At 42.2% G+C, this 57,671-nt stretch carries 45 protein-coding genes and 2 riboswitches (2 of these 47 running past the window's edge); of the genes, 24 read left to right on the plus strand and 21 right to left on the minus strand.

What is annotated here, in order from left to right; all coding sequences use genetic code 11:
* The 4 genes from P3L56_RS16750 to rppH form a co-directional block, all read right to left on the minus strand.
* Nucleotides 1-773, minus strand: the 5' portion of a protein-coding gene (locus P3L56_RS16750; protein ID WP_042845989.1) for a thymidylate synthase. Its footprint begins 79 nt before the window's first position; only the first 773 of its 852 coding nucleotides appear in the window; it begins with the start codon at nt 771-773; its stop codon lies beyond the left edge, outside the window.
* Nucleotides 774-882: 109 nt separating this feature from the next.
* A complete protein-coding gene (gene lgt, locus P3L56_RS16755; protein ID WP_042845990.1) occupies nt 883-1,779 on the minus strand; it encodes a prolipoprotein diacylglyceryl transferase in 897 nt (298 codons plus the stop codon).
* A 235-nt stretch (nt 1,780-2,014) separates the two neighbouring features.
* Nucleotides 2,015-4,261 carry a phosphoenolpyruvate--protein phosphotransferase gene (gene ptsP, locus P3L56_RS16760; RefSeq protein ID WP_048606297.1) on the minus strand — a complete coding sequence of 749 codons (2,247 nt, stop codon included), beginning with the start codon at nt 4,259-4,261 and terminating at the stop codon, nt 2,015-2,017.
* 3 nt (nt 4,262-4,264) lie between these two features.
* Nucleotides 4,265-4,798 carry an RNA pyrophosphohydrolase gene (gene rppH / locus P3L56_RS16765; protein ID WP_042845994.1) on the minus strand — a complete coding sequence of 178 codons (534 nt, stop codon included), beginning with the start codon at nt 4,796-4,798 and terminating at the stop codon, nt 4,265-4,267.
* 112 nt (nt 4,799-4,910) lie between these two features.
* Nucleotides 4,911-5,008, plus strand: a riboswitch (TPP riboswitch).
* Between the two features lie 52 nt (nt 5,009-5,060).
* On the opposite strand from rppH, the gene thiB reads away from it, so the two are divergent.
* From thiB to rluA, 6 genes are all read left to right on the plus strand, one after another.
* Nucleotides 5,061-6,065 carry a thiamine ABC transporter substrate binding subunit gene (thiB, locus tag P3L56_RS16770; RefSeq protein ID WP_048606295.1) on the plus strand — a complete coding sequence of 335 codons (1,005 nt, stop codon included), beginning with the start codon at nt 5,061-5,063 and terminating at the stop codon, nt 6,063-6,065.
* Nucleotides 6,041-7,645: a thiamine/thiamine pyrophosphate ABC transporter permease ThiP gene (thiP, locus tag P3L56_RS16775; protein ID WP_166685717.1), complete on the plus strand. Its 1,605-nt coding sequence runs from the start codon at nt 6,041-6,043 to the stop codon at nt 7,643-7,645. Before thiB ends, thiP begins: the two co-directional genes overlap by 25 nt.
* Nucleotides 7,638-8,348: a thiamine ABC transporter ATP-binding protein ThiQ gene (thiQ, locus tag P3L56_RS16780; RefSeq protein ID WP_210831331.1), complete on the plus strand. Its 711-nt coding sequence runs from the start codon at nt 7,638-7,640 to the stop codon at nt 8,346-8,348. The genes thiP and thiQ overlap by 8 nt, the downstream gene beginning before the upstream one ends.
* A gap of 62 nt (nt 8,349-8,410) precedes the next feature.
* On the plus strand, nt 8,411-10,762 hold the full coding sequence (locus P3L56_RS16785; protein WP_210831330.1) for a DNA polymerase II: 2,352 nt from the start codon (nt 8,411-8,413) through the stop codon (nt 10,760-10,762).
* A 389-nt stretch (nt 10,763-11,151) separates the two neighbouring features.
* A complete protein-coding gene (gene rapA / locus P3L56_RS16790) occupies nt 11,152-14,058 on the plus strand; it encodes an RNA polymerase-associated protein RapA (RefSeq protein WP_129466391.1) in 2,907 nt (968 codons plus the stop codon).
* A 135-nt stretch (nt 14,059-14,193) separates the two neighbouring features.
* Nucleotides 14,194-14,847, plus strand: a complete 654-nt coding sequence (gene rluA / locus P3L56_RS16795; protein WP_166685719.1) for a bifunctional tRNA pseudouridine(32) synthase/23S rRNA pseudouridine(746) synthase RluA — start codon at nt 14,194-14,196, stop codon at nt 14,845-14,847.
* 832 nt (nt 14,848-15,679) lie between these two features.
* Here rluA and djlA read toward each other — a convergent pair.
* The gene (gene djlA / locus P3L56_RS16800) at nt 15,680-16,495 is read right to left on the minus strand and encodes a co-chaperone DjlA (protein WP_042846004.1); all 816 of its coding nucleotides are present in this window, start codon (nt 16,493-16,495) and stop codon (nt 15,680-15,682) included.
* Between the two features lie 181 nt (nt 16,496-16,676).
* Here djlA and lptD point away from each other — a divergent pair, with 181 nt between their 5' ends.
* The 6 genes from lptD (at nt 16,677) to apaH (ending at nt 23,529) form a co-directional block, all read left to right on the plus strand.
* Nucleotides 16,677-19,049 carry an LPS assembly protein LptD gene (gene lptD, locus P3L56_RS16805; RefSeq protein WP_042846392.1) on the plus strand — a complete coding sequence of 791 codons (2,373 nt, stop codon included), beginning with the start codon at nt 16,677-16,679 and terminating at the stop codon, nt 19,047-19,049.
* Nucleotides 19,050-19,138: 89 nt separating this feature from the next.
* Entirely contained in the window at nt 19,139-20,521 is a 1,383-nt protein-coding gene (surA, locus tag P3L56_RS16810; RefSeq protein WP_071548576.1) for a peptidylprolyl isomerase SurA, read from the plus strand.
* A complete protein-coding gene (gene pdxA, locus P3L56_RS16815) occupies nt 20,502-21,497 on the plus strand; it encodes a 4-hydroxythreonine-4-phosphate dehydrogenase PdxA (RefSeq protein ID WP_166686099.1) in 996 nt (331 codons plus the stop codon). The genes surA and pdxA overlap by 20 nt, the downstream gene beginning before the upstream one ends.
* Complete coding sequence (gene rsmA / locus P3L56_RS16820; protein WP_166686096.1) at nt 21,494-22,303, plus strand: 16S rRNA (adenine(1518)-N(6)/adenine(1519)-N(6))-dimethyltransferase RsmA; 810 nt, start codon at nt 21,494-21,496, stop codon at nt 22,301-22,303. The genes pdxA and rsmA overlap by 4 nt, the downstream gene beginning before the upstream one ends.
* Nucleotides 22,304-22,321: 18 nt before the next feature.
* Complete coding sequence (gene apaG / locus P3L56_RS16825) at nt 22,322-22,699, plus strand: Co2+/Mg2+ efflux protein ApaG (protein ID WP_042846012.1); 378 nt, start codon at nt 22,322-22,324, stop codon at nt 22,697-22,699.
* Nucleotides 22,700-22,701: 2 nt separating this feature from the next.
* Nucleotides 22,702-23,529, plus strand: coding sequence for a bis(5'-nucleosyl)-tetraphosphatase (symmetrical) ApaH (gene apaH, locus P3L56_RS16830; RefSeq protein WP_042846014.1), 828 nt, complete (start codon nt 22,702-22,704; stop codon nt 23,527-23,529).
* A 58-nt stretch (nt 23,530-23,587) separates the two neighbouring features.
* Here apaH and folA read toward each other — a convergent pair whose 3' ends face one another.
* Nucleotides 23,588-24,082 (minus strand): type 3 dihydrofolate reductase, encoded by a 495-nt coding sequence (folA, locus tag P3L56_RS16835; RefSeq protein ID WP_042846016.1) that lies wholly within the window; start codon nt 24,080-24,082, stop codon nt 23,588-23,590.
* A 248-nt stretch (nt 24,083-24,330) separates the two neighbouring features.
* Between folA and P3L56_RS16840 the strand changes: the two genes are divergently transcribed.
* On the plus strand, nt 24,331-24,945 hold the full coding sequence (locus P3L56_RS16840; RefSeq protein WP_042846017.1) for a LysE family translocator: 615 nt from the start codon (nt 24,331-24,333) through the stop codon (nt 24,943-24,945).
* 253 nt (nt 24,946-25,198) lie between these two features.
* Here the strand turns inward: P3L56_RS16840 and P3L56_RS16845 are convergent, their stop codons facing one another.
* From P3L56_RS16845 to nudF, 8 genes are all read right to left on the minus strand, one after another.
* Complete coding sequence (locus P3L56_RS16845) at nt 25,199-25,642, minus strand: GNAT family N-acetyltransferase (RefSeq protein WP_198860900.1); 444 nt, start codon at nt 25,640-25,642, stop codon at nt 25,199-25,201.
* A 134-nt stretch (nt 25,643-25,776) separates the two neighbouring features.
* On the minus strand, nt 25,777-27,183 hold the full coding sequence (gene ftsP / locus P3L56_RS16850; protein WP_042846021.1) for a cell division protein FtsP: 1,407 nt from the start codon (nt 27,181-27,183) through the stop codon (nt 25,777-25,779).
* Between the two features lie 355 nt (nt 27,184-27,538).
* A complete protein-coding gene (locus tag P3L56_RS16855) occupies nt 27,539-28,276 on the minus strand; it encodes a 1-acylglycerol-3-phosphate O-acyltransferase (RefSeq protein WP_210831332.1) in 738 nt (245 codons plus the stop codon).
* 113 nt (nt 28,277-28,389) lie between these two features.
* The gene (parC, locus tag P3L56_RS16860; RefSeq protein ID WP_105880881.1) at nt 28,390-30,645 is read right to left on the minus strand and encodes a DNA topoisomerase IV subunit A; all 2,256 of its coding nucleotides are present in this window, start codon (nt 30,643-30,645) and stop codon (nt 28,390-28,392) included.
* 39 nt (nt 30,646-30,684) lie between these two features.
* Nucleotides 30,685-32,580 carry a DNA topoisomerase IV subunit B gene (parE, locus tag P3L56_RS16865; RefSeq protein WP_042846024.1) on the minus strand — a complete coding sequence of 632 codons (1,896 nt, stop codon included), beginning with the start codon at nt 32,578-32,580 and terminating at the stop codon, nt 30,685-30,687.
* An 88-nt stretch (nt 32,581-32,668) separates the two neighbouring features.
* On the minus strand, nt 32,669-33,250 hold the full coding sequence (gene yqiA, locus P3L56_RS16870) for an esterase YqiA (RefSeq protein WP_042846025.1): 582 nt from the start codon (nt 33,248-33,250) through the stop codon (nt 32,669-32,671).
* A gap of 7 nt (nt 33,251-33,257) precedes the next feature.
* Entirely contained in the window at nt 33,258-34,097 is an 840-nt protein-coding gene (cpdA, locus tag P3L56_RS16875; RefSeq protein ID WP_210831327.1) for a 3',5'-cyclic-AMP phosphodiesterase, read from the minus strand.
* Between the two features lie 854 nt (nt 34,098-34,951).
* A complete protein-coding gene (gene nudF, locus P3L56_RS16880) occupies nt 34,952-35,590 on the minus strand; it encodes an ADP-ribose diphosphatase (RefSeq protein WP_042846028.1) in 639 nt (212 codons plus the stop codon).
* A gap of 305 nt (nt 35,591-35,895) precedes the next feature.
* Between nudF and tolC the strand changes: the two genes are divergently transcribed.
* The 3 genes from tolC (at nt 35,896) to P3L56_RS16895 (ending at nt 39,578) form a co-directional block, all read left to right on the plus strand.
* Nucleotides 35,896-37,290, plus strand: coding sequence for an outer membrane channel protein TolC (tolC, locus tag P3L56_RS16885; protein ID WP_042846029.1), 1,395 nt, complete (start codon nt 35,896-35,898; stop codon nt 37,288-37,290).
* 413 nt (nt 37,291-37,703) lie between these two features.
* Nucleotides 37,704-38,408 carry a DUF1190 family protein gene (locus P3L56_RS16890; protein ID WP_042846030.1) on the plus strand — a complete coding sequence of 235 codons (705 nt, stop codon included), beginning with the start codon at nt 37,704-37,706 and terminating at the stop codon, nt 38,406-38,408.
* Between the two features lie 6 nt (nt 38,409-38,414).
* Nucleotides 38,415-39,578: a glutathionylspermidine synthase family protein gene (locus P3L56_RS16895; RefSeq protein WP_042846031.1), complete on the plus strand. Its 1,164-nt coding sequence runs from the start codon at nt 38,415-38,417 to the stop codon at nt 39,576-39,578.
* A gap of 84 nt (nt 39,579-39,662) precedes the next feature.
* Here P3L56_RS16895 and ygiD read toward each other — a convergent pair whose 3' ends face one another.
* On the minus strand, nt 39,663-40,466 hold the full coding sequence (gene ygiD, locus P3L56_RS16900; protein WP_129466398.1) for a 4,5-DOPA dioxygenase extradiol: 804 nt from the start codon (nt 40,464-40,466) through the stop codon (nt 39,663-39,665).
* Between the two features lie 236 nt (nt 40,467-40,702).
* Nucleotides 40,703-41,362, minus strand: a complete 660-nt coding sequence (ribB, locus tag P3L56_RS16905; protein ID WP_042846043.1) for a 3,4-dihydroxy-2-butanone-4-phosphate synthase — start codon at nt 41,360-41,362, stop codon at nt 40,703-40,705.
* 157 nt (nt 41,363-41,519) lie between these two features.
* A riboswitch (FMN riboswitch) is annotated at nt 41,520-41,669 on the minus strand.
* Nucleotides 41,670-42,006: 337 nt separating this feature from the next.
* Between ribB and ubiK the strand changes: the two genes are divergently transcribed.
* The gene (gene ubiK, locus P3L56_RS16910; protein WP_042846045.1) at nt 42,007-42,267 is read left to right on the plus strand and encodes a ubiquinone biosynthesis accessory factor UbiK; all 261 of its coding nucleotides are present in this window, start codon (nt 42,007-42,009) and stop codon (nt 42,265-42,267) included.
* 71 nt (nt 42,268-42,338) lie between these two features.
* Here ubiK and hldE read toward each other — a convergent pair whose 3' ends face one another.
* From hldE to P3L56_RS16925, 3 genes are all read right to left on the minus strand, one after another.
* Complete coding sequence (hldE, locus tag P3L56_RS16915; RefSeq protein ID WP_042846046.1) at nt 42,339-43,766, minus strand: bifunctional D-glycero-beta-D-manno-heptose-7-phosphate kinase/D-glycero-beta-D-manno-heptose 1-phosphate adenylyltransferase HldE; 1,428 nt, start codon at nt 43,764-43,766, stop codon at nt 42,339-42,341.
* Between the two features lie 99 nt (nt 43,767-43,865).
* Nucleotides 43,866-46,712 carry a bifunctional [glutamate--ammonia ligase]-adenylyl-L-tyrosine phosphorylase/[glutamate--ammonia-ligase] adenylyltransferase gene (gene glnE / locus P3L56_RS16920; protein ID WP_198860901.1) on the minus strand — a complete coding sequence of 949 codons (2,847 nt, stop codon included), beginning with the start codon at nt 46,710-46,712 and terminating at the stop codon, nt 43,866-43,868.
* A gap of 12 nt (nt 46,713-46,724) precedes the next feature.
* On the minus strand, nt 46,725-47,687 hold the full coding sequence (locus P3L56_RS16925) for an inorganic triphosphatase (protein ID WP_166686932.1): 963 nt from the start codon (nt 47,685-47,687) through the stop codon (nt 46,725-46,727).
* A 279-nt stretch (nt 47,688-47,966) separates the two neighbouring features.
* On the opposite strand from P3L56_RS16925, the gene P3L56_RS16930 reads away from it, so the two are divergent.
* Both P3L56_RS16930 and P3L56_RS16935 read left to right on the plus strand, forming a co-directional pair.
* On the plus strand, nt 47,967-48,581 hold the full coding sequence (locus P3L56_RS16930) for a TIGR04211 family SH3 domain-containing protein (protein WP_198860902.1): 615 nt from the start codon (nt 47,967-47,969) through the stop codon (nt 48,579-48,581).
* Nucleotides 48,582-48,595: 14 nt separating this feature from the next.
* Nucleotides 48,596-49,837 carry a multifunctional CCA addition/repair protein gene (locus tag P3L56_RS16935; RefSeq protein ID WP_042846050.1) on the plus strand — a complete coding sequence of 414 codons (1,242 nt, stop codon included), beginning with the start codon at nt 48,596-48,598 and terminating at the stop codon, nt 49,835-49,837.
* A gap of 43 nt (nt 49,838-49,880) precedes the next feature.
* On the opposite strand, the gene folB is transcribed toward P3L56_RS16935, so the two are convergent.
* A complete protein-coding gene (folB, locus tag P3L56_RS16940; protein ID WP_042846051.1) occupies nt 49,881-50,240 on the minus strand; it encodes a bifunctional dihydroneopterin aldolase/7,8-dihydroneopterin epimerase in 360 nt (119 codons plus the stop codon).
* A gap of 108 nt (nt 50,241-50,348) precedes the next feature.
* On the opposite strand from folB, the gene plsY reads away from it, so the two are divergent.
* Both plsY and P3L56_RS16950 read left to right on the plus strand, forming a co-directional pair.
* Nucleotides 50,349-51,005 (plus strand): glycerol-3-phosphate 1-O-acyltransferase PlsY, encoded by a 657-nt coding sequence (gene plsY, locus P3L56_RS16945; RefSeq protein WP_042846052.1) that lies wholly within the window; start codon nt 50,349-50,351, stop codon nt 51,003-51,005.
* Between the two features lie 279 nt (nt 51,006-51,284).
* Nucleotides 51,285-52,817 carry a methyl-accepting chemotaxis protein gene (locus P3L56_RS16950; protein WP_042846054.1) on the plus strand — a complete coding sequence of 511 codons (1,533 nt, stop codon included), beginning with the start codon at nt 51,285-51,287 and terminating at the stop codon, nt 52,815-52,817.
* Nucleotides 52,818-52,858: 41 nt separating this feature from the next.
* Here the strand turns inward: P3L56_RS16950 and tsaD are convergent, their stop codons facing one another.
* Nucleotides 52,859-53,878 carry a tRNA (adenosine(37)-N6)-threonylcarbamoyltransferase complex transferase subunit TsaD gene (gene tsaD, locus P3L56_RS16955; RefSeq protein ID WP_131680202.1) on the minus strand — a complete coding sequence of 340 codons (1,020 nt, stop codon included), beginning with the start codon at nt 53,876-53,878 and terminating at the stop codon, nt 52,859-52,861.
* Nucleotides 53,879-54,207: 329 nt separating this feature from the next.
* Between tsaD and rpsU the strand changes: the two genes are divergently transcribed.
* The 3 genes from rpsU to rpoD form a co-directional block, all read left to right on the plus strand.
* On the plus strand, nt 54,208-54,423 hold the full coding sequence (gene rpsU, locus P3L56_RS16960; RefSeq protein ID WP_001144069.1) for a 30S ribosomal protein S21: 216 nt from the start codon (nt 54,208-54,210) through the stop codon (nt 54,421-54,423).
* A 171-nt stretch (nt 54,424-54,594) separates the two neighbouring features.
* Nucleotides 54,595-56,340, plus strand: coding sequence for a DNA primase (dnaG, locus tag P3L56_RS16965; RefSeq protein ID WP_042846057.1), 1,746 nt, complete (start codon nt 54,595-54,597; stop codon nt 56,338-56,340).
* A 101-nt stretch (nt 56,341-56,441) separates the two neighbouring features.
* Nucleotides 56,442-57,671 carry the 5' portion of an RNA polymerase sigma factor RpoD gene (gene rpoD / locus P3L56_RS16970; protein WP_225833198.1) on the plus strand. 699 nt of this gene lie beyond the right edge of the window, so 1,230 of the gene's 1,929 nt are visible here — the first part of the coding sequence; its start codon is at nt 56,442-56,444; its stop codon lies beyond the right edge, outside the window.

Raw genomic sequence — 57,671 nt, forward strand, 5'->3', positions numbered from 1 at the left:
TCAATATCATCCAATGACTTAATTTGAGGGTTAATAACCAATGAAGGAGACGCAAAAGGTTCACGTTTTAGCTGAACATCTCGCATTAAAGGCAACTGATTTTCGTAAATATGTGCGTTTACAATTTTATGGTAAGCCTTACCTGCTTTATGACCAGTAATACGAGCCATTAATGCAAGTAAAACAAAGCATTGAACTTGATTAAAATTAAGACCAAGCGGAACATCACAACTACGTTGATAGGATGTCAAATAAAGGGTGTCACCTAACAGTGAAAACGTATGAGTGTGCATACAAGGACGCAGGCAACCCATTTCAAATTCGCCGGGGTTATAAAAAGTGATGATTTCCGCGCGGTCATCAATGCCATTTTTTAAATTATTAACGACTTTTTTCAGTTGGTCTAAATACGTACCATCGGGACGTTGCCATGAGCGACCTTGAACACCATATACTCGCCCCATGTCATCTTCCCCTTTACGATGGGGGTTATTTAACCATGCTTGGTTTTCATTGGCATTAGCATTCCAAGTATTGCAACCAATTTCGCGGAATTGAGCTGCATTATCATAACCGCGTAGATACCCAAGGAGCTCAGCAATTGCAGCCTTATAAAAGCTTTTACGAGTCGTAATCAAAGGAAACTGGTTATTGCCAACATCGTATTCAAGGTCAGCATTGATAACCGTTAAGCAGCGAACACCTGTCCGCTCGTTTTCAACCCACTGTCCTTTATCAATAATACGTTGGCATAACTCAAGATACGGCTTCATAGTCACTCTCTTATTCAAAATAACTTAAGTGGCTAGCTAGCACCCTACCCTTTTCCTTTAATAAAAGAGTCGTTTTAAGGTGTACAGCTAGCCCTTACAATCGGGTTAATTAACTATTTTTAGGCTCTTTTAATGGCTTGTGTGCTGGGATGTTTTTACCATATTTATAAGCCCATACAATCATCAAAATACCAACAATAATCATTGGAACTGATAGAATTTGCCCCATACTGATCCCACTAAATAACCCTAATTGGGCATCTGGTTGCCTAAAGAACTCAACTATGATCCTAAATGCACCATAACCAATTAAAAATAGCCCGGAAACACTCCCCATTGGGCGAGGTTTACGAACAAATAAATTAAGAATAAGGAATAGGACAATACCTTCTAAGAACATCTCATAGAGCTGAGACGGGTGCCTTGGTAGCACACCATACTGTTCAAGAATAGGTAATAATGACGGGTCTTGGGCTGCAAGTTGAATATCTTCACTGCGCGAATGAGGGAATAAAAATGCCCATGGCGTATCCAGTGTCACTCGTCCCCATAGCTCCCCATTAATAAAGTTACCTATACGGCCCATACCTAAACCAAATGGGATCAATGGAGCAACAAAGTCTGAAACTTGTAAAAAACGGCGGCGCGTACGGTGGGCAAACCACATCATGGCGCATATTACACCAATTAAACCGCCATGGAATGACATCCCGCCATCCCAAACTTTAAACAGATAAAGGGGATCATCAAGAAAAACAGGAAGATTATAAAAGAAAACGTAACCAAGTCGGCCACCGACGAATACACCTACGAACCCAACATAGAGTAAATTTTCAACCTCATTTTTTGTCCATCCACTATTAGGCTTTGCGGCACGTCGCCCAGCCAACCATAGTGCAAAAACAAAACCCACAAGGTACATAAAACCATACCAGTGCAGCGATACTGGCCCAATTGAGAACATAACAGGATCAATTTCCGGAAATGCTAAGTAGCTGTTACTCATCGTTCCCCACTTTTAATAATTAAGCCAATCAGTCATCGGCTATAAAATATTCAATAGACTTCAATTTATTCGAAGCACACGAAAGCATACAATAAAAAGTATAGTAATTTATACTCAAAATTATTTGCTCCCACCTAATTTAAACACTTAATTAAAATAGCGCTCCCTTGGCTTCATAAGCGCCAATAGCAGAGAGGCACTCATCATTGACGTTAGTCCAGACATGATGACTGAATTAAATTCCACCACGTACAAAGCCACCTAAACGATGTTTCTCCATAAACTCACTTGCCTCCTGTCTGATGCTATCACAGGTTTCTGCAGCCAATAGTTTTGGCACTAGCTCAGACATCAAGGCTGGGTCTAGCTGACGGATTAAGTATTTCATACGAGGAACGCTACGCCCGCTCATACTTAAAGAACGATACCCCAGCGCAATCAATATCATGGCACTAAGTGGCTGTCCCGCCATTTCACCGCAAACACTTACAGGCAGCTGAATACGTTGACATTCTTCACTCACTTTCGCTAAAAAACGCACGACCGCGGGATGAAGATTATCATATAGTGCCGCCACATGTGTGTTGTTGCGGTCAACAGCAAGTAAATATTGTGTAAAGTCATTGGTACCAATCGAAATAAAATCAACCCGCTTTTTTATTTCTGGTAGTAAAAATAATAGGGAGGGAACTTCCAGCATTACCCCTATTTGCGGCATATTGATAGGTGTTCCTAGCAACAGGCTCACTTCTTCTTTTGCTCTTTTGATCAAGACAATAGCTTCATCAATTTCATTTATACTGGTTACCATCGGCAATAAAATACGCAAATTGCCTGAAAGCGCGTTAGCTCGCAGCATCGCCCTTAATTGGATCAAAAATATTTCTGGCTGGTCTAGCATGATCCGGATCCCTCGCCAACCTAAGCTCGGGTTCTCTTCACTAATTGGCATATAAGGTAACTGTTTATCTGCACCAATATCCAAAGTTCTTAGTACCACAGGCTTTGAGGGAAACAGTTGTAGTACTTCCTTATACAGCTGTTTTTGTTCATCTTCTGAAGGAAACCCATTATGTAGCATAAAAGGAAGTTCAGTACGATATAAGCCAATACCATCAACACCAGTATTAATTTGTTGCTCATAACGGGGGCTTAAACCTGCATTGAGATAAATACAGACCTGTTCACCATCTTTCAGTGTTGCATCTTGCTCAAGGGTGCCTTCCGCCAATCGGCTAATAACATTTTCTTCCTCAATGATTTGCTGATATTCCTGAATAATCAGGTTTTCCGGCTCAATGAAGACTTCACCACGATAACCATCTAAAATTAAATGGCGATTGTGCAATAACGAAGGCTCAATATCTGCCCCCATAATCGCAGGTATCCCCATTGCGCGGATCAAAATAGCAGAGTGTGAGTGTGTTGCCCCATCACGCACTATTACACCCATTAGTTGCTCAATCGGTAATTCAGCAAGTACGCTAGCACTGAGTTCATCCGCAACTAAAATAAAACGTTCTGGCCACTGTTCGTTCAGTGTTAATGAGTCATCAAGGTGGAATAATAAACGCTGGCCTAACGCTTTCAGGTCTGCGCCTCGCTCTCTTAAGTACAGATCACGTAAGCGAGAAAATTGCTCGACATAATTTTCAATGACTGTTTTTACGGCCCATTCTGCGGTTGCTTTATCTTCAATAGCTGCAAAGAGATGTTTTTTAAGTTGAGGATCACTTAACAAGTGATTATAAAGATCAAATATTGCAGCGCTTTCTTTTGCAGAGCTAGCCATAAAACGTTTACTAATACGACGGCATTCCGCAGTTGCACTTTCTAAGGCAGTAATAAGGCGCTGTTTTTCCCCTTCAATATCAATAGCACTAGCTTGACTGATACTTTCAAAAGATGGCTGAGAGTTATCTTGCCAACCATAAGCCATTGAAATCCCCTGTGAGACGGGTATGGCTTTAATTCTATTTTGTCGATATTGCCCAAAAACACCTTTTGTTTGAGCTTGCGATAGGATCACCGCGAGTTGCATCGACAACGTCACCATGAAAGATTCTTCAGTTTCGTTAAATAGCCTTTTCTCTCTCTGTTGCACGACAAGAACGCCTAATAGCTGACGCCGATAGACCACAGGTACACCTAAAAAAGCTTTGAGCTGTTCTTCTTTGAGTTGAGGAAGGAATTTATATTGGGGGTGCTCACGGATATCAGCCAAATTGAGCATTTCAGATTGACGCCCGACAGCGCCAACCACGCCTTCATCAAAACCAAGGCGTATAGCAATCCCGCTAGGTTTTTTTAACCCGCGGGTTGCCATTAAGTAATAACATTGGCGAGGGTGATCAGCTAAGTAAATTGAACAAACATCCGTCCGCATCGCTTTGCAAGTTTCATTCACCAATATTTCTAGTGCATCTGCCAAACTAGTTGCCATAGCAACTTTTTCGACAATGTCACGTAAACGCATCAACATCGGCTACTTTGCCCCACGCCTACGATTATTAAAAACAGGCCGTTGCGGTAATTTTTGTTCCTGTAGAGGCATAACAACTGGCGCAAACTCTTTCATCACACGGCGATAAACTTCCCGCTTGAAAGAAACTACCTGCCTGACAGGATACCAATAACTGACCCATCGCCAGCCATCAAATTCTGGCGATTTACTGCGCTGCACGTTTATATCTGCATCATTGCATTGAAGTTGAAGTAAAAACCAACGCTGTTTCTGCCCGATACAAACAGGTTTTGTATCCCAACGCACCAAACGCTTGGGTAATTTGTAACGTAACCAATTACGGGTAGATGCCAATAACCTGACATCTTTACGCTGTAGCCCGACTTCTTCGTATAACTCACGATACATCGCCTGTTCTGGCGATTCCCCTGGATTGATGCCTCCTTGAGGAAACTGCCAGGAATGCTGACCATAGCGGCGGGCCCATAGAACTTGCCCTTGCCGATTACAAATTACAATTCCTACATTCGGGCGGTAGCCATCATCATCAATCACAGACTACCTCAATAACCAAATTTGAAAGATGCCTAATTGTTTCACACATACCCAAACTGGTAAACCTATATCAATACAGTTTGCAGATATGTCTGAAGTCTCTACAATAGTGAACGTCTCAACGGGGTGCCAAATATGTTTAGGCTGAGAAATAACCCGTAGAACCTGATCCGGTTAATACCGGCGTAGGGATTTGAGCTACCGATATGCATCGGTTTCCCCTCAAATCCTGTGTCACTATCTTTTTAGCGCAGGAAAAAGCATGTTAAAAAACAAAATTATAGCATCAGTTTTTACGCTTAGTGCACTTAGTTTTAGCCAACTCGCTTGGGCCGAAAAACCCACACTCACTGTCTATACCTATGATTCCTTTGCTGCGCAATGGGGGCCGGGCCCACAGATTAAGAAGAATTTTGAAGCACAGTGTGACTGTGATTTAAAAATAGTCGCATTGGGTGATGGTGTTGCTTTACTCAATCGCCTAAGAATGGAAGGCAAAAAAAGTAAAGCTGACGTCATTTTAGGCTTAGATAACAACTTGTTAGATTCTGCGGAAAAAACAGGTTTATTCGCACCCGCTGACATCAATACCAACGCCTTAAAACTGCCTATTGAATGGGATAGCTCAACCTTTATTCCTTATGATTATGGCTATTTCGCATTCATATACGACACAAATAAAATAAAACAACCACCAACCAGTATGGATGATCTGCTAACTAGCGATAATAATTGGAAAATTATTTACCAAGACCCACGAACCAGTACGCCAGGGCTTGGGTTAATGCTATGGATAGAAAAATTATATGGTGATAAATCTGCCGATGCATGGCAAAAAATGGCGGCTAAAACGTTAACGGTCACTAAAGGCTGGAGTGAAGCTTACGGTTTGTTTTTAAAAGGGGAAGGTGACTTTGTCCTAAGTTATACTTCATCTCCCGGTTATCAAATGCTAAATGATAAAAAAGACAATTATGCAGCGGCATTATTTAGCGAAGGCCACTATATGCAAGTTGAGGTGGCAGCAAGGCTTAAAAACAGCCCTCAACCTGAACTAGCTAAGCAATTCTTACAGTTTATTTTAACACCTGAATTCCAAGATACATTACCAACCACAAACTGGATGTATCCGGTTATTGATACCCCATTACCTGAAGTGTATAACCAATTACCACTCCCTAATAAGGCGCTGCAATTTAGTTCACAAGAAGTTGCCAAACAACGTCAGACATGGACTCGTTTATGGCAAGCTGCCGTCAGTCGTTAATGAATCGGTCCTTACTGCCGGGGGCACTCGCCTCCGGCTTATTAATCACTGTTGCACTTCTTAGTCTTGGTGCACTTTGGTTTTTCGCGCCTGAAGTATCGATTAATGAAATTATTAGCGATAGCTATTTATGGCATGTGATTGGCTTCACCTTCTGGCAGGCTTTTTTATCTGCCGTTCTTTCGGTGATCCCCGCTATTTTTTTGGCTAGAGCCCTTTATCGCCGCCGCTTTGTAGGAAGAACTTTATTCCTACGTTTGTGTGCGATGACTTTAGTATTACCAGTTTTAGTTGCAGTATTTGGTATTTTATCGGTCTATGGGCAAACTGGTTGGTTAGGAAAATTAGCCCAATTATTCGGTATCAACTACCAATTCTCCCCTTATGGCTTAAAAGGCATCCTGTTGGCTCACATATTCTTTAATATGCCCCTAGCTACTCGTATGCTATTACAATCATTAGAAAATATAGCTATTGAGCAGCGGCAAATTGCTGCACAACTTAGGTTTAATGAATGGCAGCAATTTACGATTTTAGAATGGCCTTATTTGCGTCGGCAAATTCTGCCTACTGCAGCCTTAATTTTTATGTTGTGCTTTGCAAGTTTTGCTACAGTTCTTGCCCTCGGCGGTGGCCCCGCTGCCACAACCATTGAGCTCGCGATTTACCAAGCACTCAACTACGATTTTGACTTAGGAAGAGCCGCTATTTTAGCGCTTATCCAGCTTTTTTTCTGTGTCGGCCTGATGTTTATTTGCCAAAAAATTAATGGTTTATTTTCAGTTGGTTTTAGTCAACAAGCTCAATGGGTTGACCCAACAGATAATTGGTTTCGCCGTATTCGTGATGCATTGTTTATCATTGCGGCCATGTTATTGCTACTCCCCCCGCTTTTAGCCGTTATTTTAGATGGCTTAAATGGGCAACTTTGGTCTGTTTTACAACAATCAGCGCTTTGGCAAGCCACCAGCACTTCCTTATTCATCGCACTATGTGCCGGCTTTGTTTGCGTTATATTGACCTTAATGCTGCTATGGAGCAGCCGTGAATTGCGTTTACGTCAAGCCTTACGCCTTGGTCAAGCTATCGAACTGAGTGGGCTAATTATTCTGGCTATGCCAGGGATCGTATTAGCAACAGGCTTCTTCATTTTTTTCAATGAAACGATTGGGTTACCAGAAACACCCTACCCTTTAGTTATTATGACAAATGCCTTACTCGCTATTCCTTACGCATTAAAGGTTCTCGAAAACCCTATGCGGGATATGGCAGAACGTTATAATCCTTTATGCCAGTCATTGGGTATTTCAGGCATCAACCGCTTTAAAATCATTGAATTAAAAGCATTACGCAAACCTATTGCACAAGCTCTCGCATTCGCTTGTGTTATTTCCATCGGTGATTTCGGTGTTGTCGCCTTATTTGGTAATGAAAACTTCCTTACCCTGCCTTATTACCTGTATCAACAAATTGGTGCTTATCGAACAAATGATGGTGCAGTCACTGCGATGTTACTATTACTGCTCTGTTTTTGCTTATTTAGCTTGCTAGAACGCATTTCAGGAAAACATTATGATTAAACTGACCCAACTGAACTACCAATACGATAACCTAACTATGTTATTTGATTTTTCAGTAAAATCAGGGGAATGCGTCGCTATTATGGGGCCCAGTGGCGCAGGGAAAAGTACGTTATTAAGTTTAATCAGTGGGTTTCAATTTGCTAAAACTGGGGCTATTGAATTAAATAGCGAAAACCATACCTTTACCCCCCCTGCAAAACGCCCTGTTTCCATGTTATTTCAAGAAAATAATTTATTTGCACATTTAACCGTTAGGCAAAATATTGGTTTGGGGCTACACCCTAGCTTGCGGCTTACTCAAGCACAAATGCAACAAGTAGAGCTGATGGCTGATCATGTTAGCCTGCGCGATTGTTTAGATAGATTACCAGCACAGCTTTCCGGAGGGCAGCGTCAGCGTGCTGCCCTTGCCCGTTGCCTTATCCGCAATCAACCAATCTTACTGCTTGATGAGCCCTTTTCTGCTTTAGACCCTGCCCTACGCAGTGAAATGCTCTTGTTGCTTAAATCAGTTTGTGAAGAAAAATCAATCACCTTATTAATGGTTTCACATAATATTGATGATGCGCTACAAATAGCACCACGCTCATTGGTCATTGCTGATGGTGTGATTGCCTACGATGGTACGACTCAACAGTTATTGCAGGGTAAAAGTCCTGCCTCAACCTTACTTAACATCTCGACACGAACTCACAATTAACACTGTATAAATTCACACTATTCGCGTATATTTATAGGATATTTTGTCACGCGAGTAGCTAAATGTCTCAACTTATGACCTCCGCAGAAAAAGGCTTTATTCTTAGCCGCCACTGGCGAGACACCCGTCAAGGTGTCGAGGTCACTTATTGGTTGCTTACCGACACACGCCCTCAAAAAATTACTATTCCTTATCAAAAAGCGATTGGTTTTTTACCCGAATCTAAACTTTCTATTGTAAAGCCTTTGCTAGATAGCCAACCTAATGTCACCTATCGGCGGGTTGAATTGGCCGATTTTCAACGGGAAAAAGTGTATGCCATTTATTGTCATCAATACCGCCAATTACAAAATCTCAGCAAAAATTGCAGTGAATTAGGCGTCGAATTATTAGAAACAGACATTCGCCCTTGTGAACGCTACTTAATGGAGCGCTTTATTACTGCGCCAGTCTGGTTTTCTCAGACTCAACAAGGTGAGTATCAACTTAAACCCTGTGAAGGTTATCGTCCCGCTATCAAAGCAGTATCTCTTGATATAGAAACGAGCCAACATGGTGAGCTATATTCAATCGGCTTATCAGGGTGCAATGACAACGTCGTGTTTATGTTAGGCCCAGTTCAAGGGCCAGCGCGAGGGGGGGATTACCGCCTAGTCTATGTGAATAGCCGGCCTCAATTAATTGAGAAACTTAATGAATGGCTGAAACAATACGACCCTGATGCCATCATCGGTTGGAACTTAATCCAATTCGACCTACAAGTTTTACAAAAACATGCTGAGCGTTATGGCATTCCACTATTACTTGGCCGGCAAGGTAAAAAACTCGAATGGCGGGAACATGGTTTTAAACAAGGGGTATTTTTCGCTTCCGCTGAAGGCCGGTTAATTATTGATGGCATTGATGCCTTAAAAGCAGCCACTTGGAGCTTTTCGTCATTTAGCTTAGAATTTGTTGCCCAAGAATTGCTTGGTGAAGGTAAAGCGATTGATACTCCATACGACAGAATGGATGAAATTAACCGCCGCTTCGCCCATGATAAACCCGCTTTGGCTCACTACAATATTCAAGACTGCATTTTAGTGCATCGCATCTTTGCAAAAACAGATTTAATGGCATTCTTGCAAGAACGCTCAACTGTAACAGGCCTTGCCGTGGATAAAATGGGCGGTTCAGTGGCTGCATTCTCTCACCTGTATATTCCACGTTTACACCGCCTTGGTTTTGTTGCTCCAAATTTGATGGAACAAAAATCCCAGCTAAACCCCGGGGGCTTTGTCATGGATTCCCAACCTGGGTTATATGACTCCGTATTAGTTTTGGATTTTAAAAGCCTATACCCTTCAATTATTAGGACTTTTTTAATTGACCCCGCAGGGATGATCGAAGGGTTAGCACACCCAGACCCACAACATTCGGTTCCGGGTTTCCGCCAAGCATGGTTTTCCCGTAAAACACATTGTTTGCCTGATATTGTTAGCCATATTTGGCAAGAACGCGATAAAGCCAAACAAGAACATAACGCTCCGTTATCTCAAGCGCTTAAAATTATTATGAATGCCTTTGCTGGGGTATTGGGCGCAGAAGGTTGCCGTTTCTTCGACCCAAGGCTAACAGCGTCGATTACCATGCGTGGGCATGAAATTATGCGTACCACAAAACGCCTGATTGAGTCCCAAGGTTATCAAGTTATTTATGGTGATACCGACTCCACATTTGTCTGGCTACGTGAGGCTCACAATGAAGAACAAGCGCAAAAAATAGGGTTTGCCTTACGTGATTACGTGAATAACTGGTGGAAAAACCATTTAAGGGATGAGTTGCAATTAAATGGTGTTTTAGAACTGGAATATGAAACCCACTATCGCCGATTCTTAATGCCAACTGTACGTGGTGCGGAAATGGGCAGTAAAAAACGCTATGCGGGGTTGAGTAAAGACACTATGGTATTTAGGGGGCTGGAAACTATCCGCTCTGACTGGACGCCATTAGCCCAGATATTCCAAAAAGAGCTGTACACCCTCATTTTCCATCGTCAGCCATACCATGAGTATATTCGCGAATATATAAAAAACATTCGAACAGGGAAGTATGACGACCGGTTAATTTACCGTAAACGCCTACGGCGCAAACTAACCGATTACCAAAAAAATGTGCCCCCCCATGTTCGAGCAGCCCGCGCTGCGGATGACTATAATTTAAAATTGCAACGCCCTTTACAGTACCAAAATGGTGGCTGGATCAGCTATATTATTACCCAAGCAGGGCCAGAACCCCTTGAAAAAATCACTGCAAAGCCAGATTACGAACACTATATTTTGAAACAAATTAAGCCAATAGCTGATGCCATTCTCCCCTTCTTACAAGATGACTTTGATGCCTTACTCACTGGGCAAATTACACTTTTGTTTTAAAATTTAATATCGCTTTGGTGTTTTTTTAACAGGTGACGATAAGCTCTGGTTGAATTAATATATCGCCCCTTTGATGTATCGCACATCTGACTGCACAAATAATGCGCGATAATCAACGATACTCGTTATAATTCAAATGGTATGCCTTGTGATAAATCCACAACAGCCTTTCCACTTAACGATATGGGTCTATTCACTCACATTGCTGCAATTTGAATTATTAAATGTGTATAATTAATCATCAGGTACTGACTTTTTTTAAAAATAACTCGAACTCTTCCTTGTGTGACTCATAACGGGTTATACCAATAATGAGCGAAGATACCGATAAAAATTGTCTTAAAAAATCTAAAAATAAACTCTCAATTTTATGGAATTAAATTAAATCTATGCCATTTACTCTTGGTCAACGCTGGATCAGCGATACAGAAAGCGAACTTGGATTAGGTGCCGTTGTGGCGATTGATGCCCGTATGGTCACGTTACTTTTCCCTGCAAGTGGAGAAAACCGCCTCTACTCACGCAGCGATGCCCCTATTACCCGAGTAATGTTTAATGAAGGTGATACCATAACTAGCCATGAAGGCTGGCAGCTTCAAGTTGAAAGCATTGAAGAAGACAAGGGATTATTAACTTACATCGGCACTCGCTTAGATACACAAGAAAAAGATGTAAGTCTTAGGGAAGTGTTTCTTGACAGTAAGCTCACGTTTAATAAACCGCAAGACCGCTTATTCGCTGGCCAAATTGACCGTATGGATCGCTTTGCCTTGCGTTATCGTGCGCGTAAATTCCAAAGTGAGCAAGTTAAGCACCAAGCGACAGGGTTACGTGGCATTCGAGCCAGTTTGATCCCACACCAATTACATATCGCAAATGAAGTGGGTAAACGCCACCACCCTCGTGTGTTATTAGCCGATGAAGTTGGCTTAGGAAAAACCATCGAAGCAGGGATGATTATCCACCAGCAATTAATCGCTGGGCGTGCTGAGCGTGTATTAATTATTGTACCAGATAGCTTACAGCACCAATGGTTAGTCGAAATGCTACGCCGCTTTAACCTACGTTTTTCTTTATTTGATGATAGCCGTTATAGCGAAGCACAACACGATAGTGATAACCCATTTGAAACTGAACAACTGGTGCTTTGTTCACTCGATTTCGTGCGTCGCAGTAAGCAACGCTTTGACCAACTCGTTGAAGCTGGCTGGGATATGATGGTTGTTGATGAAGCACACCACTTACAGTGGAGTGAATCAGCCCCTAGTCGTGAATATCAGGTTATTGAAACATTAGCTGAAAATGTTCCTTCTATTCTGCTACTTACCGCCACACCTGAACAACTAGGCCAAGAAAGCCACTTTGCGCGTTTACGTTTGCTGGACCCTAGCCGTTTCCATGACTATCAAGAATTTATTGCAGAACAAGAAAATTATCGCCCTGTTGCCGATGCCGTTTCATTACTGCTCTCTGGTGAAAAACTGACAAACGACCAGCAAAACTTGCTCAATGAATTAATTAAAGAGCAAGACATCGAACCGCTATTAAAAGCAGCAAATGTTGAGAGTGAAGATGGTACGGCTGCGCGCCAAGAGCTAATTAACATGTTAATGGACCGTCATGGGACTAGCCGGCTGCTATTTCGCAATACGCGTAACGGAGTAAAAGGCTTTCCTCGCCGCGAATTGCATTCTTTAAAAATGCCATTGCCAACCCAATACCAAACAGCGATTAAAGTTGCAGGTATTATGGGAGCAAAAAAAGACACCGAAACACGCGCCAAAGAAATGCTTTATCCAGAGCAAATCTACCAAGAATTTGAAGGTGAAAATGCAACTTGGTGGAACTTCGATCCACGCGTTGAATGGTTGATGGGCTTTTTAACCGCTAACCGCCATGAAAAAGTATTAGTAATCTGCGCGAAAGCTGCAACCGCACTTCAATTAGAACAAGTCTTACGCGAACGCGAAGGTATCCGTGCAGCCGTATTCCATGAAGGGTTATCACTATTAGAGCGCGACCGTGCGGCAGCTTACTTTGCTTCCGAAGAAGAAGGCGCACAAGTGTTACTCTGCTCTGAAATTGGTTCTGAAGGCCGCAATTTCCAATTTGCAAACCAATTAGTGATGTTTGATTTACCCTTCAACCCGGACCTATTAGAACAGCGTATCGGCCGCTTAGATAGGATTGGCCAAAACCGTGATATCACCATCAACGTCCCGTATTTAGAAAATACGGCACAATCCGTTCTACTGCGCTGGTATCACGAGGGTTTAGATGCCTTTGAGCATACCTGCCCAACGGGTCGAGCAATTTACGATAAGTACTATCAGCCATTATTACAATTTATGGCCGACCCAACGGTAACCGACGGTTTCGATGAGTTTATCAAAACCTGTCGTGAAGAACATGACAGCTTAAAACTACAATTGGAACAAGGGCGCGACCGTTTACTGGAAATGCATTCTAACGGCGGGGAGTCTGGTAACCTATTGGCTCAAGAAATTGGTGAAGGTGATAATGACACTGAATTAGTCAATTTCTCACTAAACTTATTTGATATCGTTGGAATTAACCAAGAAGATAAGAGTGATAACTTAATTATTCTGACGCCTTCTGACCATATGTTAGTCCCTGATTTCCCTGGCCTTCCTCAAGATGGCTGTACCATTACTTTTGATAGGGAACAGGCACTTTCACGCGAAGATACGCAATTTATCAGTTGGGAGCACCCAATTATCCGTAACGGCTTGGATTTAGTGTTATCCAGCGATACAGGTAGCTGCGCGGTTTCTTTATTAAAAAATAAAGCTCTCCCCGTAGGTACTTTGCTGACAGAGTTAATTTACGTTGTGGAAGCTCAAGCGCCTAAGCACCTGCAAATTAGCCGTTTCTTACCCGCTACGCCTGTGCGTTTATTAATTGACCTAAAAGGCAATAACTTATCGTCTCAAGTTGAGTTTGAAAGTTTTAACCGTCAATTAAATGCGATTAACCGCCATATGGCGAGCAAATTGGTCAATGCGGTGCAAAATGAAGTGCATTCTGTACTGCGTTTATCTGAACCTATGGTGGAAACAGAAGCCAAAGCCTTGATAGAGAGCGCTAAAGAAGCCGCCGACAAAGCACTAACGTTGGAGTTTTCTCGTTTAGAAGCCCTTAAAGCGGTTAACCCTAATATTCGTGATGAAGAACTGGATATTATCGAGGAAGAGCGCCAACAACTGATCACTAATATTGACCAAGCAACATGGCGTTTAGATGCTATTCGCTTAGTTGTGGTGACGCATCAGTAAGATGTATACACGGCAGCCCATTCATATCGATTATTATTAACGGTTTGAATTATAGCTAACCTAATTTAAAATCATGACTGACTTCTCCCTCATCTGAGGGAGAATTTTTTAAGAGCTTTGGGAGCTACATATTTTATGATGGAACCCTATCATCCCGCCATTGAACCTTGGCTATTTGTGTTATACCAAGATGACCACATTATTGTGGTGAATAAGCCAAGCGGGCTACTCTCTGTGCCGGGAAAAGCGCCAGAGCACCATGACAGCATTATGAGTCGTATTCAGCGTGATTTTCCTACGGCAGAATCTGTCCACCGTCTGGATATGGCGACGAGTGGCGTAATGGTTGTTGCCCTGCATAAAGCCGCAGAACGGGAGCTTAAACGCCAATTTAGGGAACGGGAGCCGAAAAAAGTCTATATTGCTCGAGTATGGGGCCATTTAGAAAAAGAAGAAGGCTTAATTGATTTACCACTAATTTGTGATTGGCCAAACCGCCCTAAGCAAAAGGTGTGTTTTGAAACGGGGAAATCAGCTCAAACGCAATACCAAGTTTTGCAATATGAAGAGCAAGCAACTCGCGTTAAGCTTTCACCAATTACAGGCCGCTCCCATCAATTACGGGTACATATGTTGGCTTTAGGGCACCCTATCCTTGGTGATCGCTTCTATGCTCACGATGAGGCAAAATCCCTAGCACCACGCTTACAGTTACATGCTCAGGAGTTATATATCACTCATCCTGAATATGGCACACCAATGCATTTTACCTGCCAACCCGATTTTTAACGCTAAATTTATTTGATCGTTTGATTAATCCCCCCTCTGCCATACCCTAAATAGTTCATGTTACAGCTAGGTGGCAAGAGAGCAAATCCCTAGAGCGTAGATAACTACGTAACTAGGGGGTCGTGGATGAAGACAACAAAGCGAGGTTTTTTGGCTTTTCTTCGTTAACCTGATTTCCCTTACATAGTTCGTGTTGCAGCTAGGTGGCAAGAGAGCAAATCCCTAGAGCGTAGATAACTACGTAACTAGGGGGTCGTGGATGAAGACAACAAAGCGAGGTTTTTTGGTTTTTCTTCGTTAACCTAATTTCCCTTAAATAGTTCGTGTTGCAGCTAGGTGGCAAGAGAGCAAATCCCTAGAGCGTAGATAACTACGTAACTAGGGGGTTGTGGATGAAGACAACAAAGCGAGGTTTTTTGGCTTTTCTTCGTTAACCTGATTTCCCTTACATAGTTCGTGTTGCAGCTAGGCGGCAAGAGAGCAAATCCCTAGAGCGTAGATAACTACGTGACGAGGAGTTCGTGGATGAAGACAACAAAGCGAGGTTTTTTGGCTTTTCTTCGTTAACCTGACTTTCTCTAAATAGTTCGTGTTGCAGCTAGACGGCAAGAGAGAAATCCCTAGAGCGTAGATAACTACGTAACTAGGGGTTCGTGGATGAAGACAACAAAGCGAGGTTTTTTGGCTTTTCTTCGTTAACCTGATTTCCCTTAAATAGTTCGTGTTGCAGCTAGGCGGCAAGAGAGCAAATCCCTAGGAGCATACAAAAGTATGTGACTAGGGTGCGCGAGCGCAGCCAACAACGCTGCGGCGCGAAATATGACAGGGAAATTTATTTGAAGCCCAGCTCCTTCTTGACTAGATCATAAGCCGCTTGAATTGATTGGGCTTTTTGTTTAGCAATTTCCATCATTTCAGGGGGTAAACCTTTCGCCACCAGCTTATCTGGGTGATGTTCACTCATTAATTTACGGTAAGCACGTTTAATTTTTGTAGGGTCATCGCTAGGAGACACACCAAGCACTTTACAGGCATCTTCTAAGGTTGGGCCATTTGATTGTTGATAATAGCCCCCAGATTGCTGCTGAGAGTACCCTTGGCCAAATTGGCGACCACTTTGAATCATATCTAAGAACTGCTCAAATTGGGCTTTTGAAATCCCTAACTCTTCCGCGATAATAAACAACACTTTTCTTTCATTCGGATGCAACTGCCCATCCGCAAAAGCGGCTTGTAATTGAATTTCCAGAAACATCTGAATTAAGTCAAAACGACCATAGCAGGCCATACGTAATTGCTTTAATACATCACGTAATGGGAAGTCAGGAGATTTACCTTCTCTAAATGCCTGTTGGGCAGCTTTTCGGGTCTCTCCATGCAATTGCATTCTATCCATCAAATTTGATGCAAGCTGAATATCTGTCTCAGTTACACGGCCTTTCGACTTCGTTAAATGACCTAAAATTTGGAAGGTACTCGCAAAGAAAATGATTTGCCGATCACGTTTGTTCATCGCCCCAGCGAACTTACGTTGTATCGATGCTTTATCAAAACCGTGCCCAATAATTAGCCCTACTAGCGCCCCCCAAAAGCCCAATCCAGAGACGATTGCGAGTACAACGCCAATAATTTTACCCCAATAGTGCATATATCCCTCAATTCTTCAATGCTCAGAATGCAATTTTGCATTATCATACTATTCATTCTGCTCTATGCATAACTACCCGCGCGTAAAGTTTTTTACATTATACTGGCGCAAAGTGGTTGGCTAAGTTAGTCTTTGAGCGTTTGCTGGCTGTGCCAATTATGACGGAACCGCATATTTAATGATGAAAAAAAGCTATCCAACACTACTTGCCACCATGGTATGGGCGGCAATTTATAGTCAGCAAGCACATGCTGACCTTGCACAGCAGTGTATGCTGGGTGTCCCTGTATATACAAAACCTATTGTAAAGGGTGACCCCAACAACCTGCCTATTCACATAACTGCTGAAGATGTCCGTGGCGAATACCCTAATTTTGTTGAATATGACGGTAATGTCGATATTCAACAAGGGAACCAGACATTAACCGCTGATAACGTCAAACTCACCCAAACAGAAACGGCGGGTGAGCCTCCTGTACGTGAAGTGACCGCAACCGGTAATGTTCATTACGATGATCCGCAAATTATCTTAAAAGGCCCTTCAGCATGGTCGAATTTAGATAACAAAAATACCGATGTAAATGATGGTAACTACATGATGGTAGGCCGTCAGGGACGTGGTGACGCAACAAAAATGAAGATGCGTGATGAAAACCGTTATTCCATTATGGAAAATGGGACTTTCACCACCTGCTTACCTGGCAATAATAGCTGGAGCGTTGCTGGTTCAGAAGTAATTATCGACCGAGAAGAAGAAGTCGCTGAAATTTGGCATGCGCGCTTTAAAGTTGGTGATGTGCCAATTTTTTATAGCCCATATATGCAGTTGCCTATTGGTAACAAGCGTCGTTCCGGTTTCTTAATTCCAACAGGTAGCTATTCAACTAATGACGGTTTAGAGTTTTCTTTACCTTATTATTGGAATATTGCACCGAACTACGATGCAACTATCACCCCACAGTTTATGACACACCGTGGTGTTAAGTTAAATAATGAATTCCGTTATCTAATAACACCAGGAACAGGTACCGTTGCATTTGACTTTCTGAAGCATGACAGAGCCTACAGTAAAGATAAAGAACGTGGTAAACGTGAAAAGCGTGACAGCGATGACCGCTGGTTATTCTACTGGCGCCATTCAGGTACCTATGCAGGGCATTGGAATTTTAGCTCAGACTATACCAAAGTAAGCGACCCAAGCTACTTTACAGATTTTAGTTCCCAATACGGTAGTACCACTGATGGTTATGCCACCCAAAAATTCAGTGCCGGTTATTCAGATACTAACTGGAATGCTAAAGTTACCCATAAGCAGTTCCAGATCTTTGCTGATAACCCAAACAAACGCGCATATAAAGCGGAGCCGCAAGTTGACTTTAATTATTATAAAAATAATTTAGGCGCTTTCGATTTTCATACCTATGCGCAAGCGGCTCGTTTTACTAGTGTGGGTAAAAACAACCCTGATGCAACACGTTTACACTTCGAACCTGAGGTGAACCTGCCATTATCAAATGGCTGGGCAAATATGAACAATAGCATTAAATTGTATGCTACCCATTACGACCAAGACATACCCCGCTCTAATACTGATAAAAATTTAGAGAAAAATGTAAGCCGTGTTCTCCCAATGTTCAAAAGTGACGCAAAAGTCGTTTTTGAGCGCGACCTCTACCAAGGAAGCGATTTTATACAAACATTAGAGCCACGCGTACAGTACCTGTATATTCCGTATAAAGATCAGGACAATATCAATAACTTCGATTCCTCATTATTACAATCGGATTACAGCGGTTTGTTCCGTGACAGAATATACAGTGGTCTTGACCGTATAGCCTCAGCAAATCAGCTCACTACGGGTGTTACAACTCGCCTCTATGATGATAGTTTAGCTGAGCGCTTTAATTTCTCCGTTGGGCAAATTTATTATTTCGAACGCCCTCGTGCGGGTGACTCTAACCGCCCAATTGATGATAAAAGTAATACCGGTTCCTTATTATGGGCCACTGATACCATGTGGCGCATCGATGATAATTGGGGAATGCGCGGTGGTTTACAGTATGACCGTCGTCTAGGCAATGTCACTATGGGGAACGCTGTTGCAGAATATCGTTTAGATGCAGATAGATTAGTTCAGTTGAACTACCGTTTTGTTGACCGCGATTATATTCAAGCAACCTTCCGTCGTGATGATGTGGCAAATGGTGGCTACACCTATACCCTACCTGAATATCAACAAGGTATTTCACAGGTAGGTACGGTTGTTAGTTGGCCATTGAATGATCGCTGGGGTTTTGTCGGCTCATATTATTATGATACAAAACAAAAACAATCCGCGAGCCAACTGGTTGGGTTGCAATATAATACCTGTTGTTGGGCAGTCAACCTTGGCTATGAACGTAAGATTGTCGGTTGGCAAAAAGAAAAGTTCAGCAGCGAATATGATAATAAATGGTCAATCAATGTGGAACTTAGAGGCCTAAATAACAATCATAGTTTAGGTAGTCAGGAAATGTTGAGCCGAGGTATTATGCCTTATCAACGTGCTTTCTGATAACAAATAGCATCGTTTATTCTGAATAATTTGAGATGCATTTACTCTAAATACTTCGAGGTGCAGTCAACAACACTGCAACTCGAAGTATGGCGAGTAAACACGTATTAGCCCGCATTTTGCGGAATCAAAGTCAATATTATAGGACCATTATGAAGAATTGGAGAACGCTTATTCTGGGACTGATGTTCGCAAGCTCTGCTGCCTTGGCTGCGCCGCAGCAAATGGATAAAGTGGCTGCGGTCGTCAACAACGGAGTTGTGCTGGAAAGTGACGTCCAGAATATGATCAATACGGTAAAAGTGAACGCTCAGAACGCACGCCAACAGGTGCCTGATGATCAAACCCTGCGTCATCAGATCCTTGAGCGTCTAGTTATGGATAACATCATCTTGCAGATGGCTAACCAGATGCAGATAAACATTCCAGAAGAAGCCGTGAATGCGACCATCGCTGATATTGCTCGCCAGAACGGTTTAACTCTGGAGCAAATGCAAAAGCGTTTAACTGCTGATGGCATCAATATGGCTCAATATCGCAGTGAAATTCGTAAAGAGATGCTGATCGCTGAAGTGCGTAATAATGAAGTACGCCGCCGTGTGACAATTTTACCGCAAGAAGTTGATTCTCTTGCTGAACAAATGAGCTCACAAGCAAACTACGAAATGGGGGTTAATCTCAGCCATATCTTAATCCCATTATCCGAGAACCCAACTCAAGAACAGTTAAAAACAGCGGAAGCGTTAGTAGACAAAATCTTAACTGAACTGAAAAAAGGTGGGGATTTTGGTAAATTAGCGATTGCCTACTCAGCAGACCCGCAAGCGCTGAAAGGCGGCAATATGGGTTGGTCACGTTTACAAGAATTGCCAGTTGTCTTTGCTGAACAATTAAAAAATGCGAAAAAAGGCAATATTGTCGGCCCAATTCGCTCTGGTGTTGGTTTCCATATTTTGCGCGTAAATGATGTCAGTGGTGGTAGCCAACCGATTTCTGTAACAGAAGTAAAAGCACGCCATATTTTGATTAAATCATCTCCAATTATGGATGATACTCAAGCTAGACAGAAACTAGTGAAAATAGCCCAAGATATCCGTTCTGGCGCAATCACATTTGAAGATGCGGCAAAAGAGAATTCAGAAGACCCAGGTAGCGCCTTAAAAGGCGGTGAATTGGGTTGGAACATGCCGGATATCTATGACCCAGCATTCCGTGATGCTCTGATGAAATTAAACAAAGGTGAATTAAGCCAACCTGTTCCTTCAAGTTTTGGCTGGCACTTAATTCAATTAGAAGATACACGTAAGGTAGATAAAACAGATGCGGCACAAAAAGACCAAGCGTACCGCCTACTGTTTAACCGTAAATTTAATGAAGAAGCGCAAAGCTGGATGCAAGAGCAGCGGGCTTCTGCTTACGTAAAAGTCATCGATGGTCGTGACAACCAATCTAATGATGAAAAATCTAATTAAGCCTATTGTTATCACCCCCGGTGAACCTGCCGGGGTTGGTCCAGATTTGCTAATCCAACTCGCTCAGCAGGCATGGCCTGTTGAGTTAGTTGCATGCGCTGATCCAAACTTACTTCTTGAACGCGCTAAAACGTTAAACTTACCACTCACTCTGACCGAATATGAATCAAGTAAGGCAGTAAAAGCCCATACTCCAGGTCATCTATCCATTATACCCGTTGACTTAAATACCCCGGCGAAAGCAGGCGTACTCAATGTGGCCAATGGTAGCTATGTGGTTAACACATTAGCACAAGCCTGTGATGGCTGTTTAAAGGGTGAATTTTCAGCGATTGTAACGGGGCCAGTGCATAAGGGCATTATTAATGATGCCGGTGTTCCCTTTAGTGGTCACACCGAGTTTTTTGCAGAACGTAGTGGTTGTGAGCGGGTCGTTATGATGCTAGCAACCGAAGAGCTTCGTGTTGCCTTAGCCACCACACACCTACCACTTAAAGATGTTTCAGGTGCCATCACGCAACAAAGTCTACGTGAAGTGATCACCATCTTACATCATGATTTACAAACAAAATTCGGTATTGAAAAACCTACAATCTATGTTTGTGGCTTAAACCCACATGCAGGTGAAGGTGGCCATATGGGTACCGAAGAAATTGACACCATCGAACCCGCACTTGAAAGCTTACGTGTAGAGGGGGTTCATCTCGTTGGGCCATTACCCGCGGATACCCTTTTCCAACCTAAGTATTTAGATCACGCAGATGCAGTTTTAGCAATGTATCATGATCAGGGTCTTCCTGTGTTAAAATACCAAGGTTTCGGCAGAGCGGTGAATATTACCCTCGGTCTGCCTTTTATCCGTACCTCTGTCGATCATGGCACTGCGCTTGAACTCGCGGGGACGGGTCATGCTGATGCGGGGAGTTTTATCACCGCATTAAAGTTAGCTATCCAAATGACATCTAAAAATACATGAATAATCGAGTCCATCAGGGGCACTTTGCCCGCAAACGTTTCGGGCAGAACTTTTTAACTGACCAGTTTATTATTGACAGCATCGTAGATGCAATGAACCCGAAACCGGGCCAATCCATTGTCGAAATTGGCCCTGGCTTAGGTGCCTTAACAGAACCGGTTGGTAGCCGAATCGACAAAATGACCGTCGTTGAACTCGACCGTGACCTCGCGGCACGGTTACACGTCCATCCGCAACTAAAAGATAAACTCACTATCATTCAGCAAGATGCGATGACTGTGGATTTCGGCGAGCTAGCAAAACAAGCAGGTCAACCCCTGCGGGTATTTGGTAACTTACCCTACAATATTTCTACCCCATTGATGTTCCACCTATTTACCTTTACTAACTCGATTGCAGATATGAATTTCATGCTGCAAAAAGAAGTGGTTAATCGGCTGGTAGCAGGCCCTGGGAGTAAGGCTTATGGTCGTTTAAGTGTCATGGCGCAATATTATTGCCATGTGGTTCCAGTACTCGAAGTGCCGCCAACAGCATTTACTCCAGCACCAAAAGTAGATTCTGCGATTGTGAGGTTAATCCCTCATCGTGAAAACCCTTATCCAGTAAAAGATATTAAATTCTTAAGTCGTATTACTACCCAAGCTTTTAACCAACGCCGTAAAACGATCCGCAATAGCTTAGGGGATTTATTTAGTGTTGAAGAGTTAACCAATTTGGGTGTTGACTTAGGTACCCGTGCAGAAAATATTTCTGTTGAACAATATTGCAAAATGGCAAACTATCTTTCTACCCGGTCAGAATAGTCTGTTGAAGGAGGCACTATGCTTAATGAACCAAATGTAAGCATCCAAGTTCAGAGTGTCTACATCGAAAGCCAATCTCAACCCGATATTGCAAGGTATGTGTTCGCTTATACCATCTGTATTCGCAATTTAGGGCGAGAACCCATCCAATTAATGAGCCGCTATTGGCTCATTACTAACAGTGATGGCCATAAAACTGAAGTTCAAGGTGAAGGCGTGGTGGGTGAACAACCCGTCATTCCTCCTGGAAAAGAATATCGTTACACCAGTGGTGCAATTCTTGAAACACCAATGGGAACGATGGAAGGTTATTACGTGATGCTAAGCACTCAAGGGGACCATTTTCACGTTGATATCCCCGCTTTTCGTCTTGCAATTCCAACATTGATTAATTAATTATGTCGACATATTTAGTAGGTGATATCCACGGTTGCTATCGTGAACTTCGTGAACTAATGGACAGGGTCAATTTTGATCCAAACCAAGACACATTATGGCTTACTGGTGACTTGGTTGCCCGAGGTTCTGGGTCACTGCAAGTTTTACGTTATGTTAAAAGTTTAGGTCCCGCGGTGCGTTTGGTTCTCGGTAACCATGATCTCCATCTTCTCGGGATCTACTGTAAAATCAGTCGTAATAAACCTAAAGATCACCTTGATGAATTATTGCATGCCCCTGATCTAGACGAACTAATCAATTGGCTACGTCGTCAACCTTTATTGCAAATTGATGAAGAAAGAAAAATAGTGATGACGCATGCAGGTATAACGCCACAGTGGGATATTGAAACCGCACGGATGTGCGCTAGGGAAGTCGAAGCCGTCCTTTCCAGTGATGCTTACCCGCTATTTATCGATTCAATGTATGGCGATATGCCAAATAATTGGTCGAGTAGTTTAATGGGGTTAGCACGCTTACGTTTTAGTACCAATGCTCTCACACGTTTACGCTACTGCTTCCCGAATGGGCAGCTTGATATGATTTGCAAAGAAAACCCTAAAAAAGCGCCCGCACCATTAAAACCTTGGTTTGATTTACCAAGTCAAATTCCTGAGGATTATTCGGTGTTCTTTGGCCATTGGGCATCCCTTGAAGGGAAATGTACACCAGATAACGTTTATGCTTTAGATACTGGCTGCTGCTGGGGTGGTGACCTAACCTTATACCACTGGGAAACAAAACAATTTTATCGCCAAAAATCACACCAAAAAAGCCGTAAAGAATAGTTTTGGCTCTATTAAAAACAAAATGGCGCATTAAGCGCCATTTTTGTGAAATGAAAATTTAAACTCTTTTGGTTAGTATCTCAAAACAATAGCCGTGCGTATTGTTTTCATCCGCTTCGTGATATTCGGTAAAAATCGAATCCCATTCATCTGGCTCATAAACTGGGAAATGAGTATCCCCAATGACTTCTGCATCAACATGAGTCAGGTATAATTTATTCGCTAGAGGTAAAAACTGCTGGTAAACCTTACCGCCACCAATCACCATGATTTCCTCAACATTCTCTACCGCTTGTGCAGCAGCTAGCGCTTCTTCCATAGAGGTCACCCAAACAACGTTAGAGTCTGCCCCTGGCTGGCTAGTTAATACGATGTTGACGCGTTGTGGTAATGGACGCCCGATTGATTCATAGGTGACACGCCCCATAATAACGGGCCTATTTAACGTATTTCGTTTGAACCACGCAAGATCACCGGGCAAATTCCAAGGCATCGCTTTTTCCATGCCGATAACCTGATCGATCGCCATTGCTGCGATTAAGCTAATATTCATCTACTCACCTTAGAAACTAATATAAAAATTGAGCACACTATACGGAAAGAGAATTGCTTCGTCGACTAAATTTAAGCTTCCTTAAACAGGTTTGAATCACTTATACTCGAATTGATAAATTTAGGACTAAAAATAACATTTAAAAACAAAAGAGATACCTCATCCTGCCTCAATTTACGGGTATTTAGCAAGGTATTGCAAATTCTAAAAATTGGGTTAGTAAGGGGCTATAGAAAAGAGAATATCCCATGTACGAAACTAGTATTATGATTGCCACCATAGCAACCCTAGGGATGCTATCGCCAGGTCCTGACTTCTTTTTAATTGTTAAAAATGCCGCACGATACCAACGTTCAGCGGCTCTCATGACAGCCTTTGGTGTTATTGCTGCAATTGCATTACATATGACTTACTGTGTCGCAGGCCTTGCAGTGCTCATTACCACCACCCCTTGGTTATTTAACATTTTAAAGTATGCAGGTGCAGCGTACTTAATTTGGATTGGTATTAAAAGCCTACTGCCACATTCAAGTCATTTAGTTGATTTAAATACTCGTAAACATGAGATTGTCTCGTTCAAAAAAGCCTTTATGCAAGGCTTTCTCTGTAATGTCCTGAACCCGAAAGCAACCCTTTTCTTCCTTGCTGTGTTTACTCAAGTATTGGACATCAATTCAACTGTTGGCGAAAAACTATGGTTTGCTTTTATTATTTGGGGGCTCGCCGTTATTTATTGGCCAATTTTAGTCTTTTTAATTCAAAGTGCCCCAGTTAGAAAAGGGTTAGCGAAAGTGCAAAAATATGTTGATAAAGTGCTGGGGGTTATTTTAATTGCTTTTGGAGTTCGCGTAGCGCTTAGTTAGTTCATTAAGATAAAATGCAAAAAACAATAGCCTAATTTATCTGTCTATACTGTTTATTGATTAACGATAGCTTATAAATTCCTTTCCTTTTTCAAAGGAACACAAATTCAATTTCTGATGACTTCCACTCTATTTAATAGGGTGGGAGACCCTTCGTACTATTAAAACGGCATAACTTTGTGTTACCGAATAAATTATTCTTTGATAGTTCAAGATAAAAAAGAGCCGCAATTTCCATGCGGCTCGCTGATTTTTAAACTAAGCAATATTGAGCTAAATTCTCCCCCCAATCTGCTAAGCCTTGGGAAACAAACCCTGTGCTTTGATAAAAATAGTGCGCAGTATTATTTTCTGAATGATAACCAACCATCAAAAAGGGAATATTCGCTGTATTTTCCTGCTGAATATCCGCTATCAACAAAGCCATTGCCTGCTTTGCATAGCCCTTACCTTGATGTTTATCATCAATCATAAAACGATAAATCCAGTAATTACCATCATCGGGGTCAATACCATACATTAACATCCCAATCATCTCATCACGATGGCATATCCCTTTCACGACAAACCCCGTTAGAAATTGCACTTCAGCAATAGAATAAAGGTTCGACGCAATAAATGCGGATTGCGCTGGTGAAACCTGTAAATCTGCGCACTCTTCCCAATTTTCAGGGGTTAAAACAACCAATGTTACCATTAACTTCTCCTAGTGTTAGAGAAGCAAATACCTCTCTAACTAATGATTATTATACAATTTAACGCTCTAGCTCTTGTGTTTGGCATAATAACCTCCTTAATAGTTCTTATTGATAACATTGCTATTTCATTTAACTACTCTTGTGGTGAAACCACCAACTGACCCGCTGAACCTAAATCCGCTTTTTCCAAATTTTGGCTATAGAATAAGAATGGAAAATGGTTATACGAAGGTTGCATCATTTGAACTAACAACTCGGTACGACCATCTACCCATACGGTGTCTTTCCAACCATAATCTTCAGGCGGAGTCGGTTGACCATTGCGGTTCAGCACTTTAAACCTCACACCTTCAATATGAAACGCTTGCGGAACATTTGTTGTAATAACCCAACGTTCCCAATTTCCTTGACGGCTTGTCATATCGACTCTATTAGTATCAAGAACCGCATTATTAATACCAAAGCCGTCATTAAGGTGGATTTCACGTTGCATTATACTGGATGTAACTTGCGTTTTGTCTTCAGCTAATTGCGTTGGTAAGCCATCAGTCACTAACGACATTAAGCCTGTGGCTTTAATCGTCAACACATTAGTAGAGATTAGGCTATTTGACGGCTCAAATAACCCTTTTACTCGGTCCATAAATGTTGCAGACTCGCCTGCTGTGATGGTCAACTCTTGAGTTTTCGCCATGTCAATCAGCACTTCTCGCCTTTCACCTGGGGCGAGTGGTAATGCTTGAACATTAACAGGCACAGTGAGTAAGCCTTGGTCTGATGCGATCATCGAAAATGGGCGACCATCACTAATTTTCATTACATAATGACGTGAATTCGATGCATTTAACAACCGTAAACGCACCCATCCGCGAGAAACTTCGACATACGGGTCCTGAACACCATTAACTAATAAGGTATCGCCAAGAAAACCGTCTTCGCTCGCTTTATATTCAGGCACACCAAAGTTATCTAGCCGCTTGTCTTGAATAATAATAGGAAAATCATCGACACCATAGTGCTTAGGCAAACGCAAATTTTTAGTCACATCATCTTCTATGATCCACATGCCTAATAACCCATTGTGGACTTGTTCACCCATTTTTCCTTGGGTATTTGCATGATACCAAAGTGTCGCTGCATTTTGACGAATAGGGATCACGGGGGACCAATCTGCATTTGGTGAAATCAGCCTTGCAGCCCCACCGATCTGAGTCCCCGGGATTTGTAACCCACTGATGGTCATTGAAACAGCTTCAGGTAATCTATTGCTATAAATTAGCTTTAAATCATCACCATTTTTGACTCTTACCGTTGGTCCTGGTGAAGAACCATTGATTCCCCAAATATCGGCTGAGTATTTCCCATCAAAAGACCAATGGATTTTTTGTAATGTCAAAAAGAGTGGCTGACCAGACCGAGATTCTAATAACGGTGGCACAGGTAAAGCTATCGCCCCCTCTGCGCTTACATTCATTGGCACATAGGACATACATAGAGCCAACCCTGCCGCTACAAGGGTTTGGCATCGATTGAATGACATAAATTCTCCGCTAAACAAAAATTCCAGCGCATTTTATTATTTAATATTAGAAACTCTCAGCCAATAACGCGGCTAATTTTGGATTGGCGCTAGTAAAATAACTACTTAGATACAACAATATAGTACCGTAATATTATGTCAGCCATGATATCGCGAAAAAAGGGGAAATTCTAAAAATATCTTCTAATATATAAAAATATAATTAATAGCTTTACAAGTAGTAGGGTTAATTAATTAAAAAGGAAAAAATTATACGAAATGCGATTCAAGTTTGATGAGCAAACTCGGTTTTGGATAATAATGCGGGCAATAATTTTTACTGACCGCATTATTGAATATTAGGCTTAATAACGCACTATTTTTGGGATTGCTTCGCCATTTCAGCGACTTCTAAATCTAACTCTTTTATTTTAGCTTCCATTAAGGAATGGCAGAGTTCTGACAGTTCGCGAACCTGTTCACGGCTATACACTGACGTATCGATAGGGTCTAGCATCTCAATGATCACATTGCCGTTATTCCAACGGTTTAGTTTAATCTTGCCTTGCGTACTAGAAACACAGACTGGCACGATAGGTACCCCAGCAGCGATAGCAGCATGAAATGCCCCCGTTTTAAAAGGCAATAGACCGCGCCCACGGCTGCGCGTCCCTTCTGGAAACATCCACACTGAAATTTTACGTTTTTTTATCTGATCCGCCACTTGAGTAATCGTATTATGTGCTTTAGAACGATTAGCGCGGTCAATTAGAATATTGCCAGTGATCCAATATAAAAAACCGAAAAATGGAATATAAACTAAACTTTTTTTGCCCACTGTTACCGTTCTTGGCTGCACACCATTTGACATGGTCACCATATCGTAATTGTTTTGATGATTACCAATATAAATGCTTGGGCCATAGCCTTTGGCTTTTTCAGGGACACGGTTGATCACGTTAATCCCAAAAACTACAGATAACCGACCAAACATATGGCCAAACGTCATCACATGTTTTGGATTGCGTGGGCTAAATAGACAGTAAATACCGCCCCCGATACAAACAGCAAGCGTGTAGATAATAACTATAATCGCTCTAATCAGCGCTAACATACTAACCCCAAATTCAACGGGGCCATACAGCCCCAATCTATTAATATCACCCACTTATTCACCAATCAAATCTGACTGAGCAGTGAATAAATAGGAATTTATTACTTAACTAATTATTCAGCACCTAAAGGCTCAATATCAATACGTTCAATATTGTGCATTCCTCGCGGCAAGGAGGTCCCTTTGCGGCCGCGCTCTGAACGATATTTTTGCAGATCTTCAGCTTTAAATTTCAATTTTCGCTTACCAAAATGCAAAGTCATTGATGCACCTGTAGGTAAAATCATAAGCCAAGTCAACAAATCATCACCACTTGCAGCTTGAGCGCCAGCTATGTTGATAATTTTATTCCCTTTACCTTTCGACAGCTGTGGTAAATCTGAAACAGGGAATATTAACATACGCCCTGCTTTGGTTATTGCCAACAGCAAATCTTCTTGTTCATTATGTAGCTCAATGGGGGCTAACACTTTTGCGTTATCTGGTAACGAAATTAAAGCCTTACCTGCTTTGTTTTTGGTTACTAGGTCATTGAAAGTACAAATAAAGCCGTAACCAGCATCAGACGCCATCAAATATTTTTGCTCTTCAGGTGCCATTAACACATGTTCAATGGTTGCACCTGGTGGCAATGACAGTTTTCCTGTTAATGGCTCGCCTTGACTACGCGCTGATGGTAGTTCAAGCGGGTCAACAGAATAACTACGCCCTGTTGAATCAAGGAATACTGCGGCTTGGTTCGATTTGCCTCGAGCTGCGCCTTTAAAACCATCGCCAGCTTTGTAATTGAGGTTCGTCGGCTCTATATCATGGCCCTTAGCACTACGTACCCAGCCCATATCAGAAAGCACAACGGTAATAGGCTCTGAAGGGAGAATTTCATGCTCACTCATGGCCTTAGCTTCTTCACGCTCATGTAATGGTGAGCGGCGATCATCGCCATAAGCTTTAGCATCAGCCTGAATTTCTTTTTTAATTAAGGTATTTAATTTACGCTCTGACCCTAAGATACCTTGTAACTCATCACGTTCTTTTGCTAATTCATCTTGCTCACCACGGATCTTCATTTCTTCAAGCTTCGCTAAATGACGTAGTTTTAACTCTAAAATAGCTTCTGCTTGTGTATCCGTAATATTAAAGCGAGACATTAGGACAGCCTTTGGCTCGTCCTCTGTACGAATAATTTCAATAACTTCATCAATGTTAAGGTAAGCGATTAATAAACCATCTAAAATATGTAAACGCCTTAACACTTTGTCTAAACGGTGATTTAATCGATTACGAACTGTTTGGCGACGATAAGTAATCCACTCAGTTAAAATTTCAACTAACCCTTTAACTGAAGGACGATTGTCCAAGCCAATCATATTCAGGTTAACACGATAACTTCTTTCTAAGTCGGTAGTCGCAAATAAATGCGTCATCACTTGGTCAATATCAACACGATTACTACGCGGAACAATAACCAAACGAGTTGGGTTTTCGTGGTCAGATTCATCACGTAAATCTTCAACCATGGGTAGCTTTTTCGCGCGCATTTGGCTAGCAATTTGCTCTAATACTTTCGCACCAGAAACTTGATGAGGCAACGCTGTTATCACTGCATTGCCGTCTTCTTTTTCCCACACAGCACGCATACGAACAGAACCACGGCCGTTTTGGTAAATTTTACGGATATCACTTTGTGAAGAAATAATTTCAGCTTCGGTCGGGTAATCAGGACCAGGAACGAACGCCATGATATCGTCAAGACCCAGTGTTGGTTTCTCCAACAATGCCACTAGCGCATTTGCCACTTCTCGGGCGTTATGAGGCGGAATGTCTGTCGCCATCCCAACTGCAATGCCCGTTGTGCCATTTAATAAAATATTTGGCAGACGCGCCGGTAACATTTTAGGTTCGTTTAACGTACCATCAAAGTTAGGTACCCAATCAACCGTGCCATGAGCTAACTCGCTCAGCAAAACTTCCGCATACTTTGATAAGCGCGATTCGGTATAACGCATTGCTGCAAACGATTTAGGGTCATCCGGTGCCCCCCAGTTCCCTTGCCCGTCCACTAGTGGGTAACGGTAAGAAAACGGTTGAGCCATTAATACCATCGCTTCATAACACGCACTGTCACCATGTGGATGGTATTTACCTAGTACGTCACCGACAGTTCTTGCTGATTTCTTATATTTTGCTGTGTTGCTCAAACCAAGTTCTGACATGGCATACACAATGCGGCGCTGAACAGGTTTAAGCCCATCGCCAATAAAAGGTAATGCCCTATCCATGATGACGTACATCGAATAGTTTAGATAGGCATTTTCAGTAAAGGCATGAAGCGGTAGGCGCTCCACACCATCATGAGTAATTTCACTCATTTAATTAATTCCTTACGCTTTCTCATCGCAATTCGGATGTTAGACATCAATTTCAGCCATATCGCCTTTTTCTTGTAACCAATTACGGCGGTCTTCAGAGCGTTTCTTCGCTAGAAGCATATCCATAACGGCAAGCGTTTCTTGGTAGTTTTCATCATCGATGGTTAACTGAACAAGGCGACGAGTATTTGGATCTAATGTGGTTTCGCGTAATTGTGGTGGGTTCATTTCACCCAACCCTTTAAACCGTTGAACATTCGGTTTACCACGCTTACGGCTAAGACGCTCTAGCACCGCATTTTTTTCGCTTTCATCAAGGGCATAGAAAGTTTCTTTGCCTAAATCGATACGGTACAACGGCGGCATTGCCATATATACATGCCCCGCTTTGACTAAAGTCGGGAAATGGCGCACAAATAAAGCACACAATAACGTTGCGATATGTAAACCATCGGAATCCGCATCCGCAAGAATACAAATTTTACCGTAACGTAGTTGGCTGAGGTCTTCGCTATCAGGGTCAATACCAATTGCCACGGAGATATCATGTACCTCTTGGGAAGCTAAAACTTCGTCAGAAGACACTTCCCATGTGTTTAGGATTTTACCACGTAATGGCATGATAGCTTGGTATTCACGGTCGCGGGCTTGTTTTGCTGACCCACCCGCCGAATCCCCTTCGACAAGGAAGAGTTCTGTCATGCTAAGGTCTTGCGAGCTGCAATCTGCCAGTTTACCCGGCAATGCAGGGCCACTGGTTAGCTTCTTACGCACTACTTTTTTCGCCGCACGCATCCGGCGTTGTGCGCTCGATATTGCCATTTCCGCCAGTTGCTCAGCCACTTGCACATTTTGGTTTAACCACAGGCTAAAGGCATCTTTAACAACACCGGAAACAAATGCAGAACATTGACGCGATGAAAGGCGTTCTTTCGTTTGCCCTGCAAATTGAGGGTCTTGCATTTTTACGGAAAGTACATACGTACAGCGTTCCCAGATATCATCCGCCGAAAGCTTAACACCACGAGGTAAAATATTGCGGAATTCACAAAATTCACGCATCGCGTCCAATAACCCTTGGCGTAAACCATTAACGTGGGTTCCACCTTGCGCGGTTGGAATAAGGTTTACATAGCTTTCAGTTAACAATTCACCGCCTTCAGGTAACCATAACAGCGCCCACTGAGCACCTTCAGTTTCCCCTGAGAACTCCCCAGTGAAAGGTTTTGCGGGTAATGCTTCTAGCCCGTCTATGGATTCCATTAAGTAATCAGTTAACCCATCACTGTAACACCAGCTTTGCTCTGTATTATTGAGCTTGTCCTTAAACGTGATTTTCACGCCAGGACATAAAACGGCTTTGGCTTTTAAATTATGAGTTAAACGCGAAACTGAAAATTTTGGGCTATCAAAATAGCTTTCATCTGGCCAAAAATGCACGCTAGTCCCTGTGTTACGCTTGCCACAGGTACCGATTACATGCAAATCTTCTACTTTATCGCCGTTTTCAAAGGCAATTTGATACACTTGGCTATCGCGACGCACTGTAACTTCAATACGTTTTGATAACGCATTGACTACGGAAATACCTACCCCGTGTAGGCCCCCGGAAAACTGGTAACTTTTATTGGAGAATTTCCCCCCCGCGTGCAGCTGCCCTAAAATTAACTCTACGGCTGGCACTTTCATTTCAGGGTGGATATCAACAGGCATACCACGCCCATCATCGATCACCTCAAGGGATTGATCGGCATGTAAAATAACTTCGATGTGCCCCGCATGCCCAGCAAGGGCTTCGTCGACACTATTATCAATTACTTCTTGAGCCAAATGGTTCGGTCGGCTGGTATCAGTATACATCCCCGGACGACGGCGAACAGGCTCCAAACCACTGAGGACTTCAATGGCCTCTGCGTTATAACTAGATTGAGTCATGTTGTCATTCTGCGGTAAATAGGTGGCTAATTGAACTATTCAATCAGTGAGTTACTGTTGATAATAACAGTGTTCATGTGTTTTGACACTATTTCTCTGCCAATTGTAAAAAATGAACAATTTGAGGAAAGTATGCTTCAAAACCAACAAATGCATGATTACCGTCAGGTTCTACAGTCTGTTTACACTTAGAAAGATAGGTAACAGCTTCACGATAATCAAGTACCTCATCCCCCATTTGCTGTAGTAACCAAATAAGATGAGGAGATGTTAACTTTTCAATGTATAAGGATTTTAGCTCATGAATATGTTTGTTTTCCAACACATATTTTTCGTAAGTATAGGGGTTTGTATTCTCCCCTAAATAGTCTTGTAGTAAGTCAAAGGGTCTTACAGCAGGGTTGACCACCACTGCAGGAAGTTGATAACGCTCACTGAGCCAAAGAGAAAAATACCCTCCAAGGGAGGAACCTACTAGGCCAATCTTCCCCTGTTTATGTTGTAAGACAATATCTTCTAACATGGCTTGAGCTTGCCGAGGAAAATTCGGTAATTGCGGCACAACCATATTGATATGTGGGTAGTTTGCATCAACCCATTTCTTTAAGCTATTTGCTTTAGCTGATAAAGGTGAGCTATTAAAACCGTGAATATAAAGTAAAGTAGACATAAGGTGATTAATAACCGTCGGAGTCTAAATCAGGGCTGAATTCTCTCGTCTCTAAACGATGCACACTCGTTTTGATATGCCTATGCCCTTGTTCATCCACACTGAGTTCCAAATAGCGCCAACCGGGTGCTACGGTATCTAGCGCAAAGTTAGTACAATGTGGTTTGAATTGCACGCAAGTTGAAGGCGTGGCTAACAAACGTATTCCATGCCAAAGCACATCCATTTCTTGATGAATATGCCCACACAGCATGGTTTTAACATTTGGATAGCTTTTTAGGTAATCCGCTAATATGTGCGAATTTCTTAAGCTGTGTTGATCTAGCCATGTACAGCCCGAAGGCAATGGATGATGGTGTAGCATTACTAACGTTGTACGGTCAGGTTGCGCATCTAAGCTCTGCTTCATCCATTCTAATTGTTGCTCAGAAAGTTCACCATGGGGGACGTCTTGCAATTGGCTATCTAACATTAGAATTTGCCATTCATCGCCAATTAAAATTTGTTTAGCGCTTGAGATACCAGCCACCCTGAGGGTTTCAACCATGGCTGGCGGATAATCATGGTTTCCAGGAAGCCAAACACAAGGCGCAGGAATACGCTCAATACCATCTGCAAAATGTTGATAAGCTTGTGGCGATTGGTCTTGAACCAGATCCCCTGTCGCAACAATCAAATCAATTGGGAGATTTTCTTTTGCAATAGCGCTAAGCACTGCTTGATAGCTATCATAAGTATTTACACCTAAAAGGGTGTTCTCAGTGTTAGCAAAAAGATGCGTATCCGTAACTTGTAAAATTCTCACGATCTTCGAGTTCTTTGCAGTCACTTCAAGCTGGCTGTCCAAAAGTATTCCTTATCCGTAAATATTATTTATGCCTAATTAATTATATTCATTACAACTATACACAAACTCAACACACTGCCGCTTGCTGTAAAATACACCGTAATTATTCTAAAGGGTAATTTGCCAACGCGCCAACTTAGCGCTGTATTACTTTAAATAATTCGGGCGGCAAGCTGAGCTATCCCAAGGAGCATACACCAGTATGTGACTTGGGTAGCGAAGCGCGACCAACACACTTGCAGCTTGTTGTACTCCTTGCTTTAGTGCGCCTTGCCTCGCTGCAATCACCTTAAAGCATAATTTTTAACTTACTCGAATTACTCTAAATAATTCGAGTTGCAAGAAGGCGGCAAGCTGAGCTATCCCAAGGAGCATACACCAGTATGTGACTTGGGTGGCGAAGCGCGGCCAACACACTTGCAGCTTGTTGTACTCCTTGCTTTAGTGCGCCTTGCCTCGCTGCAATCACCTTAAAGCATAATTTTTAACTTACTCGAATTACTCTAAATAATTCGAGTTGCAAGAAGGCGGCAAGCTGAGCTATCCCAAGGAGCATACACCAGTATGTGACTTGGGTAGCGAAGCGCGGCCAACACACTTTCAGCTTGTTGTACTCCTTGCTTTAGTGCGCCTTGCCTCGCTGCAATCACCTTAAAGCATAATTTTTAACTTACTCGAATTACTCTAAATAATTCGAGTTGCAAGAAGGCGGCAAGCTGAGCTATCCCAAGGAGCATACACCAGTATGTGACTTGGGTGGCGAAGCGCGGCCAACACACTTGCAGCTTGAAGTATGACGAGTAATTAGTTAAATATCTGCTAATTAGCACACACTTCACTAGATTAATTGTTATTTAAAACTGTTTCATCCATTTTCCACGAAGCTTGTGATAATTAAGCTGCAACCATTGAATGGCGATTACTGTCGCCGCATTATCAATAACCCCGTCTTCCACCCACTGATAAGCTTGTTCTCGGCTTACTACATGCACTTGAATATCTTCATTCTCTGATGCTAGCCCATGGACACCTTTTGCTTGGCGGCTATCTACTTCGCCAATAAATACATGCATACGCTCAGTTGTACCGCCTGGGCTAGAAAGGTAGCTTAGCGCTTTTTCGGCGCGGCCAATCACTAACCCTGCCTCTTCCATGGCTTCTCGACGAATAACATCTTCGGGTGATTCGTTTTCCTCAATCATCCCTGCGACAGCCTCAAGTAACCAAGGTGTTGCGCTGGTTTCTATGGCAGGGAAACGAATTTGTTCAATTAAAACGATATTATCCGTTTGTGGATCATAAGGTAAAACAACCCCTGCATGGCCACGCTCAAATACTTCGCGACGGATTTCATTGCTCCACGTGCCTGCAAAAAGACGATGACGAAATCGGTACTCAATCATTTGAAAAAAACCATTAAATAATTTACGCTTGGATATAATTTCGACATCATTTTTGCCATATTTAATTGGCTGTTTTATTTTATTTGTCATTGCATTTCCCAAAACTATTAATTTCCATATTAAGGAAATAATTGTGGATTAAAACTGTTTTTAAGGCTTTTTAACCTCAGATGAGGTAATGTTTAATGAAATTAAGACAAAATGGCACAAAAGGCTACCGTTAACACAAGTGATACTCTGTTACAATGTGCGCCATTATTCAAATCGAAGAGCAACAATAGGGTCTGTTTTATTGGCTCTCTAAAACGCATAATTTGATACCTACGACTCATTTAGGCATGGTACGTTTTAGACCGCAGACTCAACTTAATTTGCTGTTTAATCAAGGAATCAAAATGAAGAAACTGCTTCCCCTTTTTATTGCGATGAGTTTTGTGGGTCTCAGTACCAATAGCTACGCAGAAGATTTACTGCAGGTTTACAAAAAATCTAAAGAAAGTAACCCCGAATTAAGAAAATCATTAGCTGAACGTAACCAAGCTTTTGAAAAAATTAATGAATCTCGTAGCCCATTACTACCACAATTAGGGTTAGATGCTGGTGCTAGCTACGGAAGCGGTTACCGCGATGCGCGAAATACTGAAAGTACGGGCTTAAATGCGACGTTAAAATTAACGCAAGTCGTCTTTGATATGTCGATATGGCGTCAATTGTCGATTCAAGAAAAAACAGCGGGTATTTCCGATGTGACGTATCAAACCAGCCAGCAACAACTGATCTTAGATACCGCAACCGCCTATTTTAATGTGTTGAAAGCGATTGACGCATTATCATACATCGAAGCAAATAAAGAAGCTGTTTACCGTCAATTAGATCAAGTAACACAACGTTTTAATGTTGGGTTAGTGGCGATTACGGATGTACAAAACGCTCGTGCAAACTACGACAGCGTGATTGCACAAGAAGTTGCAGGCCGTAACGACTTAGAAAATGCGATTGAAAAACTGCGTCAAGTCAGCGGCGTATATTATAGCCAACTTGCTTCTTTGAATATTGATCGCTTTAAAACCACTGAATTAGGCGATATCAACGCGATTTTAAAAGAAGCAGAAGAACGTAACCTTAATCTGCTAAGTGCACGTTTAGCACAAGATGTTTCGCGTGAAAATATTCGCTTAGCAGAAACTGGTCATATGCCTACAGTTGGTCTGAGCGCATCAACCAGTGTGACAAATAACTACCAACATGGTAGTGGCTATAGCGACCCATACACAGGTCTTTCTGGTGCACGTAATAGTTATAACGGGCAAAACAGCGTTGGCTTAACCTTGAGTATCCCACTGTATAAAGGTGGTGCGACTAGTTCACAAGTTGAACAAGCGCAATATGGTTTCCAAGGTGCGAGTGAACAACTCGAAACAGTATACCGTAACGTCGTTCAATTAGTTCGCTCATCATTTAACAACGTATCTTCATCAATCAGTAGCATCAATGCATATAAACAAGTCGTTGTTTCTGCACAAAGCTCATTAGATGCGATGGAAGCTGGGTATCAGGTTGGTACACGTACTATCGTTGATGTATTAACAGCCACCACGGCCCTATACCAAGCAAAACAGAATCTATCTAATGCACGCTATGATTATATGATTAACCAACTCAACATTGAATTTGCTCGTGGTACTTTAAATGAAGATGATATTGCGCGTCTAAATGCAAATTTAGGCAAAGAAATATCAACTGCGCCAAGTAGTATCATCCGTAATACCAATGCGCCAGCTATTAACTAAATTTTTGGTTGGTGCTTAAGTGGTACAATGACCCGCTATTTTAGCGGGTTATTTTTTTCTGCAAAAGGCCATATATTTCCGGTACTAATCTGTTAAATTGCCCGTTTTAGCCAGCTTAGGTGATTTATAACTACTTTTAAATTACCTTAATTAGAAATTTCAGCCTATTCTCACTAGGGTTATTGCACAATAGCACAAAAAACAAACAGTAATTAATGTACTGATATTTAATGAAATTAGCTAATTATTACTGTAACTGTGTATATTCAATCCTCAAAAAATAGAGGGGAAGCGACAAAAATGATAAAATCAGCTTATTTCCCCTGTATTTCTGCTTTAATTTTCAGCGGTTATCCCCTATCCTAGAGGTAACCTAAATAACATCTTACTTAATTATATTCAGGGTAATTACCATGACCATGAAGCGTACCAAAAATATTAATCAAAGCGCATTCCGTAAGTCTTGGCGCTCATATCGTATGGCACCAGTTGCCGTTGCCGTCAGTGCGGTATTTATGCTTTCAGCTTGTGAAGAAAGTGATGAAACCGTATCACTGTATACCAATGCACAGGATTGCAGCCAAGCTAATCCATCACAAGCAGAACAATGTACTCTTGCTTACAACAATGCCCTACAAGAAGCAGCCAAAACAGCGCCAAAATATGAAACCCAAGCTGATTGTATTGCTGAGTTTGGTGAGTCAATGTGTACCCAAGCTCCTGCTCAAGCAGGTATAGCAGGGACGGGTTCTACTAATGGTGAACAAACCGCACAAGCACAAAGCAGCGGTGGCAGCATGTGGATGCCATTAATGATGGGTTACATGATGGGCCGTATGATGGGTGGTAGCGCGGCTTCCCAACCATTGTTTAGTTCAAAAAACCCAGCTAGCCCAGCTAACGGTAAGTTTGTTGATGCCACGGGTAAAAGTTACGGCCCAGCCGTTGCTGGTGGTCGTTCAATGAGCGTACCTAAAACGGCCATGGCACCTAAGCCACCAACAACATCAACCGTCACACGCGGTGGTTTTGGTGATACAGTGAATAAACAAGCAATGGCACAACGTTCATCTTCTTCTGCGAAATCAACTTCATCTTCCCGTTCAATGGGTGGTTGATAAATAATGAAACGAGTTCCTATTGTCGAACGCCCGAATTGGCGTGAAAAAGCCTCTGAGTTTGGTTTCGAATTCCATACTATGTATGGTGAACCTTACTGGTCAGAAGATGCCTACTATCAATTCACAATGGCACAAATTGAAGAAATCGAAGATGCAACGGCAGAGTTGCATCAAATGTGCTTAAAAGTTGTCGAACGCGTAGTAGAAAGTGATGAATTAATGGCTCGCTTTCAAATTCCCAAACATTGTTGGGAGTTTGTTCGTAGCTCTTGGAAAAGTGAACAACCGTCCTTGTACTCAAGGTTAGACCTTGCTTACGATGGGGTTAACCCACCAAAGCTACTTGAAAATAACGCAGATACGCCAACGTCATTATATGAATCTGCATTTTTCCAATGGATTTGGCTTGAAGATCAAATCGAAGCTGGCAAGTTACCAGAAAATGCAGATCAATTTAATAGTATTCAAGAACAGTTGATCGAGCGTTTTACTCAACTTAAAGATCAATACGGTTTCCGTCTACTGCATATGTCTTGCTGTCGTGATACCGAAGAAGACAGAGGTACTGTTCAGTATCTTCAAGACTGTGCTAACGAAGCTGGCGTAGCCACTGAATTCTTATATATTGATGAAATTGGCCTAGGTGAAAAAGGTGAGTTTTCGGATACTCAAGATCAGGTTATTAGTAATCTGTTCAAATTATATCCGTGGGAATTTATGCTAAGAGAAATTTTCTCAACCAAACTACAGGATGCAGGTGTTCGTTGGTTAGAGCCTGCATGGAAAAGCATTATTTCCAACAAAGCCTTACTCCCAATGTTATGGGAAATGTTCCCTGATCACCCTAATTTACTACCGGCTTATTTTGCCGATGGTAAAACACAACCTGAACTCGATAAATACGTTATTAAACCGCTTTTTTCTCGTGAAGGAGCCAATATTCGTATCATCGAAAATGGCAAAGAAATTGCTGCTGCTGATGGCCCATATGGTGAAGAAGGTATGATTATTCAGCAGTTCCACCCTCTTCCACAATTTGAAGGTAGCTATACCTTAGTGGGCAGTTGGCTAGTGAATGACCAACCTGCGGGGATCTGCATCCGTGAAGATAAAGAACTGATCACTCAAGATCTATCGCGTTTTTACCCACATACGATCATCGATTAGTTATCATCAATCACTAAAACGCAAAAAGCTCAAACTTTCTAATATAGTTTGAGCTTTTTTATTATGCGAAGATATAACAACAAGTTAACCAATTTGAATTGACATCATACTCAATGATCCAGAAACAATCCCTTCTATAGGTATACTAATTTTTTCTTTTCCATCCCATGTTCCCAGTATTGGCAAAATAGGTAAATAATGTTCTGGCGAGGGATTAGATAGCTTACCGTCCTCCCGCTCTAAACCATTTGTTAATGGATGAGGCAGCTCACGGCTTTGTAGGTTGTCATAGACAAACTGCTCAAAAGAAATAGCCCATGGATACGGCTCTGCTTGTGCATTCTGCCAATTCATTGCTCGTAAGTTATGGACAATATTACCGCTTCCCATAATTAGCACCCCATGCTCCCTTAAAACAGACAGTTTTCTGCCTAATTCATGGTGCCAAGCCATAGGTTTAGTTGCATCGATACTCAATTGAACCACAGGAATATCTGCTTTTGGATACATACGCACTAAGATTTCCCATGTCCCGTGATCCAGTCCCCACTCTTGGGTATCAAGGTAAACAGGTTCAGGGGATAATAAGTCAGCAACCTGCTGCGCCAATTCAGGTGAACCCAGAGCAGGATATTCAACCTGATAGAGCTCTTCAGGAAAACCGCCAAAATCATGAATCGTTTTAGGTTTTAACATCGAAGTAATTGCTGTCCCTCGTGTATACCAATGCGCTGAAATCACCAATATCGCAGTGGGCCGCGGTAAAGTTTTACCAAGATGTTCCCATTTTTGAGTATAAGGGTTGTCTTCAATCGCATTCATTGGACTGCCATGACCAATAAAAATAGCAGGGAGTTTAGTTTGTACGACAGACGTATTTACCGACATGATGATTTGACTCCACCTCAATTAGTTTCTTATTACAGCATACGCCGTTTAGTAAAAAACACAGTGGGCTAATTATGAGGATGATCATCAAAAAATTTGAAAAGGCCATCAAGGTGTGCAACTCAATGGCCTCAATATGATTCTATATGCTTAACAGACTACTTATTACCTAAATAACCAATATCGCTATTTAGGTGATATTCGAAATTTACCTACTCCTCGAAATATGATGAGGATTAGCTAGCTTTCTTTTTTTGCTCTTGCTGCAAACGGTACTGAACTAAATCTTCAATCGTCACAACGGTTAAACCATGCTGCCTACCAAAGACGACAACATCTGGTGTACGTGCCATAGAACCATCGTCATTAGTTAACTCACACAGAACACCTGCGGGTTTGAAACCAGCCATAGTGGCTAAGTCAATAGATGCTTCTGTATGACCACGGCGAGTTAATACGCCGCCTTCTCGACCGCGTAATGGGAATACATGGCCTGGATGATTTAAGTCTGAAGGTACTGCTTTATCTGCAATTGCTGCGCGGATAGTTGTGATACGGTCTGCGGCAGAAACCCCAGTGGTAACCCCTTTGGCAGCTTCAATTGTTACAGTAAAACCGGTTTGATTTTGGCTTGTGTTATTTTCCACCATCATTGGCAGCTCAAGCTGCTTGCGACGTTCTTCAGTGATACAAAGGCAAACAATCCCACTGCTATAGCGAATGGTAAATGCCATTTGTTCTGTTGTCATAGTTTCTGCGGCAAACACTAAGTCCCCTTCATTCTCACGATCTTCATCGTCAAGAACAAGGACACCTTTACCTTGGCGCAGAGCCTCGATAGCGTTTTCAACACGTTCGATAGGATTACCGAATTCGGAAAGTAGCGTATGATCCATGGTAAAAAACCTCTTAAATAGTTATTAACTAGTTACCAGAATCAAGGCAGTCTTAGGAGTACGAGAAATGATGAATAAACAAATAGCCAAGATGGCTATCAACTCATTCAGGTATGCAGAACAATATTGTGCAACACCGCACAAACATGCAGATACAGTTAATTCTCTCCCATCCGGACTATAACCGTCGGCTCCAGATTCACACTGGATCTGCTGACCTTTACCACAAAATGATAAAGCGCTCGCGGGCTTCATGCGCGTTGCATGTTACCGCCGGTGGGGACTTACACCCCGCCCTGAGATAAACGCAATTAATATAACGCCAATAATTCAAGTGCGCAACGATGAAGATCAAAATTGGCGAATAACTCACACTTTTAGTCAAAAAACATGAATAAAAACTTAGCGTTATAAAGGTTAATTTCACTGCTCTATTTATTTTTCCATTCTCTGTGACTAAAAGAGAAAAGGGCATTATCACTTGGGAGTAGAGATTGTTTGTGTTTAGAGTCGTTTGTGTTTAGAGTCGCAGAAAGTGACCAACGCAGTGATAGCTCTCAGTATGGCGTGGAAAAAGGTTTATTACCGCGACAAGAGGCATTACACTACTAATAATTATTTTTTGATTAATTAAGGACCCGCGAATGCTCGATCCGAAAAAACTGGAACAGGTGGCACGCCAAATCCAAGGTGCATTACCACAAGGCGTACGTGATCTAGGCGAAGACTTTGATAAAAAGCTGCGTTCTCTTTTACAGTCACAGCTCGGTAAACTGGATTTAGTCAGCCGAGAAGAATTTGATATTCAAACTCAAGTTTTATTACGCACCCGTGAAAAATTAGCCAAAATGGAACAGCGCGTCAGCGCATTAGAAGCCCATTTTAGCGAAGACAAAAACGAATAATCATTAAAAAACAAAAAAACCTCACTGGGTTTCAAACACCCAAGTGAGGTTTATCACTCGCAAATAATCAATTAGCTGGTTTTCATAATATTTTTAATGATATTGGTTGTTGAGATACCATCTTCAAAATTAAGCACTTTAACTTCACCTCCCGCAGCCCACACCTCAGCACTGCCCGCAATATCTTCTGGTTGATAATCACCACCCTTGACTAAGATATCCGGCAATACCTCTGCAATTAAGCGTTGTGGTGTATCTTCTTCGAAGGGAACCACCCAATCAACGGCGCCTAATGCTCCAAGTACTGCCATGCGTTGCTCTAATGGGTTTACAGGCCGAGTCTCCCCTTTTAAACGACGAGTAGATGCATCGCTATTTACTGCAACAATCAATCTATCACCTAATTTACGTGCATTTGCTAAATAAGATACATGCCCCGCATGTAAAATATCAAAGCAGCCATTGGTCATAACAACCCGTTCACCACGCTGCCTTGCGTTAGCAACTGCTTGTTTTAATTCGCTTTCGGTCATTACGCCAAAACCAGTATCCGCACGACCACGGATAGCATTTTCCAATTCAATTGGTGAAACGGTTGAAGTCCCTAATTTCCCGACTACAACACCTGCCGCAGCATTAGCGAGTGCGCACGCTTCATGTAACGGACGACCAGAAGCAATTGAAGCAGCTAATACCCCAATCACTGTGTCACCCGCCCCCGTGACATCAAACACTTCTTGCGCTTGGGTTGGTAAATGCAATGGGGCTTCATCACGACGAATTAAGCTCATCCCTTGCTCTGAACGAGTGATTAATAAAGCCGTTAGATCCAGAGATTGAAGCAACTTCATACCTTTTTCTTCAACATCTTGATTGTTCTTACAAGGCCCTACGATGGCCTCAAATTCTGACATATTTGGTGTCAGTAACGTGGCACCTCGATAACGCTCAAAGTTATTTCCTTTTGGGTCAATCAAGACAGGCACGCCTGCTTTATTTGCTAAAGCAATCATCTTTTCGACATGGGTTAAAGCCCCTTTTGCGTAGTCTGATAACACAAGCGCCCCAATATGCGGTAGCGCCTGTTCAATACGCTCTAACATCGGCTGAGCATCAACATTGTCAAAACCTTCTTCGAAATCAAGGCGGATCAATTGCTGATTACGCGATAATACACGCAATTTGGTGATCGTCGGATGCGTTGGGATCGCAACAAAATCACAACGTACTTGCACTGCATTTAAATTTTCAGTGAGTGCTTTCGCAGCATCATCAATACCCGTCAAACCAACAAGACGGGAATTTGCGCCTAATGACGCAATATTCATAGCAACGTTAGCTGCACCACCAGGGCGCTCTTCTACCATGGTCACTTTAACTACAGGAACAGGGGCTTCAGGTGAAATTCGGTTTGCAGGACCATGCCAATAACGGTCTAACATCACATCACCCACTACTAGCACACCGGCTTGTTTATAATCCGGAAGAGTTACTTTCATCCTGCACTCCAGTTTTCAAAAAGTCTGATAATAATTTGCAACAATACTAGCATATTGCGCTGTTTAGCTAAATAAAATGCCGTAAACTGCTGTCAGTGTTTACTCACCTAACCATTTTTGCCAACTGACTAAAACTTGCTGGCGTTCTTCAGCAAACTGGCTGATGTTGACTCGGCTTGGCAATGACTGCAAGGCTAAATGGTGTAATTCATTACGCATTGTGACATAGGCATAAGTTAACGCCGCCGCTTCATCTTCTGACATAATGTTATATTGGGTCATTAGTTCGAAAATACGGACGTTATCCGACCAACGCGTCAATGCTGCATTTTGTGAAGCAAACCGTAAGACTAAATACTGAGCAATAAACTCAATATCGGTGATCCCTCCAGGGTCCGCTTTTAAATCAAATTCATCGTCTTGGTGGCTACCTAAGTGTTGGTGCATTTTTAATCGCATATCACGTACTTGCTGTTGCAAGACTTGTGGTTCCCTAGGCATACAAAGAGTTTCATGGCGAGTTAACGCGAATTGTTGCTGTAAATTAGCATCACCAAATACCATTCTAGCGCGTATTAATGCTTGATGTTCCCACGTCCAAGCATCATTTTTTTGGTAATCATCAAAAGATTGGATTGTGCTTACCAACATCCCCGACTCACCAGACGGCCTTAAGCGCGCATCAACTTCATATAAAACACCTGAAGCGGTTCTAGTACTAAATAGGTGAATAATGCATTGGGCAACACGTAAATAAAACTGCCGTGCATCAATGGAACGATCACCATTTGTGACCACATTTAATGGGCAGTCAAATAAGAAAACTAAGTCTAAGTCAGAGCTATAGCCTAATTCCCATCCCCCTAACTTCCCATAACCTAACACAGCAAAACCATATTGTTTTTTATCTTGCTGCGCTAAATGCGCAGGTTCGCCATAGCGCCTTACCATCTTTTGCCAAGCTTGATGAACAACCGCATCAATAATCGCTTCAGCTAAGTAAGTTAAGTGATCACTCACTTTCATGACTGGCAATACACCTGAAATATCTTCGGCTGCGATACGTAATAACTGTGCTTGCTTAAATTGACGTAGCGCTTCGAGTTGCTGTTCCTCATCTTCTTCAGGAATTCGCATTAAATATTGGCGCAATTCATCACGATAAGCGGTTAATGGTAGGGGTTGATATAAAGATTGTGGGTCAAGTAGTTCATCCAGTAATAATGGGTGACGAGCAAGTTGTTCTGCTATCATCGGCGATGCTGCGCATAAGCGAATGACATGCGTCAAAACTTCATCAAATTCAAGTATTAGTTCAAGGTAAGTAGTACGGCTGACAATACTTAATAGTAATGGTGTCATCCGTTCGATCACCTGACCTGCATCGTCACGCTCACCAACTTTAGCTAATAATTTAGGCATTAAATCATCAAGCACATCACGCCCTCGAGGGCCAATGGTGCGCTTGTTAAGATCATGACGAAACATTAAAATGCCATGGATTATTTTTTGCGCGACATCTTCATTTTTAGATGGCAAATATGTCGCTAACTCTTCTTTCGATAACTCGCTTTGCCAAAGTGTAATATAAATCTCATTGAAGGTATCTGAACCTTCATCTTCATCGTCCTGACCGATTTGCTCGGCAAATATGAGATGGACGGCGGCCATTTTTTGGCTCAACACATGATAAAATGTTTGCCAATCGCTGTAACCCATTCCCCATGATAAACGCGCTTGGTTTAAATCATCATCAGGAAGTGTTTGAGTTTGTTGGTCATCAATACTTTGCAGTAAATTTTCGACTCTACGCAAAAAAAGGTAGCTATCTTGCAGAGTATCGACTTGATCGTCGGTTAATAGTGCTAATTCGCGTATACCTTGCAAAGTCGTAAATAAGGATTGCGACTGCAAAACAGGCTCTCGCCCTCCGCGAATAAGCTGAAAAACTTGTGAGATAAATTCAACTTCACGTATCCCCCCTGCACCTAATTTGATGTTATTCACCAACCCGCGACGCCGAACTTCCCGTTCAATCATATTTTTCATATTACGCAGCGATTGGATCACACTAAAATCAATATAGCGGCGATAGACAAAAGGACGCAAAAGCTTACGTAAACTTTGAGCATAATGAAGGCTGTCAGCCCCCATAATCCGTGCTTTGACCATCGCATAGCGTTCCCAATCTCGCCCTTGTTCTTGATAATAATCTTCAAGGGCTGAGAAACTGAAAACTAACGGGCCACTCTCACCAAATGGCCGCAAACGCATATCAACCCGATACACAAAACCCTGTGCGGTGACTTGGTCAAGTACCCGAATTAATTTTTGCCCTAAACGCGTAAAAAACTGTGCATTGTCTAGCTCTTTTCGGCCACCTTGGGTTACACCGTTTTCAGGATACGCAAAAATCAGGTCAATATCAGATGAAAAATTAAGTTCCCCGCCACCTAATTTACCCATGCCTAGCACTAATAATGGCTGCGGCTTTCCTTCAAGGTTACAAGGCGTTCCCCAAGATTGGCTATATTCCCGATACAGCCAATCCCTAGCAGCAACAACCAGTGTTTCTGCTAATACACTTAATTGATAAATTGTCTCTTTTTGGGTGCTTATCTCTAATATTTGCATCCATGCGCAACGCACTAACATATGATGACGAAATGTGCGTAACACCTGCATCAAATGCTCTTCCTCCGTGACGGGCAACATTTCTTGCGCTAACCATGTTGCGTAACTTTTCCATTCATCGGCTTTCGGAGGTTGAGAACGAATTTCAAGTAAAAAGCGCGAATGCGCTAAAACCTGCTGAAATACAAAATCACTGAACGTAAGCACTTGGGTTTCTTGCTCATTTAAGGGCAGTAACTCATGAGCTTGTTCGGCTATTTGACTTAAAACACGTTCACTTTGGGCTCGCAGCAAATTAGGAAAAGAGAGCATTTTATCAATACCTTATTGAGCTTCTTGATAAGTTAAAGCACTTAGCCATTGAATAAAGGCTAATTTGCACTTTAACCATTGGCTACTATAGCAAAAATCCTCAGCACTGATGGCTTCATTCGCAATATCTAAACGCAACTGTTCTAACGGCGTATCGTGCACAAAGTGAGGCGCAGAATTTTGATAATGAACTAAAAAGGCTTGCACAAAACGCAAAAACTCAGAAAAACCCTGCCGAGCATCACTTTCACCAGCTAACCAATATGCTTCGTGTTGCTGGCAAAGTAACTGCATATGAGTCAATGATTTTTCAATAGGTTGTTCTTCGTAATCAAATATGGCATCCGGCCGTGTTAATGGTGTAGTAGTCGGGTTAATCAATGAGTAACCTCGGGCTGCTTTGCTGATAGATGAGAGGTGAAGGCCATCAATATCGGCAATTTTTTTGGCTAGATTGAGTACGTCTGCGATAAAGCCTTTTTTAAGTTCCAATTCAAACTCTTGAATGGGTAGATCTTTTGCTCCGGCAGAAATCTCACCTTGGTCTAAAACAACCTCAATTTCACTATCTTCAAACGTGACAAGCCACTTTTCACGGGTAAAATTAGTACTAAAAAGTATACTAAGTTCAGATTGTAGCTGAGCGACATCCGTGCCTTCCGGCCAAATTTCCGTTGGAAATGCCGCTAAGTTAAGCTCTGGCGAATCAATATCAACATTAAATTCAGGGCGTTGATGTAGCCCACCAATTGCCTGCCCCGCTGTTTTAATCGTCATTTCGTAGCGACCATCACAACCGCGGATGCGTAACCCCATATCCCATTGACGCAATTGTCTTTTTTCTGTATCAAAATAGATATTGGTTAACTTAGTTGGCTCACTGTATTGGTGGGAAAGTGTAGAAATACACTGGCGAACAGCCTCGATTGCACACCCTTTTGCGGCTAATTTGAGTTCAACCTCTACGTGGCTCATACATATCCTTAATTGATTATTTCACTGCCATCATATTACCCCAATCAAGCCAAGCAGAGAAAAGAAACTATCTATAAATCAAAAATTCTACCTATTACATTTCTTTCAGAGAGTTATATTGTAAATGAGATAAAAAGAAGTGTAATTTAGACAGTTAGGATAGTTCTCATTATCCTTTAGAGCATGAATACATCGATGTTTAGAGTTTGCACCTACACACTTTACTTATTAGTATTCAATGAATATAAAATTCACTCACCACAAAAGACTGTAAATACCATGCGAAAAATTCCATTATTATTAATTTCACTCATGGGGCTAGGCCTTTCCTTAAATGCACACTCAGCAGAAAAACGTTATGTATCAGATGACCTATCAACTTACGTTCATAGTGGCCCTGGTACAAATTACCGCATTGTTGGCACACTTAATGCGGGAGAAACGGTTGAGCTGATCTCCACAGATAATAAATTTGCGCAAATCAAAGATCAAAAAGGCAGAACTGTTTGGCTACCTGTAGACCAATTAAGTAATACCCCAAGCATGAAAACGCGTATTCCTGAATTAGAGGCTGAAAATCAAAAACTACGTCAACAATTAGATAGCATTGACAATACATGGAATACCCGTACCGCAGAAATGCAACAAAAAGTGGCAGATAACGACAATATTGTTAACCAGCTAAAAGCTGAAAATGAAAAACTAAAAAATGAATTAATTAAATCAGGTAAAAAACTGGAAATAGCAGAGGTCAACTTGGATGATCGCCGCCGTGAGTTGATTTTACAATGGTTTATGTATGGTGGAGGCGTTGCTGGAGCGGGGTTAGTTTTTGGTTTGATTTTACCTCACATCATCCCTCGTCGTAAAAAACGTAATAATGGTTGGATGTAACAAAGGTCATTAATATGCAAGTTTATCTCGTTGGTGGCGCCGTGCGGGACCAACTCCTTGGTCTTCCTATTTCTGATAGGGATTTTGTGGTAGTTGGTACAACCCCAGAAGCTATGCTTGAGCAAGGTTTTCAACAAGTAGGGAAAGATTTCCCCGTTTTTTTGCATCCGAAAACTCATGAGGAATATGCGCTAGCCAGAACTGAGCGTAAAACCGGCGCTGGCTATACTGGCTTTAGTTGTTATAGCGCCCCGGATGTCACCATTGAAGATGACTTATTACGACGAGACCTAACCATTAATGCAATGGCACAAAGTGATTCTGGCGAAATTATTGACCCGTTTAACGGCATCAAAGACTTAGAAAACCGGTTATTACGTCATGTATCTAGTGCATTTTCAGAAGATCCGTTACGGGTATTGCGTGTAGCCCGTTTTGCTGCACGCTATTTCGAATATGGTTTCTCTATCGCACCTGAAACTTTAGCACTAATGCAATCTATGGCGGCAACGGGGGAATTAAGCCACCTAACCGCTGAACGTGTTTGGGCAGAAACAGAAAAAGCACTGAAATCAAGCTCACCCCAAGTTTATTTCGACGTATTGCGTCAATGCGGTGCACTTCGCGTCCTTTTTCCAGAAATTGATGGCTTATTTGGTGTTCCCGCCCCCGAAAAATGGCATCCAGAAATTGATACAGGGGTTCATACCTTGATGGTCATGAAGGTTATCGCAACCTTATCTGATGATATCGATATTCGCTTTGCTGCGCTCTGCCATGATGTAGGTAAAGCATTAACGCCCCCTTCCGTTTGGCCCAGTCATCCTAATCATGGGGAAAATGGAGTCGTACTCATTGAAAAACTTTGTGATAGATTGAGGGTGCCTAGTAGCGCCCGTGATCTGGCTCGCCTTGCAGCTCGCTACCATGATAAAATTCATATTATCAATAAGCTACCTGCAAATGATTTAATTGCGGTTATGGACGGATTAGATAGTTGGCGCAAACCTGAACGAATTACGCAATTAAGTTTAATCAGTGAAGCCGATGCAAGAGGCAGATTAGGCCTTGAGCAACAAGCCTATCCACAAGGGGAATTTCTCAGACAAGCATTTGCCATTGCGCGTGCTGTTGAGGTCAAACCGATTATTGAACAAGGGTTTACAGGGCCGGAAATTCGCCAAGAACTAACACGGCAGCGTATTCAAGCTGTGCAAGATTGGCAGAAACAACAGCAAATAATGGTAATAGCTTAGTAAGCCATGGTCATACTGGCGGTATAACACCGCCAGTCGCCGTTTAAGCGGTTTTAATTCCCCTTTCGATTACTACCCCCACTTGGCGTGCGCGAGCGACTGCGCCCGGCTTAGCCACCCTGATTCGTACCCATGGGCTTTTAAACTGAGTCAATAAGAGCTGAGCGACTTCTTCAGCCACTCGCTCGACTAAACCAAATTTATTTTCCTCTACATAGCTGATAATGGCTTGGCTGACTTGTGCATAATCCAAGCAGTACTCAACATTATCGCTCATAGACGCGCGTTGGTTGTCCCATCCCATTTCGATATCGAGCACTAATTTTTGTTCAATATCTTGTTCCCAGTCATATACACCTATCGTGGTGATGACTGATAATTGTTCAATAAATACGATATCCATCACGTCATTTTCTCATTTATGTACTGAATTGATACCACTTCGGCAAAAATATGCGTATTATCCAAGGCTGAAGTGAATATATGGCCTTAACCGTTTTTGGAGTTAGCTATGAGTGCAACCGCGCTTGGCATGATAATCTTCGCCTATCTATGTGGATCAGTTTCGAGTGCGATACTGATCTGCCGTTTGGCGAGACTACCCGACCCCCGTCAACACGGCTCTGGTAACCCCGGTGCAACTAACGTATTACGTGTCGGTGGCAAAGCTGCCGCTGCTGCTGTTCTTATTTGCGATGTATTAAAAGGTATGGTCCCAGTTTGGCTTGCTTATTATTTAAATGTGCAACCATTCTATCTTGGGTTTGTCGCAATTGCAGCTTGCCTTGGGCATATTTATCCTGTTTTCTTCCATTTTAAAGGCGGGAAAGGCGTTGCTACCGCTTTTGGCTCAATCGCTGCTATTGGTTGGGACTTATCTGGGTTAGTCGCTGGTACATGGTTACTCACTGTACTGCTAAGCGGCTATTCCTCATTAGGGGCAATTGTGAGTGCGCTACTGGCACCATTTTACGTATGGTGGTTTAAGCCTGAATTTACTTTCCCTGTCGCAATGTTATCTTGCTTAGTCCTTGTGCGCCATCATGGCAACATACAACGTCTTTGGCGCGGTCAAGAAAGCCGGATTTGGCAAAAACTAAAAAATAAAAAGCAAAAAACCAATAAAGAAATTGCCCAAGAAGCCAAAGAACAAGAACTCGACGATTAATCCCCCCTCTTTTCTATCATGATAAAAACGAGCTGAAAATTCAGCTCTTTTTTTATCGTTTCATTTTCATCACAGACTGCCTAAAACACCGAATAATAACAGCAGGGTTATATCTCACCTTAAAACTGTACTGGCAGCAATTTGTGCTGCGTTACATTTTTGCCATAACTAGCGCACACTTTTAATAAAAAGTTAATTTATTGCAAATTTATTACTAAGGAATATTTAAAAAGTGTCGACTATATAAAAGCAAAATTAAACAATAATAATGGTATTTATATGAGCAGAACCCCTTATATCACTCAAAATGAACATATGTTAGACGAAAACATCACGTTAATGACTACTAGCGATTTACAAGGCAACATTGTTAGTGCTAATGATTTTTTTGTGCAAGTCAGTGGCTATGAATTAGATGAATTATTAACACGTCCTCACAATATTATTCGTCATCCCGATATGCCTAAAGAAGCTTTTGCTGATATGTGGGCCACATTAAAAAAAGGAGAACCTTGGACCGGCATTGTCAAAAACCGACGTAAAAATGGCGATCACTACTGGGTTAGAGCCAATATCGTCCCGATTAAACGTCAAGGCAAAATTACAGGTTATATGTCGATCCGAACACGCGCGACTCGTCAAGAAATTGCGACTGTTGAACCGCTCTATGCCGCAATGAATCGAAATAAATGTCAGCGTAAAATAGTTAAGGGGCTTGTGCTTTCCAAAAAAATGCCGTTTCACTTCTCCACTTTTTCTACACGTTGGCGCATTCGATTAACCATGAGTTTACTATTGATATTTTGGCTAGTCATGGCGAGCTTAGCTGGGTTACAAGCGCTGCCATTTACCATCGCCAGTGCTTGTACACTTATTACGCTAATTATTGGCAATATTGCCTTTGAAAGAATGCTCGCTAAACCACTGGAAAACATTGCGACACAGGCTTTAAGTATTGCTCGAGGCGAACGCCATAGCATTCACCATATGCAACGTACCGATGAAATAGGACTGGTTTTACGCTCAATCGGCCAATTGGGGCTAATATGTCGCTGGTTAATCAAAGATGTCTCTGCACAAGTGGATAGTGTACGAAAAGGCAGTGAATCTTTAGTTTCCGATTGCCATGAGCTAGATACCCATACCCAGCAAACAGTCGGTTATATGCAACAAACTGTTGCTACTATGAACCAAATGGCAGTTTCCGTAAAAATGAATGCAGACAACACGGTTCAAGTTGATCAGCTTTCTAATGCAACCAGCGAAACCGCAGTTAGCGGTGGCGCGATGATGGAAGCTGTTGTTGATACCATGGATGAAATTGTCCGCAGTACAAGTAAAATTAATTCAATCACCGATGTCATCAAAGATATCGCTTTTCAAACCAACATATTAGCACTAAATGCCGCTGTAGAAGCCGCTCGCGCAGGTGAGCAAGGCAAAGGCTTTGCTGTGGTTGCTAATGAAGTACGTAGCCTAGCAAGCCGCAGTGCTAGCGCAGTGAATGATATTCGTGAACTCATTAACGATTGCGAAAAGAAAGTTAACTCAGGGAAAGAACAAGTGCACACCGCTGGTGACACGATGAAAGATATCGTCGACCAGATACAAAATGTCACTCAATTAATTACGCATATTAGCCAAGCCACTTCTGAACAAGCCGCTGGCATTGCTGACATTACACAAGCCGTTAGTGAACTAGAAACCATTACGCAGCAAAGCACATTGTTAGTTGAACAAAGCACAGAAACGTCGAACATGGTCAAAGGGCGTTCAATTCGATTAGAAGAAGCGGTTACTGTCTTACATTGATATTTGAGGGATAACAAATGGGCTGCACAGCAGCCCTAATATTATTTTTCTAGCGGAGGTAGTTCAGCAAGTGGCCAACGTGGGCGCACTGTAATACCTAACCCTGTGCTTGCCCCCCCTTTCAAGCGGATAAGACCGGCTAGTGCAATCATCGCGCCGTTATCGGTGCAAAACTCAGGACGTGCATAAAACACTTCGCCCCCACGCTGCTTCAAGACCTCGTCCATTTTTGCTCTTAACGCTCGGTTGGCACTCACCCCACCGGCCATCACTAAACGTTTGAACCCCGTTTGCTCCAGCGCGCGTTTGCATTTGATTGCGAGAGTGTCGACTACCGCATCTTCAAAAGCCCTAGCAATATCAGCTCGGGTTTGGTCGTCATCCGAATTTTCACGGATCGTATTTGCTGCAAAGGTCTTTAAACCTGAAAAGCTGAAATCAAGCCCAGGCCTATCCGTCATTGGTCTTGGAAACACAAAACGCCCTGCGGTGCCTTGTTGTGCCATACGAGATAAAACGGGGCCACCAGGATAGTCTAAACCTAGTAATTTAGCTGTTTTATCAAACGCTTCACCTGCTGCATCATCAATAGATTCACCAAGAAGCGCATATTCACCGACCCCTGTCACGCTTATTAATTGGGTATGCCCACCAGAAACAAGGAGTGCTACAAAGGGAAATTCTGGGCTTTTTTCTTCTAGCATTGGCGCTAGCAAATGGCCTTCCATATGATGAACGGCTACCGCAGGCACATTCCATGCAAAAGCCAATGACCGGCCAACCGTTGCCCCCACCATTAAAGCACCAACCAGCCCTGGTCCAGCAGTATAAGCTACCGCATCGATATCTTCACGAGTCAGGTTAGCTTCTTTCAGCGCGGCCTGAATCAGAGGGACTGTTTTACGGATATGATCGCGGGAAGCCAATTCCGGTACTACGCCACCATAATCGGCATGCACTTTAATTTGGCTGTATAATTGATTAGCCATTAGGCCAAGCTCATCATCATAGATTGCGATACCAGTTTCATCGCAAGAGGTTTCGATACCTAAAACACGCATTGCACTACCCTTGTTTATTGCATGACCGCAAGTCTATCACTATTTTCGCTCAATCGCGTAATTAATGTTGTCAAAAGGCTGACTTTCATTGCTGTATAGTCTATAATCAGCCCCCTGTAATAAAAATTTCGTGTGGCTAATTCTCATTATTATCTGGTTTTGTTTACTTTTTCATCGAACAAGCAACAAATCAGGTGATCTTGTGTGATTCAATTTTATACGGCACTTTACAAACCCGTACTCATTGAAGTAAAATTCCGCACCATTTTAAATGAAGGCTGGTGAATCAATACCAGCAACAAACCGATTTCTATTGAGGTGAGAGGCACATGCCGGTAATTAAAGTACGTGAAAACGAGCCATTCGACGTTGCACTACGTCGTTTCAAACGTTCCTGTGAAAAAGCAGGGGTTTTAGCTGAAGTTCGTCGTCGTGAATTCTATGAAAAACCAACGACTGAACGTAAACGCGCTAAAGCATCTGCTGTAAAGCGTCACGCTAAGAAACTGGCTCGCGAAAACGCACGCCGTACTCGTCTGTACTAGTTGATTGCGGTGAAAACCGCATTCATAAGTAGACGATAGCTAATACAAAACTTTAGTTTCTCTCGTAGTCACTCAGTTTTCGTAGTAGTAAATAGCTAAGCAGTTAAAGGCCGTGCTTTCCTCAAGGAAGCGCGGCTTATTATCGTTCATCAACAGGCGAAAAAGAGGCTTATGGCTGGACGAATTCCGCGTTCATTTATCAATGACTTGTTAGCAAGAACAGACATCATTGATTTAGTCGATGCAAAAGTCCCGTTAAAAAAACAGGGTAAAAATCATCACGCTTGTTGTCCGTTCCATAATGAGAAAACCCCTTCTTTTACTGTTAACAGTGAAAGGCAGTTTTATTATTGTTTTGGTTGTGGAGCCCACGGCAACGCTATCGATTTTTTAATGAATTATGACAAACTTGATTTTGTCGAAGCAATTGAAGAACTATCAGCACTGCATGGTCTTGATGTACCTTATGAAAAAGGGACTGGAGCAAGCCAAATAGAACTACATCAACGGCAAAACCTGTATCAGTTGATGGAGAAAATTAATCAATTTTACTGCGCTGCCTTAAATCATCCCTCGGCTAGTAAAGCCATAGATTATTTAAGCCAACGTGGTTTAAGTGCCGAAATTATTGAGCATTTTTCAATTGGTTTCGCCCCTGCGGGGTGGGATAATTTACTCAAGAAATTCGCAGTAAACCCAGAAAGTCGCAAACAGCTTGATGATGCAGGCATGTTAGTGACCAATGATAACGGCCGAATCTATGACCGCTTTAGAGAGCGGGTCATGTTCCCAATTAGGGATAGGCGCGGTCGAGTGATTGCATTTGGTGGGCGGGTTTTAGGGGATGCATTACCTAAATACTTAAACTCCCCCGAAACAGATATTTTCCATAAAGGCCGTCAGTTATTTGGCCTATATGAAGCGACACAAAATAATAATGAATTAGCTAAGTTGTTGGTTGTTGAAGGTTATATGGATGTTGTTGCCCTTGCCCAGTATGATATCCGCTACGCGGTTGCCTCATTGGGAACATCGACAACATCAGAACATATTCAGCTACTTTATCGTTCTACAGATACTGTTATCTGCTGTTATGATGGAGACCGAGCTGGCCGAGAAGCTGCATGGCGGGCGCTGGAAACAGCTCTTCCTTATCTAACTGACGGCCGCCAACTTCGTTTTATGTTTTTACCCGATGGTGAAGACCCCGATTCATTAGTACGCAAAGAAGGTAAAGAGTCTTTTGAGCAACGCATGAAAGATGCTCAAACACTTTCTGCATTTTTATTTGATTCACTTGTGCCACAAGTTGACCTGAAAACTCAAGAAGGGAAAGCAAAATTTAGTAAACTTGCTATCCCATTGATTAAACAGATACCGGGCGAAACTCTGCGCCTTTATATGGCTCAAGAGCTAGGAAATTTTATTGGTATACCGGATATTTCTCAGGTTCTTGCTATGATTGATAGAGAGAGCAAAGAACCAGTTAACTATCAGGCACCAAAATTAAAACCAACCACAATGCGAATATTAATCGCGCTGTTGGTACAAAATCCGAACTTTTCGGAACTCGTTCCCTCATTGGAGGGAATTGCCCATATTCAAATGCCGGGGCTTTCTCTATTTCAGGAATTGGTTGATGTATGCCGTTCCACCCCCGGGATGACTACTGGGCAGTTGCTAGAGCGTTATCGTGATAATAAATTTTCGAAACAGCTTGAAAAACTAGCAACATGGAACGATATAGAAATAGAGGAGATAGCGGAAAATACCTTTATAGATGCCTTAAATCATCTATTTAATAGCGCACTTGACGAACGTTTCGACTATTTAATAGCAAAAGAACGAACTGAAGGGCTGACCCCAGAAGAGCGCGAAGAAGTCCGCTTAATCACTCTCTCAAGAGTGAAAACATAATATAACCAAGACAGAATTAATATTTAAAACGGCTTAAGTGCCGATAAACACAAGGCAGATGCCTGTAAAACGCTACGAAAAATAAAGGGCGTAGCGAAATAATAAATGTTCCCTTTGTATGTTCTTGTTGGCCGAATGTTTCGCCGACCGACACCAATCTAAATACTCAGAAGTGTGGATACCGTCTTATGGAGCAAAACCCGCAGTCGCAGCTTAAGCTACTCGTAACCAAGGGTAAAGAGCAAGGTTACTTAACCTATGCCGAGGTCAACGACCATCTGCCGGAAGATATCGTCGATTCAGATCAAATCGAAGATATCATTCAGATGATTAATGACATGGGCATCCAGGTCATGGAAGAAGCACCTGATGCCGATGATTTAATTTTGGCTGAGAATACTTCCGATACTGATGAAGATGCAGCAGAAGCCGCTGCACAAGTGCTGTCCAGTGTTGAAAGTGAAATTGGCCGTACAACTGACCCAGTGCGCATGTATATGCGTGAAATGGGGACTGTCGAGCTTCTCACCAGAGAAGGCGAAATCGACATCGCAAAACGTATTGAAGATGGGATTAATCAGGTTCAGTGCTCTGTGGCTGAATATCCTGAAGCTATCACTTATCTTCTTGAGCAATACGACCGCGTTGAAGCAGGTGAAAGTCGTTTATCTGACTTAATCACTGGCTTTGTTGACCCTAATGCGGAAGAAGACCTCGCACCAACAGCAACACATGTTGGTTCTGAATTGCCACAAGAAGAATTAGATAAAGACGAAGAAGACGAAGAAGAGGAAGAGGAAGAAGAAGAGGACGATAACAGCATCGACCCTGAATTAGCTCGCCAAAAATTCTCTGACCTTCGTGAGCAATACGAAAAAACGCGTCAACATATTAAGCAATATGGTCGTAGTGATGCGAAAACAGCGGCAGCCATTGAACAGCTTTCAGAGGTGTTCAAAGAATTCCGCTTAGTACCAAAACAATTTGACTACTTAGTCAATAACATGCGTGAAATGATGGATAGAGTTCGTACTCAAGAACGTACCATCATGAAACTGTGTGTTGAACAATGCAAAATGCCAAAGAAAAACTTCATCACTTTATTCAGCGGCAATGAAACAAGTGAGACTTGGTTAACCGCTGCAAAAGCGATGAACAAACCTTGGTCTGAAAAACTGATTGAAGTTGAAGAAGAAATCCTGCGTTGTTTACAAAGATTGCGTCATATTGAAGAAGAAACAGGCCTGACGATTGAACAGGTGAAAGATATCAACCGTCGTATGTCTATCGGTGAGGCAAAAGCGCGCCGTGCGAAAAAAGAGATGGTTGAA

This window comes from Providencia sp. PROV024, assembly GCF_032709665.1.
Taxonomy (GTDB): Bacteria; Pseudomonadota; Gammaproteobacteria; order Enterobacterales; family Enterobacteriaceae; genus Providencia; species Providencia huashanensis.

Excerpts from the sequence above, each read along its gene's own strand:
- lgt (WP_042845990.1), bottom strand. The coding sequence starts at position 1,779 with ATGAGTAACAGCTACTTAGCATTTCCGGAAATTGATCCTGTTATGTTC.
- ptsP (WP_048606297.1), bottom strand. The coding sequence starts at position 4,261 with ATGTTGATGCGTTTACGTGACATTGTCGAAAAAGTTGCTATGGCAACT.
- thiB (WP_048606295.1), top strand. The coding sequence starts at position 5,061 with ATGTTAAAAAACAAAATTATAGCATCAGTTTTTACGCTTAGTGCACTT.
- thiP (WP_166685717.1), top strand. The coding sequence starts at position 6,041 with ATGGCAAGCTGCCGTCAGTCGTTAATGAATCGGTCCTTACTGCCGGGG.
- thiQ (WP_210831331.1), top strand. The coding sequence starts at position 7,638 with ATGATTAAACTGACCCAACTGAACTACCAATACGATAACCTAACTATG.
- P3L56_RS16785 (WP_210831330.1), top strand. The coding sequence starts at position 8,411 with ATGTCTCAACTTATGACCTCCGCAGAAAAAGGCTTTATTCTTAGCCGC.
- rapA (WP_129466391.1), top strand. The coding sequence starts at position 11,152 with ATGCCATTTACTCTTGGTCAACGCTGGATCAGCGATACAGAAAGCGAA.
- rluA (WP_166685719.1), top strand. The coding sequence starts at position 14,194 with ATGATGGAACCCTATCATCCCGCCATTGAACCTTGGCTATTTGTGTTA.
- djlA (WP_042846004.1), bottom strand. The coding sequence starts at position 16,495 with ATGCACTATTGGGGTAAAATTATTGGCGTTGTACTCGCAATCGTCTCT.
- lptD (WP_042846392.1), top strand. The coding sequence starts at position 16,677 with ATGAAAAAAAGCTATCCAACACTACTTGCCACCATGGTATGGGCGGCA.
- surA (WP_071548576.1), top strand. The coding sequence starts at position 19,139 with ATGGCGAGTAAACACGTATTAGCCCGCATTTTGCGGAATCAAAGTCAA.
- pdxA (WP_166686099.1), top strand. The coding sequence starts at position 20,502 with ATGATGAAAAATCTAATTAAGCCTATTGTTATCACCCCCGGTGAACCT.
- rsmA (WP_166686096.1), top strand. The coding sequence starts at position 21,494 with ATGAATAATCGAGTCCATCAGGGGCACTTTGCCCGCAAACGTTTCGGG.
- apaG (WP_042846012.1), top strand. The coding sequence starts at position 22,322 with ATGCTTAATGAACCAAATGTAAGCATCCAAGTTCAGAGTGTCTACATC.
- apaH (WP_042846014.1), top strand. The coding sequence starts at position 22,702 with ATGTCGACATATTTAGTAGGTGATATCCACGGTTGCTATCGTGAACTT.
- folA (WP_042846016.1), bottom strand. The coding sequence starts at position 24,082 with ATGAATATTAGCTTAATCGCAGCAATGGCGATCGATCAGGTTATCGGC.
- P3L56_RS16840 (WP_042846017.1), top strand. The coding sequence starts at position 24,331 with ATGTACGAAACTAGTATTATGATTGCCACCATAGCAACCCTAGGGATG.
- P3L56_RS16845 (WP_198860900.1), bottom strand. The coding sequence starts at position 25,642 with ATGGTAACATTGGTTGTTTTAACCCCTGAAAATTGGGAAGAGTGCGCA.
- ftsP (WP_042846021.1), bottom strand. The coding sequence starts at position 27,183 with ATGTCATTCAATCGATGCCAAACCCTTGTAGCGGCAGGGTTGGCTCTA.
- P3L56_RS16855 (WP_210831332.1), bottom strand. The coding sequence starts at position 28,276 with ATGTTAGCGCTGATTAGAGCGATTATAGTTATTATCTACACGCTTGCT.
- parC (WP_105880881.1), bottom strand. The coding sequence starts at position 30,645 with ATGAGTGAAATTACTCATGATGGTGTGGAGCGCCTACCGCTTCATGCC.
- parE (WP_042846024.1), bottom strand. The coding sequence starts at position 32,580 with ATGACTCAATCTAGTTATAACGCAGAGGCCATTGAAGTCCTCAGTGGT.
- yqiA (WP_042846025.1), bottom strand. The coding sequence starts at position 33,250 with ATGTCTACTTTACTTTATATTCACGGTTTTAATAGCTCACCTTTATCA.
- nudF (WP_042846028.1), bottom strand. The coding sequence starts at position 35,590 with ATGACAAATAAAATAAAACAGCCAATTAAATATGGCAAAAATGATGTC.
- tolC (WP_042846029.1), top strand. The coding sequence starts at position 35,896 with ATGAAGAAACTGCTTCCCCTTTTTATTGCGATGAGTTTTGTGGGTCTC.
- P3L56_RS16890 (WP_042846030.1), top strand. The coding sequence starts at position 37,704 with ATGACCATGAAGCGTACCAAAAATATTAATCAAAGCGCATTCCGTAAG.
- P3L56_RS16895 (WP_042846031.1), top strand. The coding sequence starts at position 38,415 with ATGAAACGAGTTCCTATTGTCGAACGCCCGAATTGGCGTGAAAAAGCC.
- ygiD (WP_129466398.1), bottom strand. The coding sequence starts at position 40,466 with ATGTCGGTAAATACGTCTGTCGTACAAACTAAACTCCCTGCTATTTTT.
- ribB (WP_042846043.1), bottom strand. The coding sequence starts at position 41,362 with ATGGATCATACGCTACTTTCCGAATTCGGTAATCCTATCGAACGTGTT.
- ubiK (WP_042846045.1), top strand. The coding sequence starts at position 42,007 with ATGCTCGATCCGAAAAAACTGGAACAGGTGGCACGCCAAATCCAAGGT.
- hldE (WP_042846046.1), bottom strand. The coding sequence starts at position 43,766 with ATGAAAGTAACTCTTCCGGATTATAAACAAGCCGGTGTGCTAGTAGTG.
- glnE (WP_198860901.1), bottom strand. The coding sequence starts at position 46,712 with ATGCTCTCTTTTCCTAATTTGCTGCGAGCCCAAAGTGAACGTGTTTTA.
- P3L56_RS16925 (WP_166686932.1), bottom strand. The coding sequence starts at position 47,687 with ATGAGCCACGTAGAGGTTGAACTCAAATTAGCCGCAAAAGGGTGTGCA.
- P3L56_RS16930 (WP_198860902.1), top strand. The coding sequence starts at position 47,967 with ATGCGAAAAATTCCATTATTATTAATTTCACTCATGGGGCTAGGCCTT.
- P3L56_RS16935 (WP_042846050.1), top strand. The coding sequence starts at position 48,596 with ATGCAAGTTTATCTCGTTGGTGGCGCCGTGCGGGACCAACTCCTTGGT.
- folB (WP_042846051.1), bottom strand. The coding sequence starts at position 50,240 with ATGGATATCGTATTTATTGAACAATTATCAGTCATCACCACGATAGGT.
- plsY (WP_042846052.1), top strand. The coding sequence starts at position 50,349 with ATGAGTGCAACCGCGCTTGGCATGATAATCTTCGCCTATCTATGTGGA.
- P3L56_RS16950 (WP_042846054.1), top strand. The coding sequence starts at position 51,285 with ATGAGCAGAACCCCTTATATCACTCAAAATGAACATATGTTAGACGAA.
- tsaD (WP_131680202.1), bottom strand. The coding sequence starts at position 53,878 with ATGCGTGTTTTAGGTATCGAAACCTCTTGCGATGAAACTGGTATCGCA.
- rpsU (WP_001144069.1), top strand. The coding sequence starts at position 54,208 with ATGCCGGTAATTAAAGTACGTGAAAACGAGCCATTCGACGTTGCACTA.
- dnaG (WP_042846057.1), top strand. The coding sequence starts at position 54,595 with ATGGCTGGACGAATTCCGCGTTCATTTATCAATGACTTGTTAGCAAGA.